This window comes from Synechococcus sp. BDU 130192 (genome assembly GCF_963876085.1).
Taxonomy (GTDB): Bacteria; Cyanobacteriota; Cyanobacteriia; order Cyanobacteriales; family MRBY01; genus MRBY01.
Window position 1 is genome coordinate 1 of the sequence record NZ_CAWNNO010000010.1, and the last position, 51,306, is coordinate 51,306.

Sequence of the window (51,306 nt, forward strand, 5' to 3'; positions counted from 1 at the left end):
CTAAAGGTACCGACAGTAGAACTGAGATCACCGACATTGGAACTTAAGCCCGCAATGTTGCTGCTATTGGCTGCAATGTTCGACTTGTTATCTGCAATGTGAGAACTGTTCGCGGCGATATTCGAGCTAAAGGTGCCAACGGTGGAACTGAGATCACCGACATTGGAACTTAGATCGGCAATATTACTGCTGTTCGCTGCAATGCCAGAACTGAAGTTACCCACAGTTGAACTTAAACCAGCGATGTTGCTGCTGTTCGCTGCAATACCAGAACTGAAGTTACCTACGTTAGAGCTGAGGCTTGCAATGTTGCTGCTGTTGGCTGCAATGTTCGACTTGTTATCCGCAATGTGAGAGCTGTTCGCGGCGATGTTACTGCTATTTATTGCAATATTCGAGCTATTGGCAGCGATGTTCGAGCTAAAGGTACCGACAGTAGAACTGAGAATATTAAAGTTGCTGAAGAATGAGCCACCATCTGTAAATAGTTGGCCGCTTGCAGAGTCTACAAAAAGCAGTTCATTGTCATCGAGATCAAGCGCTGTGGGATCAGCAGTGCCAGGCAAACCAGGTAAGAAATAGGTGTTGTTAGTATTCCCGATGACAGCTTGGTTGGCTGTGGCGGTAACACCAGCACCAATGGCGATCGCATTATCTCCGGTAGCTTGGGCACCTGCACCAAAGGCAGAGCTATTGAGTCCAGTGGCCTGGGCACCAAAGCCAAAAGCAGAGCTATTTGTTCCTGTGGCTTGAGCACCAATACCAAAAGCTGTGGCATTGTCATCACCCGTTGTTCCTGCAACTGACCCAAAACCACAGGCTAAATTTGATGAGCTCGTACCGTTCGGCGTCGCTGTATCACTTCCATTTGCTGCAGTCAGTGTTGTTGGATTAACAACAGAAATATTTTCGATACCGAGAATATCGGCGAGGTTTAGCCCCACTACACCAATACTGACACCAATAAGATTAAGAACATCTAAATTGACATCCTCATCAAGGTTTAAATTCAAAAGATTAGTCTGTGTTAAACAGACTTCTGCTTCTGCGGGCTTAGTTGCTGTAGGACTAATGACGCTACCTACAGCGAGAAGAGTGGTCAGCAATGGCGAGCTGAGAACTGCCAGCCTAAATCGATTGAATGGTTTCATAATTTTTCAGCAAATTTTGTACATGACTTAAGCAAAGTTTTTTCGATCACAAAAAGTTGGCCGCTTTTTCTATGTCGATAGATGTCATCTATCAAAAGGAATAAAATATTTTTCTAATGCTTTAATCGGCGAATGATTGTATGAGTGCAAAATTCAGACAAAGAGACCAACAATGACGACAATTTAGCACCGAAATTGAATTTGAATCAACACAAAAACAAGCATTTTATTTGATCCTAAAAACTCCCAAGACTTTCTTTTGAGAAAACCCCTAAAATCCTTGACAGATAGCATTTTTAGCAAAAAAAGCAGCCGCATTTTTGCTTATTTTTTCAGGATAAAATACTCTTGAAGTATCTTGGTAACCCAAAACAAATTACAAAAATCTCAAAGAGCCCGAAAGTATTTGCTATCAAGGATTACGCTGTCTAAAATAAATTTTTATGCTTGTCTAAGTCAGAAATATCCTTACTGAAAAACTAATTTTCGTCAGTGATAAGTCGTATTTTTGTCGCCTATTTTTTGCCCAAAATAAATTTTGCTGTTGTTTTTTTGGAAACATATTAATTTCTTTTATGACGCAAAAAAAATAGCCCAAGCAATTTTGCTGAGCTTTAGTAACACTTTGAATCAGAGGCCGCTCAAAGCGTTTTGTGTAGTGTCTACGAATGAGTTTTGCTACATCCTGTTAATTTAGATCAGTTGTTTTTTGAACTAAGTTTAGGTTAAGAAATTACCAGAAAAAGTTAAGGCACAATAATGGCGATCGCGCCCAAGAATTGGAATATCTATTTTGTAGACAAAGTCTTTTATCCGCCGCCTGTGTCCATAGAAGCCTCCGTTCGTAGGCAGTATCAGTCTTTGCCTAGAAGTCCTTGATACAAGTTTGGACTAGAGAAAATCACGCTGAAGGTAGGGCCGCAGCACCTCTGGCACCGCCACCGTTCCGTTCGGTTGTTGATAATTTTCGAGGATTGCCGCCATGGTGCGACCGATCGCCAACCCAGAACCATTGAGAGTATGGACAAACTGGGTTCCTTTTTTCCCTGCTTCCTTAAAGCGAATCCCCGCCCGTCGCGCTTGGAAATCATAGAAATTAGAACAACTAGAAATTTCCCGGTAGGTGTCTGCGGAGGGGAGCCACACTTCCAGGTCATAGCATTTCCCGGCACTGAAACCCAAGTCACCACTACAAAGTTCGAGAACGCGATAGGGCAGCTTGAGGGCTTGGAGAATCGCCTCGGCATTGGCAACGAGTTTTTCGTGTTCTGCCGCCGAGGTTTCAGGATGGACAAATTTTACAAGTTCGACTTTATTAAACTGATGCAGCCGAATTAGCCCACGGGTGTCTTTGCCATAACTACCTGCTTCCCGCCGAAAACAAGGGGTGTAGGCACAATGGTAAATAGGCAAATTTTCCGCTTCGAGGATTTCATCACGGTAGAGATTCGTGACGGGCACTTCAGCAGTGGGAGTTAGCCAGAGATCATCGTCGGCACAGCGGAAACTTTCCTCGGCAAATTTTGGCAATTGCCCCGTCCCAGTAAGGGAATCACTATTGATCAACACCGGGGGCATTACTTCTACGTAGCCCGCCGCAATTTGCTGATCTAACATGAAGTTGATCAAAGCCCGTTCTAGGGCTGCTCCTGCACCGACGAGGCTCACAAAGCGACTTTGGGCAACTTTTACTGACCGGGCAAATTCGAGAATACCGAGCTGTTCACCAATTTCCCAGTGGGGCAAGATGTTTTCATTGGTGGGCTTATGTTCTTCTCCCCAGCGGCGCACTTCGACATTTTCGGTTTCGTTAGTGCCCACGGGGGTGCTTTGATCCGGCAGATTCGGCAGCGCTAACAGCAGATTGTAAATTTGGGCTTTGAGTTCTTTTTCCTGGGGTTCGAGGTCAGCGAGCTTTTGTTTGATTTCATTCCCCTCCGCTTTGAGGGTGGCAATTTCTTCGCCTTTGGGATCGGCACCGCCTTTAATCTTTTGGCCGATGAGTTTACCGATCTCATTGCTGCGGGCCTGGAGTTGGCTGCGATCGCCTTCGAGGGTGCGTTGTTGAATATCTAGATCAAGAATCGGTTGAATATTGTATTCTCCCGCTTTACGGGCATCGAGGCGTTCTTGGACAAGGGTCGGATTTTCGCGGAGGAGTTTAATGTCTAGCACGGACTTTGCTTTGCTGCGGTTGAATCACCCAACATTATTCATGATGGGCTAGTAATAATCAATCGAATCCTACTTGGTACCCCCTTCTGGCTCCCCTATGAGGGGGAGAATGGCACCCTCCGCCTTCGGCACCTCCCTCTAGGGACACCCCTCTAACTCCCCTATGAGGGGAGAATTTTTTTGCTTTTCCGGAACACCGGCCAATTGTCCCCTCCTGGGAGGGGCTACGGGTGGGTTATCAATAACTGACTGAGAACACCCCTCTAACTCCCCTACGAGGGGAGAATGGCACCCTCCGCCTTCGGCACCTCCCTCTAGGGAGGATTTGGGCAGGGGGATTGCGACATTTTGCGGAGAAAGCACACCTCTTTGGTATGATGCTGGGATTCTAAACATTTCTACATATAGAAGCGAACAACTCATGGCACCAGATTTCCCATGGTTGACGGCAATCATTGCCCTGCCAGCTCTTTCGACCCTATTGATCCCGTTGCTTCCTGATAAAGAAGGAAAAACTGTACGTTGGTACGCCCTAATCGTCGGTTTAGTCGATTTTGCGCTGATGTGCTTTGCTTTTTGGCAACATTTCGATCCCCAGGCGACGGAGTTTCAATTGGCAGAAAGTTATAGTTGGCTGCCGTCCTTGGGAATTCAGTGGAGTGTCGCAGTGGATGGAATTTCCGCACCCCTTGTTCTCCTTGCCGGTTTTGTGACGACCCTCGCGATGTTTTCGGCCTGGCAAGTTAATCAACGCCCCCGGCTTTTTTATGCCTTGATGCTGCTGCTCTATTCGGCGCAGATTGGGGTATTTGTCGCCAAGGATTTATTTTTATTCTTCCTGATGTGGGAGATCGAACTGATCCCTGTGTATCTCCTCGTTTGTATTTGGGGCGGGAAACGCCGTCGTTATGCAGCGATGAAGTTTCTCCTCTACACAGCCGCAGCTTCTATTTTCATTCTCGTTGCGGCCCTGGCTTTGAGCTTAAATCTTCCCGGTGGCCCGAATTTTGACCTGGGGGCGATCGCCCAACAGGATTATCCTCTGGGATTACAAATGTGGCTCTATGCTGGGCTGTTAGTTTCCTTTGGCGTGAAGTTAGCGATTTTTCCCCTCCACACCTGGTTGCCCGATGCCCATGGCGAAGCTTCCTCTCCCGTTTCCATGCTCCTGGCTGGCGTCCTGCTGAAGATGGGGGGCTACGGTCTCATGCGCTTCAATATGGAACTGCTACCCGACGCCCATGTGCGGTTTGCGCCCCTGTTGGTGATTTTGGGGGTGGTCAATATTGTTTATGGCGCGTTTAGTTCCTTTGGCCAGACCAACATGAAACGCCGCCTCGCCTACTCCTCTGTGTCCCACATGGGATTTGTCCTGATTGGCATTGCCTCCTTTACGGATCTAGGGATCAATGGGGCGATGCTGCAAATGCTCTCCCACGGTCTGATTGCGTCGGTGCTCTTTTTCCTCGCTGGGGTGACCTATGATCGCACGAAGACGATGGTCCTCGCGGAAGTGGGGGGTCTCGGTCAGGTTATGCCGAAGGTTTTTGCGATGTTTACGGTGGGGGCTTTGGCTTCCCTGGCACTACCGGGCATGAGTGGTTTTGTGGGGGAACTCTCGGTATTTGTGGGCCTCGCCACCAGCGATACCTATAGCGCAACCTTCCGTACAATTACGGTTTTCCTTGCCGCCGTCGGCGTAATCCTCACGCCCATTTATCTGCTCTCGATGCTCCGGGAAATGTTCTACACCCGCGAGATGGATCTCAGTTGCGATCTCGGTCAACCGACCAATGTGGCGATCGCCGGCAATGCCCCCGTGTGTTTTGGGAATGACTGCGTATTACCGAGCAATGCCATTTATGAAGATGCGCGGCCCCGGGAAATCTTTATCGCCACTTGTTTTACCGTTTTGATTATCGGCGTGGGACTCTATCCGAAACTGCTGATGCAAATGTACGATGCAAAAACCCAAACCCTCAATACCAGCGTGCGTCAGGCCCAGGCGATCGCCAAACAACCCAGCGAACCCATCGCCGCTTTACAAGCCCCAGAATTAAGCCCCCTGCGCTAAATCTGTGTGCAGTTTTCAATGAAGTAATATCCCTAAGTCCCCGATCCGTCGGGGATTTTTTTGTGCTTGAACCCTAGTCGCAAAAAAATAGAAGCGCTTCCCAAGGGAAACACTTCTAAATGTTCTATTTATCTAATTGCCCAAGGTGGGCCGAGAAATTCTAGTAGAGTTCTTCCTCTTTGTTAGTTTCGATGGTGACATCAGATTGAGGATAAGCAATACAGGTCAGAACGTAACCTGCTTCAATTTGATCATCATCGAGGAAGGACTGTTCGGATTGGTCAACAGTACCGGAAACGATCTTACCAGCACAGGTGGAGCAAGCACCGGCACGGCAGGATGCAGGAAGGTCATAACCAGCATCACCGGCGGAGTCTAGAATGTATTCATCATCGGGAGCGTCGTAGGATACTTCGCCGTCGGGAGTGATGAGTGTAACCTTATATGTAGCCATTAGTGTTTCCTCTGGTGTAACAGGGTGTTTACAAGGATTTCATCCGGCCATTCGAGAGCGTGCTTGGGCCTAAGCCTTGGGCAACCCACTAAATGCCTTCTGAAATTGATGGATCATTTTCTGATGATAAAGGAAAACAAAAGAGAACGAATGTCGCATTAGGAATGAAGTTAGCCCACACACTTTATATAAGACTGGCTTATGTTTTTTGGAGCAACAAAATTAGGGCAATAGAAGAATCCCTATAGCTTGCAAATCCGAGTGCTTCAGCGACCTAAGTCATGGAATGTGGTTATCGCCCCTTGTCATCTTCCTTTAAAACTGCATCAGGAATACTTATGCGATCGCCGCTGGATCGCCCAATTAGTAGAGATCTTCTTCTTTGTGAGTCTCGATCACACAGTTAGATGTGGGGTAAGCGATGCAAGTGAGCACATAACCTGCGGCCACCTGTTCAGGGCTGAGGAAATTTTGATCACTCTGGTCAACAGTGCCTGAAATCAGTTTCCCGGCACAACTAGAACAAGCCCCGGCCCGGCAGGAATAGGGAATATCGATCCCTTGGTTTTCGGCTTCGTCGAGGATATACATATCATCGGGAACGCTGACGGTATATTCGCCTTCGGGGGTTTTCAGAGTAACTTCGTAACTTGCCATTGCGGTAATGTAATTTTGCAACTAGGGTTTTCAGTTTCCATTAAACCCGTTTGGGGGCTCCGGGAAAATACCTGCCCCAGCAAGCACACAGCAGTTTGAGGAAAAAGCGTTAGGCGATGGCAAAATTTCGAGTGGGCATTGTCGGTACTGGTTACGCAGCTAAACGGCGGGCAGAGGCCTTTTTACGGGATGGACGGGCAGAACTAATGGCCGTGGCGGGTCAATGGCAAACGGCACGGGAGCAGTTCGCTAGTAACTATGATTTAGCGGCGATCGCCACCTGGGAAAACCTGATCCAGCGGGACGACTTGGATTTAATCGTTGTGTGTACGGTCAACCGACACCATGGGGCAGTGGTGCGGGCGGCCCTCGAAGCGGGGAAACACGTAGTTGTGGAATATCCCTTGTCCTTGGATCCCACCGAAGCGGCCGAATTGATTCAATTGGCCCAGGCGAAAAAACGACTCCTCCATGTGGAGCATATTGAACTGTTGGGGGGACTGCACCAAACGATTCGGCAGACCTTACCGGAACTGGGCGCGATCGCCTATGGCCATTACATTACCCTTGCTCCCAAAGCGAAAACCCTACCCCACTGGACATACCATTACGAGGATTATGGTTTTCCCTTTGTGGCGGCCCTGTCGCGGGTGAACCGATTGCTAGATCTCTTTGGCACGGTCGAAACAGTCACCGGGGCAGCCCAATTTCTCCCGGCAGAGTTGCCAGGCTATTATCAAAATTGCCTCTGTACAGCGCAACTGAAGTTTCAGAGTGGTGTGATTGCCCACCTCACCTACGGCAAAGGAGTCTTGATCCCCAAAGGCGATCGCCGTTTTAGTCTCTATGGCGAAAAAGGCACTTTAGAATTTAACGGCAACCAAGGCACCCTAAGCCAAGGCGATCGCCAGACAAACCTCGATGCGGGCAGTCGGCGTGGCGTTTTCTTGCAGGATACAGTGGCAGTGCTGGATCATTTAACCACAGGCAAACCCCTCTACATTCAGCCGGAACAAAGTTTGTACGCTCTCCAGGTGGCCGCCCAAATCCAACGGGCTGCCCTGGGCCAAACCTAAATATTTCCCCGACTTCGCCGCTCTCGGCCCATGCCGCTCGATAAAATAGAGTCACGATTTACCTTGGGAAAATTATGGTTGCGTTGTTCTCTGCCCAACACAGGACAAAATTTTGGGGGCCAGTTCTGCTGCTGACTTTAATGCTGCTGAGTAGTTGTGGTGGTGGTGAAAATTCCCCAGAAGAGGCCGTTGTCCCTGAGTCTCAACCCCTGCCCACGGAAGAAATCCCCGTAGAAAATGCGCCCCAAGTTCCTAACGCGAAAAATAACAATAGCCCCCCCAAAGATAATCTGGTGGTCCAAGGGGAGCCGATCCAAAATGCGCCCGCCGACAGTGCCGCCCCCAAGATCACCAATAAAACGACCCTAGAGGCCGGGGCCTATTGCTATCGCACCGAAGAGCAAACCATCCAGGCGATCGCCGAACTGCTCGTAGAACCCACAAACGATGTCAGTGGCACCCTGGAAGCGACGATTACCAACGATGCAGCGGGCTATTACACTTCCTATAACCAGAGAATTGCCGGGGTCTTGGATACAGAAACCCTAAGCGCCGCCGTTGTCACCAACATTGAGAACGATGTGCAAAACTCCCAAGAAACCTGGACGTTGAATCGGAATGTGTTTAGCAATGGCCGGGATATGAACCTAAAGCGGGTGAGTTGCGAAGAAATTATTGCCCTGAAAGCCAACCGCAAAAATAGTCCCTAGTGGCTGTGGTCATGGCTGGGTTCTGCCAGCGGTGCAGCGGTGGGCATCGTTGAGTTTTCGCTCGGTAAACTGTGCTGGTGGGGTTGGTTGAGGGTCATATTTTGCCGCCCAAAGGAATAAAGCCCCATGGAAACGGCCCCCACACTCAAGGCTCCCATGGAAACCAGGCCACAGGAGATCACCCCCATCGCCACAACTCCTAGGGAAATAATGCCGTGGGTGGCAACCCCAATCGCAACGATCCCGTGGGCAGAGATACCAATCGCAATGGTGCCGTGGGCGGAGATGCCAATGGAAAGAAATTTGGTTTTCGAGAGGGGAGAAGGCTTGGTGATTTGGGTTTCTGGGTTAAAAGTCGTCATCAGTACTGCACAAAATAATTTTTAAAAAGAGGATTTAAAACCTAAGAAGTTACCGCCCAATATAACGAAGCTAAGGCGATCGCCACCGTTGCCCCCACCAAAGTATTGAGAATGTTCACCACCTCATTGGTAAGAACCGCAAATTTTTCTTGAACCGTTGCGCCGATTACGCTTTCGATATTCGTCGCCACAAAAGCCGCTACCACACACCAGAAGATTCCCAGAGGATCGATTAAGCCGACCCCATACCCCACCAAGGCGATCGCCACCGAAGCCACCACTCCCGCCAAGGTTCCTTCTAAGCTCACGGCCCCTTCTGTACCCCTAGGGACAGCTTGGAAAGTGGTGATTAAAAATGTGCGTTTCCCGTAGGCTTTACCCACTTCACTGGCGCTTGTATCGGAGAGCTTTGTGCAGAAACTAGCGACATAACCGAGCAAGAGTAGAGGTTGAATCGTTTCTGGCGCAATTAGAGTGCCCAGGGCGCAAATGGTGCCGACTAGGGCCGACCCCCAAACATTTTCTGGCCCCCGCAAGCCGCCCCGACCTTCAGCGATCCCGGCAGCTTCTTTAATGTTTTTGCCAATTTTTGTTACCCCGACCCCCACGAGGAAATAAAACATCACCACCCCGTAGCCCTGCCAACCGAGACAACCCCACACCAACACCCCCAACAGCCAAGCGTGGAGATAACCCCAGGAGGTTAGTAACTTTTTCGGCACTAAAAAGGCAAACAAAATCAGGGTTGAATTCAAGGCGATCGCCACGAGCCAGTTATTTGTCAAAAGATCCATCACGAAAACCAAACTTATTTTTCAATATCTTATTGAATCGCTTTCTCGGTTGACCTTCTAGCTGAGGGGAGAGTCTATGATGAAAGCAATTGTATTTGCGGTGTTAGTAATGGTGAAAAAATCTTGGTTTGCTGTCGGGGCGATCGCCTTTTTGCTTGGTATCGGGGGAGTTGCCGCCTTTAGTCAATCCCAGGCCCAGGGGGATCAACGCCGCCTTGTTGAAAATCAAACGCCGGTGCCCAGCCAGGCGATCGCCGCAGAGGTTTACCGGACGCCCACCTGCGGTTGTTGTGGTGCCTGGGTGCATCATGCTGAAGCCAATGGTTTCACCTTTACAGACAACATCCAGCCGGATATCACCGCCATCAAAGAACAATTTGGCATCACTCCAGCACTGGCGTCTTGTCACACCACCATTGCCAATGGTTACGTGTTTGAGGGTCATATTCCCGCCGCCGATATTCAACGGTTTTTAGCAAATCCTCCTGCCGATGTGCTTGGGTTAACGGTGCCAGGAATGCCCATCGGCTCTCCGGGGATGGAAGCAGGCGATCGCCAACAGCCCTACCAAGTTCTCGCGCTCCATGAAGATGGTACGACTTCTGTCTTTCAGGAATATCCAGGTAATTAAGGGTTACAGACAATGGGCATTAAGCGGCGTGAGTTTCTCGGTTTAACGGCCTTGGGCGCAACAGGAGCATTGCTTTGGCAGGGGCGCAATCTCCTCCGAAGCCGAAACTCTAGTCCTTTAGCCGCCCCCATACCAGAGATTTATCGTAGTGAAGGGGGTTCCCTGGAAATTAACCTCGAAGCCCGCTATGAAGATGTAATCCTTGGGGGAGAACCCACGCGCAACATGATGACCTACAACGGTCAGCTCCCTGGCCCTCGCCTAGAAGTTCAACCGGGCGATCGCCTAATTATTCACTTTAAAAATAGCCTCGATCAACCGACAAATCTACACTTCCACGGACTGCATCTTTCCCCAGAGGGCAACCAAGATAATGTATTCCTCCACATCGAACCAGGGGAAACTTTTCACTACGAACTGGAGATTCATCCCCAACAGCGGGCTGGCACTTACTGGTACCACCCCCACCACCATGGTTTTGTCGCCGAACAGTTATTTCAGGGGTTAGCTGGGCTGATCGTTGTGCGGGGGGACTTGGATGAACTGCCAGAAATCCGCGCCGCCCAAGAGGAATTTTTTGTTCTCCAGGATTTTAACCGCGATCGCCCACCCCAAGGAATGATGGACTCCCACATGAATTTGATGGCGGGTCGAGAAGGGAATCTAATTACGGTCAATGGCCTTTTTCACCCAGAAATCGCTGTCACAAAAGACTTAGTGCGGCTGCGGTTGCTGAATGCGTCCCCCTCGCGATTTTATCGTCTGCAACTCTATGGCCAAAAACTTATCCAAATTGCCGGAGATGGCGGTGCTTTTTCTCAACCCCTAGAGCGGGATGAGCTACTGTTGACCCCAGGGCAGCGGGCGGAAGTGTTGATCAAAACCCAGGATCTGCCGAAAACGCCGATTCATTTGCTCAGTCTTCCTTACCAACGCACCCAAATGGGGATGATGGGCCGCCAATATAGCAATACAACCGTGGCGATCGCCGATTTTACCCCCAGTGCTCAAACCTTCGCCCCGGTGCAAATTCCCGCCCAATTAATTTCCGTTGAACCTTTACCGGAGCCGAGCCGAACCCGTCGTTTTACCCTGAACCATGGCATGGTACCAGGACAGGGAATGGCTTTTTTGATCAATGGGGAAGCCTACCGGGATCAACCCCAAACCACCGTCCGCTTGAACGATGTGGAGGATTGGGAAATTGTGAATACGGGCACAATGGATCACCCCTTCCATGTCCATGTGAATGGCTTTCAAGTGGTGAGCCGCAACGGTGTACCGGAAGAAAATATTGCCTGGGCGGATACGGTATTGGTGCGGGTCGGGGAAACGGTCAAAATCAGAATCGCTTTCCGGGATTTTGCAGGGAAGACGGTTTACCACTGTCACATTCTCGACCATGAAGACCTCGGCATGATGGGCCAATTGGAAATTCTACCCGCTTCATAAAACGTGAAATTGCGGCCTTGACTCTCCAGTGCACTAGAGCTTTTATCCTGGAGCCAGCACTTGAATCATCGAGGAAAGTTCGCCATGGAAACCCGCCAGTTTCAGATCAAAGGGATGGGCTGTGCTGCCTGTGCCACCACCATCGAAACCGCCCTCCAGAACACCGCCGGGGTACAGGTTGCCCAAGTAAATTTTGCTGCCGAGCAACTGCGGGTGGAATTTGACGGCAGCCAACTCAATGGCGAAACCCTCCAGCAAGTGGTCAGTGATGCGGGCTATGAAGCAATTCCCCTCATGGCAGGCGATCGCCAAAGTCAGTTAGACCAACAGGAACGGGAACAGACGCGGCAACTGCGCCAACTCAGCCGTAAGGTTTGGTTGGCGGGAGCCTTAAGTGCGGTGCTGGTAATCGGCAGTCTACCGATGATGCTAGGAGTCAATATTCCGGGGATCGCCCATTGGTGGCACAATCCTTGGTTGCAGTGGGCCTTAACGACACCGATTATGGTTTGGCCAGGCCAGGGCTTTTTTACAGGGGCGTGGAAAAGTCTCAAAAATCGCACCGCTGACATGAATACCCTGGTGGCCCTGGGGACAGGGGTGGCCTATGGCTATTCGGTGCTGGCGACGGTGTTTGCGGCCCAATTCCAGACTTGGGGTTTGACGGGGGATGTGTATTTTGAAAGTGCGGCGGTCATTATTACCTTGATCCTCTTGGGGCGCTTTTTAGAGCGGCGGGCGAGGGGAAAAACGGCGGCGGCAATTCGCGAACTCATGGGCCTCCAGGTGAAAACGGCGCGGGTGCTGCGGGGCGAAACTACCGTTGATATTCCCGTAGAAAAAGTGCAGGTGGGCGATCGCCTTTTGATCCGACCGGGGGAAAAAATTCCGGTGGATGGCGAAATTTTAGAAGGAGATTCCACCTTGGATGAAGCTTTGGTGACGGGAGAATCGTTGCCCGTGGAAAAAACCGTGGGCGATCGCGTCATTGGTTCAACCTTGAATAAAACGGGTCGTTTGATCCTAAAGGCGACCCATGTGGGGGAAGATACGGTTTTGGCGCAGATCATTCGCCTCGTCCAGGAAGCCCAGGGGAGCAAAGCACCGATCCAAAAGTTAGCGGATCAAGTGACCGCTTGGTTTGTGCCCGCCGTGCTGGTGATTGCGCTGGTTACTTTTAGCCTTTGGGCGATCGCCGGTAATCTTTCGCTGGCGATCACAACTTTAGTGAGCGTTTTGATTATTGCTTGCCCCTGCGCCCTGGGGTTAGCGACGCCCACCTCGATTATGGTCGGTACGGGGGTTGGTGCCCAGCATGGCATTTTGATTAAAGATGCCCAAAGCCTCGAACTCGCCGCCCACCTCAGCACCATTGTCCTCGATAAAACGGGCACTCTCACCCAGGGGAAACCCAGCGTCACCAACTGCCACAGCCTGATTGATGAAGGGCAACTGTGGTCTTGGGTCGCCAGCGTGGAACAATCTTCGGAGCATCCTTTGGGGGAAGCAATCTTTCAGCACGCCCAAGGCAAAAATATGCCCCTCGTGCCCCTGGAAAATTTTCAATCCCAAACGGGGCAAGGGGTACAGGCCACAATTCAGCAGCAAAATATCTACATTGGCACCGCCCATTGGCTACGGGATCTCGGCATTGACACAGAACAATTACAGGCCCAGGCCACAGCCTGGCAAAATGAAGGGAAAACGGTGATTTGGGTCGCCATTGACCAGCACCTCGCGGGCCTGATTGCCTTGGCTGACCAGCTTAAACCCACTAGCCCCAACGTCGTCAAACAGTTGCAAAAATTGGGTTTAAAGGTTGTCCTACTCACCGGAGATAATCCCCGCACCGCCGAGGCGATCGCCAAACAGGTGGGCATTGATCAGGTGCAAGCAGAAGTGCGCCCCGACCAAAAGGCTGCTGTGGTGCAACAATTTCAAAATCAGCGGGAAGTGGTCGCCATGGTGGGGGATGGCATTAATGACGCTCCAGCCCTGGCCCAGGCGGATTTAGGGATTGCCATCGGCACAGGTACTGATGTGGCGATCGCCGCCAGTGATCTCACCCTCATTTCTGGGGATTTAGCAGGGATTTTAACGGCCATCAAACTCAGCCGCGCCACCCTCCGCAATATCAAACAAAATCTCTTTTTCGCCTTCTTCTACAATGTCGCCAGCATTCCCATCGCTGCGGGGATTCTCAGTGCTTGGGGGATTTTCCTGAACCCGATGATCGCCGGGGCGGCCATGGCCTTTAGTTCTGTTTCGGTGGTGACGAATGCTCTACGTTTGAAAAAAGTTAGTCAACGGCTTTAAAAAGCTAGTCTTTGTTTAACTGCCTCTAAAGAAATGCGTTCTTGATTTTCTGGGTTGGTTTCGGCTGCGATCGCATCATGAACATCTAATAAATCTTCTAATTCTTCGGCATCGATAATAGCTAATTTGCCTTGAATAATTTGTTTAAAAAAATCATCGACAGAAAGGTTTAGTTGTGCGGCAAGGGTAGAAATACCCTGTAAAGATTCGGCTGAAATCTGTAGTGAAGTCATTGTTTTTATGGATTTCAAATGATTAAATAATGTTTTTACTTAATGGCTCGTCAAAGTCATCGGGAACAATAAATTCTCCTTCACACAGTCCAAAAGGACGTAATTTTTTTTGACTGGTCAATATTCGATTTTTCTTGTTTTTCTTCGAGTAAGATTTCCAGAATTTTATGGACTAAATAATCTGGAATTTTTTCGATTTCTTGGATCAGTTGTTCTCTTTCTGTCATGGGTTGATGCTGGTGGCTCTGATTTATTTTGGTGGGTTATCGATCGCCCAGGGGCCAACTATATTTTCGCCACTTTTTTCTTTTTCGGCCAGGGCAAGGTTTAGGTGGAGCAGTTTTTCGAGAATGTCGTCGTCTTTTTTGAAGCCGTAGGCTTTGAGGACGAGCTGATCGAGCTTTTTGTGGAGTTTATGGAGTTGGCTGGCGGGTTCGTCGAAAAAGGCGTTGTAAAGTTTGGTGATCCCCCATTGTTTGGCTTCCATTTGTTTGCTGCGGTAGTCGTGGAGGTCGATCATCGCTTGGCGGATCTGTTGAGTGAGTTTTGCGATCGCCGTCTGGGGAAAGGGAAAGGTTTCAAAACAGGTATTGTGGGTGTAGCGGGTATCACCTTTTAGGGTTGAGCTTTGGGCTTTGACCCATTGGCGATGAACATCTGATGTCAAAATTCCCAACACATAAAAATCATCCGAAGCCACAACAGTTGTTGAGTCAGCAGGAAGCCAATCTAATTTACAAGGAATAAAAATAAACCATTTAGAATGTCTAGGAACTGCAAAGTAAAGAGCTAGTAACTCGATTGCTTGACGCATTGCAGGCCTAGCTCTTGGAAATAACCACCAGTATTCCCTAGTTTTTTGATCTCTGTTATTTTCACGCTGAGGCTTAACAAAAAAATTAACATGATCAAAAGGCTCTTTGTATGTAGATGCGTCTTCTAAAGAAAAATCATTAAAATCAATAATCCATCGACTGGGTTCACCATTTTTATTGCTGGCTAAATCTGAAGCTGATACAAATAGTTTCAAGACTTGATTGTTTTTTGTATTTTTCTGGATCCAATTTTCTACTTTTTTCTCAGAAATCAGAAAGTCTTTTCCCGTGGGTTGCACACCTTTGAAAGATTGATTCAGATTAACTTTTAGCTTAACGGCATTGGAAACATCCGTTTCAGACTTTAAAGATGAATTTATATTTTTGACAATTTCATGATCTAAGACATATTCTGGAGGCTTTAAATATTGCCAATTAACCAAGCTAACGTGGACATTCGCTTGTCCAGACCAAACCTGTGTAGAGATTGCATCGTGAATAATTCCGCCGTTATTGACAATATATTCTAAGCTTGCCCTTCTGCTAAAGCCTTGACTAATTGAATTCGTCCCAACTAAACCAGCTCGACCAGTTTTATTAAGATTTTCGTGTGCTAGACGAAACCAATAAACGCAAAAGTCTACTTTGTCCTTAACATCAGAAAACTTTTCAAAAATTCGTTCAACATATTTATCCCCAAGCTCTAAACGTACTCTTGAGCCACCAAGAAAAGGCGGATTCCCGATAATGGCATCAGCTTTTACCCAGTCATTAAACAGCGCATCTTGGCAGACAATATTTTGATCCAAAGAATCCAACGGCAAAGCAGGCTCATTCAACCCAAACTTATCAATCGCAATCTTCCGGGCGATCATCATCGTCACCCGCGCCAACTGCACCGCGAACGGATTCGTATCCATCCCAAAAAACTGCAACGGCGTCACAATCCCAATTTCTTCCTGCTGTAAAACTTCCCCCTGGAACCGCTTGCGCCGCTCATAGATTTTGTTGAGCAAAACCCGTTCCAGCCGCTTCAACTCCTGATAAGCCACATAAAGGAAATTTCCCGAACCGCACGCCGGATCCAAAACCCGATATTCCCGTAATTCCTGCTTCAGCTTTTCGAGATCTTCGTAGGTCGTCGCTTGGTCGATTTTCCCTTCCCAATAGTCGGCGATCGTCGGGCGCACAATCTGCCGGATATCCTTCTCAGAAGTGTAATGAATTCCCCTGGCATGGCGCTCATCCGCATCAATGGCACTCTCAAAAATATTTCCAAAAATCGACGGTCGGATATTCGCCCAATTATCCCGCGCACACACATCGAGAATTTCTAGCTCGTTCTTTTCTAAGGGAATCGGCTGAATTTCCCCAAACAAACCCCCATTAAAATAATCCACCCCCTTGTAACGACCCTGGGGCACGATCCCCGGCAAGTTCATCGCCCGAAACAACCCACTAAAGGCATCGTAGGCATTATCCCGCCCCGCCAAACAGTCCTGCACCAACCCCACAAACAGATCCCGTGGTAGGAGATTCCGGTCTTCGGCAAACATCGCTAGGACGCATTGCAGGGTAAACCGTTGCAGTTGCGCTTCTGTGAAATAGACAAACTTTTCCCTTTCGCCCCGCGATCGCACCAGCCGATAAAATTCCCCCATGCGCTTGGCCGTGCGTTCCGTAACTTCGACCTGATTATTCCGAAAGATCGGCTCCCGACCACCGATCTCCATAAACGAAAATGTCCCTACCCGATTCGGGAGATCTTCTAGCTTGACCCGGTCTACAGGCTCATCGACCTGGTTGTTAAAGTCATAGACCCAAAACTCATCAAAATTGCAGAGAATCGAATAGCGTGGTTTCGGGGTCAGCCGCAGCCAATATTTTTCGAGCTGGGAATAATGCAGCGCCAGATCTGTCCCGCGCTTTTTCATCTCCACCACGACTCCCTTTACCCCAGGGGCAGGCGACCAGACCAAATCCGCAAAACCTGTTTTATCCTTCTTGCTCGCTTTTTTGACCCGCTCCTCAAACTCGGCCCCCACTTCTTTGATTCCCGCATGGCCAAAGGCTTGGAAAAATCGCGTTAAAAATGTCTGCGCCTCCGACTTCTCATCCCCTTGGATATAGGCATTACAGTAATCCACAAACGCCTGGAGAGAATCACGGGTTACTGCCATTGGTCACTCAGCCCACAAGAAAAAACAATACAAAGATTCCTCCATAGTATCGCCCAATCCCAACACCATCCACTCAAAAACCACCGACACAATTGATTTTAGGCAAGTATGATGAAAGTCATACCCTGAAGCTTAAGTTAAGCACCCATGAAAAAGACACTGTACATCTCGGATGAGCTGTGGCAGGAGCTTGATCAATACCTCCAAACTCACCCCGAAGAAAATGCCTCTAGCCTCGTCCAGAGCGCCCTCAGAGATAAGCTACGTCCCCGGAATGGTCAGGATTTGCTAGATTTAGCAGGCCTAGTTCGTAATGCCCCTGTTGATGCTTCGACAAATCCCTGACTTGCTCAGAAGGATAATTTATCACAGCAAAATAAGACCCCCACAAAACTTCTGTAAACCAGCAATTTCGCAGGGGAATTTCAATAAAAATGCGCTATTGAGTCTGACTTTAGGCTTCGACTTTAATGTTGACCTTCGTTTCCTTATCAGCAGTTTCTTGGTAGAGCTTGAATCCAGAGACGAGATCCTTTTCTCCGGTGATCAGACGGGCACCCCGACCTCTAGTGAAGTAGTTCCAACCCCACTGGAGCATCACCACCATCTTGTTATCAAACTCAATCAGGTAGTACACGTGGGCGAAGATCCAAATTAACCAGGCCAAGAACCCAGAGAATTTCACAAAACCGAGATCCACAACGGCGGCATTTTGCCCAATGACAGCTAGGCTACCCAATTCCATGTAACGGAAAGGCGCCATCTCCTGACCATTCACCCGCTGCTTGATCAGTTTTGCCACATATTCCCCTTCTTGCATCGCCACCGGCGCCACCCCAGGTAGAGGCCGTTCATTTTGGTGGGGGAAGTTGGCCAAGTCCCCAATCACGAATACATCGGGGTAGCCGGCAACGCTCAGGTTCGGCTCGACGATGACCCGACCAGCTCGGTCTAGGGTCGCGCTTAAACGGTCTTCGAGGACTTTACTCATGCCAGACGCTTTCACCCCAGCGGCCCAGACAATGGTTTTTGCGGCGATTTCACACTGGTCATCACCCTGCTTAAAGGTGACAAGGTGGTCTTCGATGTTCGTCACGAGGCTCTTGGTTTGTACCTGCACACCCAGATTTTCCAGGGATTTTTGCGCTTTCGCCGACAGACTAGGGTCGTAGGGGGGCAAGACCCGATCCATCCCTTCTAGGAGAATAATCCGGGCGCGGGTGGTATCAATTTTGCGGAAATCTTTTTTCAGAACGCTGTAGGCAATTTCGGCGATCGCCCCGGCCAATTCTACCCCCGTCGGGCCACCACCCACGATCACAAAGGTCAACCAAGCCTGTTGGAGTGCCGGATCTGTTTCCTTTTCCGCCGCTTCAAAGGCCATAAAGATGCGGTGGCGAATTTCGAGGGCATCCTCAACGGTTTTTAGGCCCGGTGCGTAGGGTTTCCAATGGTCATTCCCAAAGTAGTGATGGCTGACCCCCGTGGCGACGATCAAACTGTCATAGTTGACGATCCCTTCGTTCATTACCACCGTTTTGTTATCGGGATCAATGTCAACGACTTCATCAAGGAGCACATGGGTGTTTTTGTTGCCGCTGAGGACACCGCGCAGGGGTGAGGCAATATCCGCCGGGGAAAGGGTACCTGTTGCTACTTGGTACAGCAGCGGTTGGAACAGGTGGAAGTTCCGTTTGTCGATCAGGGTGACATCCACGGCAGCCTCATATTTACCGAGAGTTTTCGCGGCATAAAGACCACCAAAACCGCCACCGATAATCACCACTTTATGCTTGTCTGTCTGGGGGGTGAGATTGGGGAGTTGGGTATTGACCATGGGTTCGCTGGGGTTGGGGAAAATATAAACTTTTATTTCAATCGGCCTGTGTTAGGTAAGAATACTAACAGAAATCTACCCAAAGAGATAAAAGGTGAGATTTCAATGGTGCTATTGCTCGAAAAAATAGGGCGGAGACGGTTAATTTAATGCAGCGTTTGGTGGTTTCTGAGGCGCAATTTACTGATCTTTCTAGGGTTAATTTAACGACAGAACAACGGCATTATCTGCTAAGTGTGCTACGGTTGCGCGCAGGCGATCGCCTGGTTGTGTTAAATGGTTTAGGCCAAGCTTGGCTTGGTGAATTGACAGAGACTGAGGAAATTCAATTAATCGAATCCCAGCACCTCCAAACAGAATGTCCGATCCCGGTGAAATTAGTGGCCGCCCTGCCGAAAAATGGCTTTGATGAGGTGGTGCGTTGCTGTACAGAATTAGGCGTGACCCATATTTATCCGGTGATTTCTGAGCGGACAATTTTAAAACCGAGTGAGAATAAGTTAAAACGCTGGCGTAAAATTGCCACCGAAGCCGCAGAACAATCGGAACGGGCGATTGTGCCAGAAATTGCCGCACCCCAACCTTTTTTCAATCTTTTAGAAACCCTTTCCCCAGAGCAAACCTATCTCTGTGGCGCACGGGAAAAGTCATTGCATCTCCTGGATGCGTTACCCAAAACGCTCCCGCCAGAAATTACGGTGCTGATCGGGCCGGAGGGGGGCTGGACAGAGACGGAAATCCAACAGGCGATCGCCAAAGGTATTCCAGTCGTCTCCTTGGGAAATTCGATCCTGCGGGCCGTGACGGCTTCGATCACGGCGATCGCCTTAGTGAATAGTCACTGTCGTCCGGGGAATTAACTGGATTTAACTTTGGGAATCCCGGCGGGATTTTTCGATGGCGATCAAGGTTTTGCGGAGGGACTCAATTTCCCCCTGGAGCTGACTCGTATAAGTCGCGTTACTCTGGGCTGCCGTGAGGAGTGCCGCCGCCTGAAACGCCGTATCGGGGGTGATATTCCCCTTATAGGTCATCATGATGCGTTGATAATGTTCGCCAAGGTCATCGTGCATGATGCTCATAAAATCAGCGAATTCACTCATTTTCCCGCTTCTCCAAGCCGTTAGGGGGTTTTAGTTACCTTACATGGCCATGGTAGCGGAGATGCAAGGCGATCGCCGGAGAAATTTACCGAATGTATTTTTTTTCGTCCGCCCTCAGGCCACAATAGGGAAGATTTTTCACCGTTAGAATTTTCCCAGTTTAATGAGCAACTCCATTAACCCCATCGTTTGGCAAGAAGACTGCGTCCTCCTCGTGGATCAAACCCTGCTCCCCCTCGCCTGTAAAGTCGTCGAAATTAAAACCTACCAGGCTATGGCTGAGGCGATCCGCACAATGATTGTCCGGGGAGCACCTGCCATCGGGGTTTCGGCGGCCTATGGTCTATACCTGGGGGCAAAGGAGATCCAAACCACAGACCGCACCATTTTTCTGGAAAAACTAGAGGCGATCGCCGCAACCCTCCGGCAAACCAGACCCACCGCAGTCAATCTTTTTTGGGCCATTGATCGAGTCATGGCAACGGTTCAAGATGCGACTGGTAATATTCCTGAGTTGCAAAATTTAATTCTTGATACCGCCAAGGCGATCCACAATGAAGACCTCGCCACCTGCCAGGCGATCGGTGATCAGGGGTTGGCGGTTCTTCCCGAAACCCCCGAAAAATTAACGATCCTCACCCATTGTAATGCGGGTGGTTTAGCCACGGCGGGTTATGGCACAGCTTTGGGCGTGATTCGTTCAGCTTGGCGGGAAAATCGTTTAGGGATGGTCTATGCTGACGAAACTCGACCCCGGCTCCAGGGTTCCAAGCTCACCACCTGGGAATGTGTTCAGGAAGGGATTCCGGTGACGCAAATTTGTGACAACATGGCGGCCCACTGTATGCAACAGGGTCGGATCGATGCGGTAGTGGTGGGAGCCGACCGGATTACGGCCAATGGCGATGCCGCGAATAAAATTGGCACCTACAGTTTGGCGATCGTCGCGAAGGCCCATAATGTCCCTTTTTTCGTGGCGGCTCCTTTATCGACGGTGGATTTTTCCCTCAGCGATGGTAAGCAAATTCCCATTGAGGAGCGGGATCCTAAGGAAGTTTATCAAATTGGTGATACGCGCATCTGCCCGGAAGGGGTGCAATTTTATAATCCGGCTTTTGACGTGACCCCGGCCCACCTGATCACGGCGATCATTACGGAAAAAGGGGCCGTGGCTCCCGACCAGTTGATTCATCTCAAGGGCTAGAAACCGATCCCTCTATCCCCTCCCAAGCGGTGAAGATGACTTCAAAATAGCTGGGTCAAAATGGGCAGCAACCCCAACACACTAAAGCCCAGCAAAAAATACAAACTTTGTTGTCCCGTTTGGCGATCGCCAAAGGAGCGGGCATAGATTCCTTTGACCGCATTGTTACTCGCCGTCGCAATCAAAATCGAAATACTGGCTAGGGGTAAAGACAAGGACTGGCCCGCCGATTGGGTCAAGCTCAGAATAAAGGGATCTACGTCGGTGATCCCCATAATCGCCGCAAAAGAATACACACCGCGATCGCCTAAATAATCAACAATGTACCGGGTCAAGAGGGAGATCACCACAAAGAGCAGCGCAAAACTAAAGGCCGCCTTTAGTTCCAAGGGGTTGCCCTGGGGATGGGTCGCGGCGATCGCCTGGGGATCAGTCCCATTTTTTTTCCGGAGGGCGATCGCCAAGCCCCCCACAACTCCCACCAGCCCTAACAGGAAAAACGAACCCATCAGCCGTTCCGACAAAGCTCCATTAAACAATTCCAACAGCAGAATTAAGCGCCAATACATCATCCCCGAAGCCATCACCATTCCCCCCACATACCGCTGGGAATTTGCAGGATCGACGCTGGAACGTTTCGCCAGGGCGACGGTGGTCACCGTCGAAGAATAGGCTCCCCCCAAAAGAGCCGCCAGCGGAATGCTACCTTGACCTTTAATGAGCCTTTGGAGCAGAAAGCTGCCGTAAGAAACGGTACTCACGGCCACCACCACCAGCCAAGTTTTAAAGGGGTTGAGATCAAAGGTGGTCAGGGCTTGATTGGGCAAAATGGGCAAAATAACGATAGTCAGCAGCAGAAATTTGGTGAAGGTGAAAATATCCTCCTCAGAAAACCGCTCGGCCAATCCTTCGAGAAACGTCTTCAGTTCCAACAAAATCAAACTGGCGATCGCCAAGGAAGACGCCACCCAAAAATGCCCATGGTAGACCAGCGCCCCCAGAATATAGGTCGCCAAACCCGCCATCTCCGAAGTAAGACCAACCCGTGACGTTTCCGCCTTGTGCCAGTAGGAAATCATCATAAAGCCACCAATCACCGCCAAACCGCCGATCACTGCCAGCATTTGGGTTTGGGCCAAAAAAGCGACACTATAGCCAATCAGACCAATGAGCGGATAGGTGCGCACGCCCCCGAAAGCATAGCCTTTATTTAACTTGTGTTCCTCCCGTTCAAGGCCAATGAGAAACGACAAAAATAAAACCACCAGAAGCTTATAGGCATCTGCTGGGACGAGGCTGAGGAGTTGGGAGCCCATTACCAAAAATGTGTTGCGATTTTTACGATAGCGATATTTGCCGCTCTGCACCCAATGACAAACAAATGATTGTGCTTGGGGCCGAACGCGATGTACTCACCTTACCAGCAGCCGAGGTAGTAAACATCTTCGTAGTGTTCGGTGCAACCTTCACTGCCAATATTATTCAAAATATTCATGCTGGTGTTGTGGAGCATTGAACTGACATAGGATTGCTGTTCGGCGGAAACCGTAACGCCTCCACTCGCCATTAGCTGGGCTTGGTATTGCTGGAGGTAGGCGATTAAAACATTCACCATCACCCCCGAATAGGGCCAGGGGGTAATCGCCGCTTCGATAGTGTTTGGGTCAACGGCGATCGCCTGATTATTTTGCATTCTGTAGGTGGCAGTGGGGGTCAGGGCATAAAGAATTTTTGGGTCATTATTGGCGTTGGCCTGGGCGAAAAAAACCGTCACCTGACTCGGCGAAAAATAACTGATTCGTCCTTGGGCATCCAGATAAATTAAACCCTGATCATCGGAAAAAGGGCCAATAATCCCAGTATTGGGGGGGACAGGAGGAAAGCCGAGCTGTTGGGCCACAAAGACGGCATTGGCATCCCCTTGGAACTGAATTCCCACTGGATTAGCTTGGGCTGGTGCACAGATCATTTGTCCCATGAGACAACCAAGGCCCACACTGGCACTCAGATAACGACGCAAAACCTGGAACATCACAGCTTTCTCCCTCAGTAATACTTGACTTCAAACAATCACAACAGCATTGGGGGCACTTTTCTGGATTTTTCCGCCGCCCTAAAATCTGCTCCATTAGTATAGTGAGCTTTTCCCAGAAGCCTTTTAGATTGCAACAAAAGACAAAATTTTCACCGACAGCCCAGGGTAAGTTAAGCAGTAATCCGGCTTCCTCAGTCAACGAACTGCATAGGTTCTGGGGGGCCGCCACTACAACCCCGTGGAGGTTAGTCCCTAATCTCTCAATTTATTCTCCTTTGCAATGGAGCAAAACCATGAAATCAACACAAGGTATCGGCGTACAGTTGTTGGATGGTCTGTCTTTGGGGTTGATGGTGCTGTTGTCTGGTGCCCCAGCGGCGATCGCCACCCCCACAGAAATGACCTGTCCAGAGGGATGGCGTCTCCATACCCAAGAACTCAATCCCCAGATCCGTGTCTGTTTACCCAAAAATATCCACCTCCCAACGCTCGCGGATCTCAGCCGACAACCGGCCCAGGTGCAGGTGCAACAACTGCGAATTATCCAAACTGGCGCTCAGATCGATCCGAGCCACCCCAAGGAGTCCCACATTCAAAGTTCGAGTCGTACCTCAATCCAGGTTTACCAACATACCAGCCAGTAACAATTTGGCGAGTTGTCGGGGGTTGATATTGTGCCAGAGTCAGCAAGCTCTGGTTTTTTGTTGGCGAAAGTGACTGGGGAGATTTTTTCTGATCTAGATATTCCTTGGGGTGGCAGGAGTATTCAGGCCGTTGGCAACCGATTTTTTTAAAAAGTTTTTTAAAAATTGACCGCAATTAACAAAAGAGGTTTTCTGGGCTGGTTAAAGTAGGGAATCAAGCAAGATTTTTGCCATAATTTTAAGGCAAGCTTGCGTTTATCTTTGCGCCTCCAGTCTCCTCACACCCATGCTAAATCAATCTTTTCGTCAGTGGAGCCTCTACACGACTTTCCTTATCCTAGGGGGAAGCCTGGGGTTTTTGGGCCATGCCTATTGGTTCCAAAGACAGCTAAATGCATCTTTGCAAGCCTATGGTGAGTTTCGTCAATATGAGCAATCCCTGGCTGCGCTGGATCTCAACCAAGACTCGGTAAATTTTATTGCTGAAGCGGTCAAAACCGTTGGGCCGACCGTCGTGCGCATTGATGCCCTAGATCAGACGGAGGCCTCGGCATCACCCACACCATTATTTAAGAAGTTTTTTCAATTAGAAGAGGGCTTTCCCACCTTTGACGGCGATCGCCAACCCCAGGGCACGGGCTCCGGTTTTATTCTCAGTAGTGATGGCCAACTGGTGACCAATGCCCATGTGGTGGGAAATAGCTCTAAGGTAAAGGTGACTCTCAAAGATGGCCAGGTCTTTGAAGGGCAAGTGATGGGTGTTGATGAGCTAACGGATATTGCCGTGATTAAAATCGACGCCACGGGGTTACCTACCGCAACATTAGGGAATGCGGCGGGTCTGACCCCAGGGGAATGGGCGATCGCCATTGGTAATCCCCTCGGTTTTGACAACAGTGTCACCGTCGGCATTATCAGTGCCCTCGACCGCCCCAGTGCCCAGGTCGGCATTCCGGACAAACGGGTACGTTTTATCCAAACCGATGCCGCCATTAACCCTGGTAATTCCGGTGGCCCCCTCCTCAATGTGCGGGGGGAAGTGATTGGCTTAAATACAGCGATTCGCGCCGATGGCCAAGGTCTGGGATTTGCCATTCCCATCGAAACCGCCCAACGCATTGCCCAGCAACTCTTTACGGAGGGGAAAGCGACCCACCCTTACCTGGGGATTCGGATGCTGGCATTGGACGGAGAAGGGAAAAATCGATTGCGGGAAACCCTGCCCGCCATGGCCCAGACGCTTGATTTAAATCAGGAAACAGGGGTGTTGGTGATTGAGGTTGCCCCAGATTCTCCGGCGGCGATCGCCAATATCCAGGTGGGAGATATCCTCAAGCAGGTGGGGGATCAACCCGTCCTGACCGCCTTTGATGTCCAGGATGTCGTAGAACGGAGTAGCATCGGTGCTGATTTACCCATTGATCTCAAGCGCCGGGGCAAAATGCGGCAGTTAACCGTCCAGCCTACGGAGTTTCCGAGTTAGGCCAGGGTTATGGATCAATGGTGGGCCTTAATGATTGGCAACTCCCGTCTCCATTGGGCGACATTTACGGGGGATACCTTGCAAACAGTACACCACACGGCCCATGGCACTTGTCCCCCTGGTGTGAAACAGTTGCGCTATCTGGCCTCGGTCGTCCCCCAACAAAGCACTTGGATACGGGCTCATTTTCCCACCGCCAAGCCCATTACCTTGGCCGATATTCCCCTCGAAAATCTCTATCCCCAATTGGGGATTGATCGCGCCCTAGCAGTTTTAGGAGCCGGACAACGGTATGGCTTTCCCTGTTTAGTGGTTGATGGGGGGACGGCCTTAACCTTTTCAGCGGCCAACGGCGATCGCCAATGGATCGGTGGTGCGATTCTACCGGGTTTAAACCTCCAGTTTCAAAGCCTCACCCAGCACACTGCCGCCTTACCCAAAGTCCATTTACCGACGCAATTGCCCCCCCGTTGGGCCAATGATCCCGCCGGGGCGATCGCCAGTGGCATTACCTACACAGTCCTCGCTGGGGTCAAAGATTTTATCCGCGCTTGGCAAGCCGAATTTCCCCAGGGTCAGATCTTCAGCACCGGAGGAGATGGGGCGTGGCTGGCCCAACAGTTACCTATTTTGAATTACGATCCGGGGCTTATTTTCCACGGATTTGCGGCCTTGAGACGTAATCGCTGATCCTAACGGAGCTGATAAACCTTGCCATCGAGCAGTAGGCGGGTAATGCCCTTCGCCGCGAGACAACCGCTCGTTTTGAGGAAAAGGTCGCCATTGGGAATTTTGATGATTTTTTGGGTGCGCCCCCGGATAAACCGTTTGGCGACACGGTGGTTATCAAAAATGGGGAGGGTTTTTTGGCTAATTTCTTCGTCGGGAATTTCCCCTAAATCCTGAAAATCCTGCATTGGCCGGGCGATCAACTCCGACAAACGATCCGTCACCACATAACAATTGCGGGGGAACTGAGCCGCTTCGAGGGGCAAAATTTCCACCGTTTCTGAGTGGGCGACCGGGGTCACATCAAATTCTTCATCGTCGTCGTCATCATCATCAAATTCCTCATCATCTTCATCATCAAATTCATCGTCATCACCGATGTCTTCCCCCAATAATTCCTTGAGGGCCTGTTGGCGATCGCCCAACTGAATTTCCTGGGCTAGAGCGAGTAAATCCGGATTAATTTCGATCTCCTCAAAGGTTGCAGCTTCCGGTTCAGGCTCAGAATCCTCTAGGGCCAATGCGGTCACTGCATCGGAGGTGTCCAGCTCTGGGATTGCCTCTGGCTCTGGGTCACGGGATTTACGTCTGGTGCGCCGCCGTTCCGTTTTGGGTGGCGTGTCCTCGGCTGTATCGGTAGATTCTGGAGTTGTTTCAACCCGTTTGACTAGCTTTGGTTTTTCCACGGTTTTAGCCGTCGATGGCTCCGGTTCGGGGGTTGATTTTGTCCCACGGTTGCCACGACCCAGGCGTTTGCGTTGGATCAATTCCTCATATTCACTGGCACTGAGACGACTCTTAAGAAAGCGACTAATGGTAGAGCTGCTCACGCCATAGCGGGACGCCAAAGTAGAAGTCGTTTCTGCCGTTTCACGGTAGGCAACGAGTAATTCTTCTTTGTCATGGTCGGTTAGTTTGCGGGGACTCATAGCGTCGATACAAAATGCAGATAAAGGTGAGCAGCCTGGGTCAAAGCGTGCCAGCATATTAGTTTAACCTGTGTGCTCTATTAGTGTATCCCTTCAAGGAACCAGCGGTTGCGGGATACACAGAATTTCTCCAGAAATTCCTGCAATTATCGCGGTGTCGGGAATTGTAATTGGTTTTTCTCTAGGGGGATGTTTCTGTGGAATCTTCTGGTACCACCGTGGGGCCAGTGGGAGGGATTTTTTCGCGGACAATTAGGGCCTGGAGCACATCATGGACGACGGGAGCGGCGACAGTCCCCCCAAAGGAATTGGGCTCTGTGGGTTCATCGGCAGCGGCAAAGACCACATAGCGGGGATTATCGATGGGGAAGATACTGACGAAGCTTGTGATGTAAGCCCCCGGAATATATTGGCCGTTGCGTGCTTTTTGGGCCGTGCCTGTTTTCCCACCAATCCGATAGCCGGCAATTTTTGATTTTTCGCCACTGCCATCGTCCACAACGGTTTCCATCATATCGAGTACAGTTCTCGCCACCGCCGGGGAAAAAATTTGTGGGTTCTCCGAGGCTGCCGTGGTTGCCGCAAGCTGCTGGGCACTATTGGGGATTTCTGCTTTGGGAGTGACGGTTTGGAGTTTTCCTTGGCTATTGAATAGTCCCCGCACCAGATGGGGTTCGACGAGGGTGCCACCATTGGCGATCGCCCCATGGAGTTGCACCAGCTTGATGGGCGTCACAGTTAACCCTTGGCCAAAGGAATTCACGGCTGCTTCAACGGGGCTAGCGGTGAATTTTTCGCGACTCTTGAGGGTGCCTGTCACTTCCCCCGGTAGATCAATGCCTGTGGGCTCGGTGAGTCTCAAGCTTTGCAGTCGGTCATAATAATCATCCCGGGACAGATTTTGCATCAACCGAATCATCCCCACGTTACTAGAAACCCGCAAAATCCCTGCCACATCAATCACACCGTTTCCGGCACCGTTGTAGTTTTTCATCCGGTGGGGGCCAACCTGAATTGATCCCGGATCATTCACTGACGTGTTGGGGGTAATCACCCCGGCATCGAGGGCGAGGGCGACATTGATCGGTTTAAAGGTAGACCCCGGTTCATAGAGATCTGTGACTGCCCAATTTTTAAAAACACCATAATTTTCAGGCTGAACTTGGGCGTAATTGTTGGGATCGTAGTTGGGTTCTGTCACCAGACTCAGCAGTTCCCCAGACTGGGCATCCATGACAATGACAACACCCCGTTTCGCTTTGTAGGCAGCCATCTGTTTTTGCAGGGCTTGGCGGGCGGCCTTTTGGAGGGGGAGATCGAGGGACAGTTCCAATTCCCAGTCATCATATTTCATCGCCTCTGCCTGGAGGTTCCCTGGCAGGATCGCCCCATTGCCATTGCGCCGGAGACTCAGGGAAATGGGCTCCCGTTGGATTAAGCTTTCCTGGGCAAGTTCAATGCCAGCCCGGCCCAGGTGGTCGTCTTTTTGGACATAGCCGGTAATTTCTGCGGTTGCGTCCCCCTGGGGATAGAACCGACCGTATCGTTCCACCAGTTCTAAGCCATCAATGCGTAATTGGCGAATGGCGCTGACCTTGGTGGCGTCGAGGCTGGCCCGCAACAAGATCCCGCTTTTTTGGCGGCGCAAGGTGGTCTCTAGGTCTGCGGGGGAAATATCCCCCAAAATAGGAGCGAGATAATGGGCAACGGCCTTCGGGAGGTCTGTGGGGGCGATCGCCCCCGGGAGATTGTCTACTAGCTCCTGGGGAAGTCGGAAACCGACGGGGTGGGCGTAGAGGGTATGGGAAATGCGGTCTAGGGCCAGAATATTGCCTTCGCGGTCAACGATAGTCCGCCGGGGAATGTAGGGGCGGAGGGTAATCTGATGCTGGGACTGGGCGATCGCCCCTAGCTTGTCGTAGTCAATGATCTGTAGGTAGAACACCCGGACAGCCAAAGCCAATAACCCCACCACAAAAATGCCCCAGACGAGGAATAAACGCCGTTGGAGCAGCTTCGGTGCGGGCGGCCGAGACCGGATGGCTTGTTGTTTGCGCCGATACAGTTGCCGTCGTTGTTGGTGGGAGTGGGGGGAAGGCATGGTCATCGGTTTGACCCCTGATTGCTAAGGGCAAATCTGCTCAACACTCTACCAAGAAACCAATGATTAATAGCCAATGGGAGATTGTTCGCGGACGTGGGGGAGAGTATCTTGGGGCGCGGCGGGGAGAGAGACCTGGGTAGGCGTTTTGACATAAACGCTGTGGGCTGGGGTTGGCGCCACAAGTCCTGCGGTCGGTTGCTCTGCCTGGTGCTGGAAAAATTCGCCGAGGCTGGCACTGGTGGCGATGAGATCTGCCTCGTAATCTTGGAGTTGGAGGAGGTGACTAAACGCTTCACTCCAGCCCTTTTGGTAATAGGCTTTCCCGGCATATAAACCCATGGCCGTTGTCACGGCGGCGATCGCCACCCATTGGGTCACCTGCTTACTGATTCGGAGCGTTTGTACCAAAGGGGTTGTAGAGGGCTGTTCTGGCCGCGCTGGCAAGCTGCGAACCTTGGACTCTACCACTTTGAGGGGTCTGGATTTTTGCGGACGGGAGGGGGAAACCTGCCAGGGTCGAGGTGCAACTGCCATATCTACTTTCTATCGCCTCACACAAAAGATGTTGTCATTATGGGGTATTGTAGTCGCGCCTTGATCGATTTTCCCGTGTTTTTTTCGATTTTTACTAATTTTTCAAAAAAGCAATATTGATGTACTTTTCTTTCTAAGAAAAATATAAAGAAAGATATCAATGGGCAAAAAAAGTTCCCTGATTTTTATGATTTTGATGAAGTGGTTATGGCGAACAATCGGTGGCGATCGCCTATGGTAATTCCCCTTGTGGAGCGGGCTTTAGGCGGTTTTGCCAAGTTTGGCCCTGGGCGCGGATGGCCTGCAATTCATCTGGGGAGAGCCGTTCTAAATTTTTGAGGATTAAATTCATCCGACCTTGGCTGCGGAGTTGACCTTGGTGACGGTCGAGGAAGTGCCAGTAGAGGGTATTAAAAGGACAGGCATTTTCTCCGTGGCGATCGCCTTTGTGGTAGCGACAGTCGCGGCAGTAATCACTCATTTTATTGATGTAGTTGGCCGAGGCGGCGTAGGGCTTACTGGCAAGGATTCCCCCGTCAGCAAACTGCCCCATGCCGATGACATTGGTTTGCATCACCCAATCGTAGGCATCGATAAACGCGGCGTGGAACCAAGCTTCTAGGGCCTGGGGATTGACCCCCAAGATCAAGGCAAAATTGCTGAGGATCATCAAGCGTTGGATATGGTGGGCATAGCCCGTTTGTTCTACTTGTTGTAAGACTTGTTTGAGGCAGTTGAGATCGGTTTTGCGGCTGTCCCAATAAAAATCGGGCAGGGGCTGTTGGTGGTTGAAATGGTTTTTCTGGGCATAATCAGCGCCCACGTAATGGTAGAGACCATGGAGATATTCCCGCCAGCCCAAAATTTGCCGGATAAAACCTTCGAGATTATTGAGGGCGATCGCCTTTTGTTCCCGGATTGCCTCTGCTTTTTTGATCAATTCCCAGGGATGCAACAGACCCAGATTGAGATAGGGCGAAATCAGACCATGCCAGAGGGTATATTCCCCCGTGACCATCGCGTCTTGGAAGGTGCCAAATTTTTCTAAGCCCGTAGCGAGGAAATGCTCAAAGACCTGGAGGGCTTGGGTGCGGGTCACGGCCCAACGGAAAGGTTCAAGCTGCCCGTAGGTGACAAGACCTAAATCTTTAATCCGGTTGATCACGGCTTGGGTCAGCTCATCGGGCGCAAAGGTTAGCGGTTGGGGAGGATTGAGGTCTTTTTTAGGAGGTTTGCGGTTGTCTTTATCAAAGTTCCACTGACCCCCAAGGGGTTGCTGCGCTTCATCGAGCAGGATCTTAAATCGTTTGCGACCCGCCCGATAAAAGTCTTCGAGGACGAGGCGTTTACGATCCTTGGCCCAGTTGTGAAATTCTGCCCGCGACCACAGGAAGTGATTATTAGGAATGAACTTGAGGGTACAGGGGAGATCTAAGGTCTGGATAAAAGTCTCGAAGGGGCGATCGCTAGGCTGCATCACCCACAATTCCGTGATCCCCGCAGCGGTGATCCAGTCGGTTAGGGCACTTTGAAAATCAGCGGCGATCGCATAATGGACAGACCACCCGCCCTGTTCTAGCTCCTGGGCAAAGTGACGCATGGCCGACCAGACCAGCACCAACTTTTGGCCATGGTAGGGTCGTTGGCGGGCATAGTCTGCCGCTTCGATCAACAGAACAGGCGTTGTTGAGCGTTGGTCTTCCCGTTGTTGGAGGGCGGCTTGGGTAGCCCACAGTTGATCCCCCAGTACCCAAATCCCGACGGTCATGGGCTTTTCTCTCCCGAAAAATGCTGTTGGAGAGTGTAACACAGGCTTTTTGGGGACTGCGACAGCTTGATTCCAAGACAATTAAATTTCTGTGAACCCGTGGGCGATCGCCAGAAAAACCCTTTAACGTGAAAAGGAATCCCCACAATTACAGGTATTTTTATGTCCGGCGAAGAACTTTTAACCCTGGCGACCCTCCTTAGCCCTGGGTTGGCCCTGTCGTTTATTGTGATGATCTGTTTTGCGAAGGGGGGTTAACTTTGGATTGTTTTTTCGGTGGCTTTGATCAAGGTCTCCTGGAGGAGGGGCGAAAGATCTTTATTTAAACGGCCCACCCGGATAAATTCGGCATAGGTGTCCGCCTCGATATCCAGGAGAGTATCGCGCAACTGCTTCATATCCAGTTCTTGCAGTTGGGGATGGCTGCCTTTGAGTTTTTCAATTTTTTCTTCGATGGTTTCTAGCTCCCCTTCGACGAGATCCCGTTCATAGCGGTAGAATTCCTCGTCCACATCGGCAGCGAGGTTTAACTGGTCGAGGTAATTTAACACTCGTTTGAGGGCAACGCGGCGGGCAAGATACTCGGAATATTTCTGACGAATCGGTTGATCACCAATCAAATCGAGTTTTTCTAGAACCCACTGGGTTGTCAGGCCTTGTACCAGGAGAGTGAATAGCACCACCCCGAAAATGATGTTGATAATTTCTTGGCGATCGCCGAGCACCACAGGCACGCTTAAGGCCACGGCAATGGAAACTGATCCCCGCAGACCGCCCCACCACAGCACTGTTTGTTCGGAGAAGCTCAGGGGGTTATTGCTAAATTGATTGGAGAGCCAACCCAAACCATAGACGGAAATGGCCCGCGTCACCAACACAGCGGCGATCGCCACAAAAATTGCATCTAAGCTTTCCCCCAGGGTGCCAAAATTGACCTGATCACCAATCAGCAGAAACACAATTGAATTCACAAAAAACGCGAGGAATTCCCAGAATTCCGAAACGACTAGGCGAGTGCGGGGATTCATCCCAATATTCGAGCCAAAATTCCCCAAAATCATCCCCACAGTCACCACCGCAATTACCCCAGAACCGCCCAATTCCTCCGTCAATAGGTAAGTACCATAGGCCGATACCAGGGTTAAAGATTGCTCCACGAGGGGAATATCAAATCGTTGGGTCAAGAAAGAAATGCCAAAACCAATCAAACAACCGAAGCCGACACCAATGCCCACAAAGACTAGGAAAGTTGCCACCGTCGCCGACATCGAAAAAGTCTGGGTACCGAGGGGAATTCCCACCAGCAACAGAAACGCTACGACTGCGACTCCATCGTTAAAGAGGCTTTCCCCTTCCATCACCATCGTGAGTTTTTTACTGGCCCCCAACTCCCGGAACAAAGCCACCACCGACACCGGATCCGTCGCCGAGAGGGCCGCCCCCGCGAGCAAGGCAGAACTCAGGGCCAAGCTCGTCCACTGACTGAGGGCAAAACCAATCCCAAAGATGGCGATCGCCACCCCAGCCAAGGCAAACAACGCAATCGGCAACCATTGTTTCTGGAGTTCGCGCCAACGAATATTCCAAGCAGCTTCAAACAAGAGCGGTGGGAGGAAAATTTCAAGGATTAGCTCCGGCGAAAGATTCACTAAACGCACATTAATAAAAGCCAAACCCAGCCCCACAATCACCAACAAGAGGGTATAGGGGATCTGACGCAACCAACTAAAAATCCGTGAAAAGGTTGCAACGGTTAGGGAGATCGATAAAACCAACACAAACTGTTGCAAGTTTGTTGAAATCGCCGCTTCTGCAAGTTCTGCTAAAACAATCATGACCAAAGGCATGTCTAGATAATCTCTACAGATGCTAACAGGCATTGACCTCTGTCATCAGAAATATCAAGAGTCTTTAAATTTTTGAAGGCGATCATTAGCTCAGAACATCTTGTATTTCAAAGGTATATTGCATAGAAAAGCATTTAATTCACGCTTCCGTCGCCTTGTTGTTTTTGTGTCAATTTAATAATTACAAAATGTTGACTTTTAGCATTGACTTGAATTCTTTATGAATCTTTTATGTAGAATAAAAGCCCAATCAATTGTTAATACAATAATAAAACAATGGATAAAAGTATATTTGAAGAATTTATCGATTATTATATTAAGGCTTGGCAAAATTATACAAACTTTAGTGGTAGAGCCCGCCGCAAAGAATTCTGGTATGTTTTTATCATCAACCTTCTGATTTCCCTTGTCTTGGGTGTTTTCCAGGAAACATTTCTTGGGGCGATCGCCTCTTTGGTTAGTATTATCTATTCCTTAGCCTTTATTTTACCTGGAATAGCCCTTAGCATCAGGCGTTTGCATGATACTGGCCGCAGCGGTTGGTGGCTCTTAATTGGATTTGTACCAATTATTGGTGTAATTGTCTTAATTGTCTTCTTTGCTTCCGACAGTCAACCGGGCCCCAATCAATATAATGCTGACACGATGGCATAACTTTTAAAAACTAACCTGCAAAAGGATAAACACCCTTTACCAACAGTGGTTTAGGGTGTTTTTTAAAATCGAAAAATTAAAGGGTGATCGGTCTAGTTGGGAACAACTAAATTTTCTGAACCATTAATAACTTTAGCCGCAATGATCTTGTCAGCTTTGCTGAGGCTTTCGAGAACATCCTGGCCAGCGACGGTATAGCCAAACACAGAGTAACGACCATCCATCAAGTTAAATCCGGGCGGCGCTAATTCATTGTCAAATTTGAAGAAGAAAATCTGGGAAGAACCACCATTGGCATCATCGGCGGGACGGGCCAGAGCCAAGGCGCCATAGGCATTAAAAGGAAGATTGATCTCTGCTAGGTAAATGCCGAGGTCTTCTAGGGTTGCCCCATAGGTCGCTTCGTGGTCACCAGTGAGCATAATTTCCATGGGGATGGCGCGGTACTCATTGGTTTTCGGGTCAATGAAACCATCGGCATCACCTTCAGGATCACCCGTTTGCAGAATGTAGAGATCTTCAGCCCGGTTAAACGGTAGGCCATCATAGAAGCCCCGCTGCACCAAGTCAACAAAGTTTCCGGCATTAATCGGGGCGTTGTAACCGTCAACGACAACGGTAATGTCCCCTTGGGTGGTTTCGAGTTCGACGGTGGCCCGACCCAATAGGCGCGGTAGATTGGCATAGTCTTCGGGGATCGTGGTCGGATATTCGGCGATCATATTTTCTTCGATCGTACCGACTTTGTTGAGGATTTCCCGACGTTTTGTCCAGATCACTTCACGGTCTTTGGCGGCGATCGCCTCTCTCATGGTGGCGACATCTTGTTCCATTTCATCTAGGAGAGTTTTAGCCTGTTCCTTAAAGCTCGGTACGACATCTTCGAGGATGCCATCTTGGTTAATGGAGAGGACACGGCTGGCTTTCTTGGCATTGGCAGCAATCGGCCCCCAGCGTTTCGCCCGTAGATCCTTGGACATAAATTCCATGCTGTCCTGGAGGCGGCGAATGGGCTGATTGTCAATCGGTAGGGCGTAGCGGAGAATGGCTTCGGGATCAGTGATCGCATCCCCTTGGGCGAGGGAAGCAAGGGTAAAACTCGGTTGTGGCAAAGCCGAGGCCGGTTGGGTCACGCCAAAGCAAACGGCGATCGCCAAAGCCACGGATAGGCAATAATTTAAAAATTTGGTCATGGCGGAGAGAGGGAAATGAGTTTGTTTGAATTTTTTTGTTTAAAAGAATGCAGTTTGACTGGTCTCTTGTCATATTCTGCGTTTCCCTCTGGGCTTGTCAACAAAACATCACGACTCTTCAGATTCTTGCCACAACAAACCCCCCTGGGCTAACCTAGGAGGGTTGTTTTCTCTTCTTACGAGCCTGGAGAGATTCGAACTCCCGACCTGCTGATCCGTAGTCAGCTGCTCTAATCCGCTGAGCTACAGACCCATGGAGAAGAGTTGTGTTGTTTGACCAACAGTCATCTAATCTAACAGACGTTTTGGGTAAATGCAAGAGTTTTCTGGAAAAAAGATTGCCCTCCCTCCCCTGAGCCATCTCAATGCCCACGGCGAGGCGCAGATGGTGGATGTTTCTGAAAAAAACGTGACAAAACGGGAGGCGATCGCCACGGGGATGATCACCATGACCCACGCTTGCTTTACGGCGATCCAAGCGGGGGATGCCCCCAAGGGTGATGTTTTAGGTACAGCTCGCATTGCTGGGATCATGGCCGCCAAGCAAACCTCGAACTTAATCCCCATGTGCCACCCGCTACCGATTAAAAAGGTGACGGTAAATTTTATTGCTGACGCAAACTTACCTGGTTATCGCATCGAGGCCAGTGTGACGACCAAATCCGAAACGGGGGTCGAAATGGAGGCGTTGACAGCGGTTTCCGTAGCGGCCTTAACCCTTTATGACATGGCGAAGGCAATGGATAAAGGGATGGTGATTTCTGAGATTCAACTGCTGAAAAAAACCGGGGGCAAATCCGGCGATTATACCCGACAAGCCTGAAGAAAATCCTTGTGATAGGATCACCTGTGTTCCGTAAATGTGATGGGTAAAACCTATGCCTCGCAGTTGGCCGCGCAAACCTGACCGTAAAACTGATCCTGAATTCCGTCGCGCCGAAGACCGGATGAATTTTATTGTCCATGTGATGGTCTACCTCGCGATTAATTCGCCCATTTGGTTTACTGCCATGATTCAAACGACGGTAGAGCGTCCCTGGGTCAAACCGTTTAGCCTTGTTTGGTTGGGCATTTTAGGGTTACACCTGCTTTACATTACGGCGATCGCCGATTATTCGGAGGCTTCCAATGGCTAGCACAATTCAAATCGAAAAACTCGCCGCAGAGATTGGTGAAAATATTTATATCGATGTGTCTGGGTGGCATTTATATTTAGCCGATGCCCATTTACACACCACCGTTGCTGAGAAAATTTTCCCGTCCATTGAAGACCGTGCAGTAGACGAAGCAAAAGTGATGGATGTTTTACGCTCGATCCAAGTTCCCCTGGGGGGCAAACAAGCTTTTGTCACCCTGGCCCAACTGATCCCCACCGCCGGCCAAGGGGATCTGCTCAAGCTCCTCGAAGACTATCAAGACAATTGGTAAATTAAAGCGATCAATGGCAGAAATTATTCTGTTAGAAAATGCAGCCGCCACCCAAGCTCTTGGGGTAAAGCTCGGTCAAAGGTTGCCAGAAAATACGGTGATCTTGCTCAGGGGCGATCTGGGGGCCGGAAAAACGACCCTCACCCAGGGCATTGGTTTAGGTCTAGGAATTACTGAGGCGATCGCCAGTCCGACTTTTACCCTGGTGAACGAATACCACACCGGACGCATTCCCCTCTATCACCTGGATTTGTACCGTCTTGAACCTGCACAAGTCGATGGTCTCTATCCCGAAACCTACTGGGAGGGCGAAGAATGTGACCCTGGCCTGACGGTCATTGAATGGTCAGAACGCTTACCCTATCTCCCGGAATCTTATTACCAAATTGAATTGAGCCATACTCGCAATGATCAGCGGCAAGCGACTGTGTCTGCGGTTAATGCGGATTTAAAATTGCTTGTCTCTTAGAAATTTTCAGCTAAAGTTAAGGACGAACCATCAGCCTGGGGCGCACCATGGAATTTCTCGCAATCTTGATGTCCGGTTTTCTGACGGCCCTTGCCCCAGTGGGCTTGATCCTAGAGGAGGTCGGCGGTAAACGCATTGGCGATCGCCTCCAAGCCGCAGAAACCTTTGAAGTGCGGGTCGATAATGTTCCTAGTCACCAACTTCTCAAGGGCAAAATTGACCGCGTTCAGATTGCTAGTCGTGGCGTTGAACTTTTTCCTGGCCTACGTTTTGAGGTGCTAGAACTTGAAACCGATCCCCTCAGTTTTGACCTGGCTAAAGTTCGCAGTGGCAAACCTGGCCCCGGTGTTTTGGATCAGCCCCTCCAGGCAGGCGTGCGCTTTGTTCTCACCGAAACTGATCTCAATCAAGCCTTAACGTCTCCACAAGTTACGGCCTTGATACAACCTCTCATTAATCGTCTGCTCACCCGTCCCGGCAGCACCAATCCACCCCGTTTCCAATTAGAAAATGCCACCGTCGATTTCCTCGACGAAAACCGTCTCCAGTTCACCGGAGAAATGTTCCAGATCAATCCTGAAACAGGCGAAGCAGAGCGGGCGACGCTCCAACTCAGTTTTACCCTCGGCCTCGCATCTGGTAGCCAATTCCAACTCACAGACTTTGAAGGGGCAGTTAATGATCAACCCCTCCCTCCGCCCCTCCTGAATGGCTTTGCCCAAGGGTTTAGTCGTCGCTTCAATCTGCGGATCTTTCAAGACCGGGGTTTAACGGCCCGCTTTCTCCAACTTCAAACCGGCGATCGCCAAATCCAGGGGGCAATGTTCATTCAGTTGGCTAACCCCACCCCCCAATAAATAACAAAATCTAATCACAGCCCTCAAAATTTTTGAGGTTTTCCTTTGCCCCAATCCATAGATATAAGAGTATAGTTTACCTAGATTGCATAGCTTAAAAACAATATCTAGGACACCGGAGCTCAGTCACCATGGATCAAAACTGGATTGCTTTTCTCATTACCGCTGATGTCATGGCCTTTTTGCTCATTTTGGGATTGCGGACATGGCTCTTGCCAGAAGAAAAATAAAAGCTTTCGTCGAATAGCGCAAAAAGAAATCCTCCATACCCTGGAGGATTTCTTTTATCAATCTCAATTTTGTTTTAGAGCTTTATTTCTGGAATTTATTCCGGAGAAAAATAGCTGTGCCATTCATCGCCAATAACACCACCATCAAAACAATAATCCCCGCTGCTGCCACCGTGTGAAACTCTTCTTGGGGGCGGGAAACCCAGTTGAAAATTTGAATCGGCAGCGCCGTAAATGGCGTCTGGAGCCCTTCTAAGGATAAAGAAGGCAAGAAAGCGATAAAGGTCAAGGCCCCTAGGGTAATCAGTGGGGCTGTTTCACCGATTGCACGGGAAAGGGCCAAGATAGTCCCTGTTAAAATCCCCGGTAGGGCGAGGGGGAAAATTTGCTCCCGTACCACTTGCCATTTGGTCGCTCCGAGGGCTAGACCAGCTTGCCTGAGGCTATCGGGTACAGCCTTGAGAGCTTCGCGGGTTGCGACAATAACAATGGGCAAAATCAATAGGCTGAGGGTTAAAGCACCAGCTAAAACACTGCGTCCCCCTGTCATTGGAGAAAGGAGCCGGACAAAAACCTGTAGCCCCAAAAGACCATAAATAATTGAAGGAACGGCAGCGAGATTGTTGATGTTGACTTCAATGATTTTCGTGAAAGTATTTTCAGCGGAAAATTCCTCTAGGAAGATCCCCGCACCCACACCGATGGGAAAGGTGATTATGGCAGTTAGGATCATTAACCAAATTGTCCCGACAAGGGCTGATTTGAGGCCGGCATCTTCGGGGCGTCTAGAGGGAAAGGAAGTTAATAATTTCCAATCGAGGCGCGGCAGACCATCGAAGAAAACGTCGATCAAGAGAACGGCCAGCACCACAATGCTTAAAATTACAGCGATCCAACTGAGAGTTTGAAATGCGGTATCCCAGCGGTAACGGGTTTTAAGACGAGTATCGAACAGGGTGTTCGTATTTTGGGAATTGGGAGGGTTACTATTCATTCGTATTTCTGTCTATAGCGACGCACAACCCAGTAACTGAGGATGTTTAGGGTCAGGGTGATCAAGAATAAAGATAAACCAACGGCATAAATGGTCTTAAAAGCCAAACTGCCAGCCGGGGCATCCCCAAGACTAACTTGAACAATAAAAGCAGTCATGGTGGCGATGGGCACCGTGGGATTGAGGGTGAGGGTCGGGTTTAAACCAGCGGCAATGGTCACAATCATCGTTTCTCCGACGGCCCTAGAAATAGCCAAAATAAAGGAAGAAACAATCCCGGACAAGGCGGCGGGTAAGACGACATTCACGATGGTTTCTCGTTTGGTGGCCCCCAGTCCGTAGGAACCTTGACGTAGGCTATCGGGCACGGCATAGATTGCATCTTCACTGAGGGAGGCAACCAAGGGCAAAATTGAAATCCCTAACACTAAACCGGCACTCAAGGCATTGAAGGGAGAAAGCCCTGGAATAATCGCCCGTAGCGCTGGGGTCACCAATAACAGGGCAAAATAACCATAGACAACGGAGGGCACCCCTGCCAGAATTTCGAGGGCGGGCTTGAGCCATTTTCGGATCCCAGGGGAAGCATATTCACTTAAGCAAATAGCGGCCAACAGACCCAACGGCAAGGCCACGGAAATGGCGATCGCCGTCGTCATCAGGGTGCCAGAAACCAGCACAAAAATACCAAATTTTGGATCGACAAATAGCGGCGTCCAGCGGGTATCTGTTAGGAAAGTAAACAGGGAAACCTCATTAAAGAAGCCCGCCGCATCGACGACCAATGTGATGACAATTCCAAACGTGGTTAACACTGACACCAGGGCAAATAAACCAAAAAGCCCCACGATTAAACGTTGGCTCCATTTACTAAATGTCCGTGTTGTCCGCCAGAGTCCCGCATCAGCAAGGGGGGGGAAAGGACTAGTTGTCATAATCTTTAAATACTTATGATTTTGATTTATCAGCGATGCCACTACAAAAACAGCGGCATTCATTCAAAGCATAAAGGGAGTCGGGCCTTTTCTGAATGAATCTGCCCCACTCCCCAGCGAAACCTAAAAATAAAACCTAGAGAACTTCACCCAATCGAACACCGACGGTGGAACCACCATTAAAGATCGAACCAGTGGTGCGAGCAGCAAGGCGTTCCTGGGCCTTGGCGTAGAGTTCAGAATTGAGAGCAACATAGCCAACTTCAGAAACGAGGGAAGAATTTTCTTCAGCCGAGTAGAAGTCCATGAAGGCTTGAACCTGGGGCTTCTCATCCAAAGACGCTGCACTGACATAGATGAAAATCGGGCGAGCCAAAGGCTGATAGGTAGAGTCGTCTACCGTCGCAGTGCTAGGAGCCACACAGCCATCACCATTGCTGGGATCGCCGTCATCAATGGCAGCTGCATTCAAGTTGTCAGCATTTTCTTCGTAGTAAGCCAAACCGAAATAGCCCATGGCGTTGGGATCATTCACAACCCCTTGGACAACAACGTTGTCATCTTCACTGGCAGTGTAATCACCCCGGCTAGCCCCTTCTTCACCATTGATGGCGTCGGTGAAGTAGTCGAAAGTTCCAGAGTCAGTCCCTGGCCCATAGAGAGTGAGGGGAGCATCCGGGAAGCCTTCCCGTACTTGACTCCAGTTGTTAATTTGAGAATCAGGAGACCAAATGCTAGCCAATTCTTCGGTGGTTAAACAAGTGGCCCAGTCGTTTTCGGGGTTAATAACAACGGAAATCGCGTCATAGGCGACGGGAATTTCGATATATTCGATGCCAGCCTGTTCACAAGCTTCGATTTCTTCGGTGGAAATCGGGCGGGAAGCGTTAGAAATATCAGTTTCGCCAGCGCAGAACTTAGAAAAGCCACCACCAGTCCCGGAAACCCCAACGGTTACGCGGGTATCGGGGTTTGCGATTTGGAATTCCTCGGCCATGGCTTCGGTAATCGGGAAAACGGTACTAGAACCATCAATGAGGACATCGCCAGACAAACCAGACGCACTATCTGCAGGAGCATCAGTTGTGCCAGTGCCTTCAGTTGGTGTTTGGGTAGTATTACAAGCTGCAAGTGCAGCGGTAAGGGTGAGGCCAGCAAGACCCAAAGATAAGGTACGGAGGCGAGTAGCGCTCTGTTTCATAGTTTCCTCTATTGTGTACTGTGCAATTAAGCGTAAGTGAGCGATGGATTAAAACTTTTTAGCGAGATCGAGGCTTTCAGGCATTGACTGCTAGTCAGAGATTAAGATTAGAGCGATTTTTCTAGACTTAAACTCTCTGAAGCTCTGATGAATTTGTAAATCTTCGAAAAAATGAATTGAGATTCACAAAACTTTTCAAGATGTTTATACCATAACTACAGAAAATCAATGCAGAATTTATGTTTGTTTTTTCTCTCCTCTCTCCAAAAAGTCCATCAGCCTTAAGCAAAGTTTTTAGGGAGGTTAAATGAAGGTTAATCTTTGCAAAAGTCGAGGTAAATTCAGGGGGAGATTTTCAGCCAAATATCAAAGCAGTGACCAGTTTAATTTGATTTGACTGCTAAAAGTCTTAGACGACATTCAGGGCATCATGGGAGGCATTTAGATTGTTGATGGTTCAAGAAGTAATCTTTTTTTGAAGGACTAACTTAAATCGCGAAAAACCAGTTCACAATAGCATTATTTTAGCAATCGCAAAATAGTTTTTATGCCCAAAAAAACAGTTTCATTTTGACTAAAAAGTAATGTACTTTTTCTGAAAATATTGTACTTTCAGTTTTTATGGAAAGCTGTGGGTTCGAGACAGCAGAAATGAAGTTAATTCCCAATGGTTATTCACGGCAAGTTTACGGATCAATGCATTGATTGTCTTTTTGGCGATCGCCTTTTAGCCTAGGGAGTTACTGATGCGGGTTCAATCCCCAGAGTTTTAGGAAGCATAAAGTTTTAAAAAGCTTACCGGACAAGGTTTTGGGGGGCGATCGCTAAAAAAATGAAAAAGTCTGCGATACTGGTATCCGGTCAATTGTCAGAAGGGAAAAATTATGGCAGGTAGCGAAGTCAAAGCCGACTATTGGATTAACGAGTACATTACGCCCTGGGATATTTATAGCCACGGGATCACCAAGATTTTGGCCTATAAACAAACCCAATTTCAGGAGATGGCGATCGTTGAAAGCGGTGCCTATGGTAAAGCCCTGGTGCTGGATGGAAAATGGCAGTCCTGTACCGGCGATGAATTTCTCTACCATGAACCCCTTGTTCATCCGGCGATGATTGCCCACGGTGCGCCGAAAAAAGTGTTAATTCTCGGTGCTGGGGAAGGGGCAACGGTGCGCGAAGTGCTGCGCTGGCAGTCCGTCGAAAAGGTGATGATGGTCGATATCGACGGCGAAGTAGTAGAAGCCTGTAAGGAATATTTGCCGGAGATGCACCAGGGGGTCTTTGATGATCCACGCCTCGATCTGCGCATTGAAGATGCCTTTAAGATTTTAGAAACCACCACCGAGAAGTGGGATGTGATCATTTCTGACCTGTCTGATCCCATCGAGGAAGGCCCTTCCTTTAAGCTCTTTACCAAGGAATATTTCACGCAACTGAAGGATGTGCTCGCGCCCGGTGGGGTTGTGGCAGTGCAGGCTGGCCCCACGGCTCCGGCGAATCTGCGGCTCCATGCCCGGCTGGTGAACACCCTCAAGGCCGTTTACACCAATGTTTCCTCCTACTCGACGCCCATTTCGAGCTACGGCTCCCCCTGGGGTTTTGCGATCTGCACCGATGGGGATTTGAATCTGCGCCCCGACCCGGAAGCCGTGGATCAACTTTTGGCTGAGCAAACCACCGGTGGCTTCAAGATTATCGATGGCTTAACGCTGTTGGGAATGTTGCAAACTTTCCGCCATGTCCGTGAGGCGATCGCCACCCACACCGAAGTCTTTACCCTAGCGGAACCGCCGAAGTTTTTCGGGAAAGGTCACAAAGCGCAGTAGAGACATTTTTCTAAGTTCTCTCCAGTTTTAAAAACCCCTCTAACTCCCCTTTAGGGGAGAGGGTTTTGGGGATTTTTGGGCAGCACGGGCCATGATCCAGGCGAGAACGGCCAGGAAGAGAATGCCCCAGAAACCGCCGAGGGGATTGCCATCAACGCCCGTTAGCCAAGGGGAAACGCCTTCTTTGGATTGGATCAAACCCCCCACATTAAAAATGTAATAGCCCCAAACTAAGCCCCCATGGAGACCGATGGGTTTGCCGAGGCGACCAAAGCGCGATCGCTTCGCCCAAACTAAAGTCAATCCCAACAGCACCAAACCGGGAAATACCGGGAGCGTTCGGATCATCTCCGGGAGGGGTTTCAGAAAATGTAAAACCGCAAAGGCGATCGCACTACCCCAAAGCACTGTTTTTGAGCCATAGTCCCGCTCTAGCTCGTCATAAACCCAGCCCCGAAACACCAATTCTTCTGCGAGGGCCACCCCCAGACCGCTCAAGGCTCCTTCGATCACAATGCGAATCAAGGCCGTTGTGGGGGGAATAAGCTCGATAAAACCCAACAGATCTTCAAAAATCAGCAGTGCCCAGGTAAACCCCAGGCCATAGGCCAAACCTGTAACCAAATCCACACCATTCGCCCGCTGCCACACCAAACCATAGCGCCGGAAGGGTTGCGTTTCCCCGTGGACTTGTTTCACCCAAAAGGGAAGATAGACCAGAAACTCAAGGAACAGCAGTCCCATGGTCAAGATGGTGGTCAGGTTTTCGTCGGCGCGAAAAATCAAGTACAACGGGGCCGCGAGGGGAAGCCAGATGATCCCCAAACTCAAGAAAAAAAGTCCCAGCCGCAGGGGTGCTGGGGTGGTTTTACAGAGATGCCAAAATCGTTTCAAGGGAAAAAGTCGTTGAGGTTTGCCACCTTCTATTTAATCTGTTTCTGGGCCGCAATCTGGCGATCGCCTTGATTAAAAAGGCAAAATATCTCTATTCGTCCGGCTCGATGGTGCTGGTGAGGCCGTGCATTTTCAAGGTTTCACAATAAAATTCCGCGTGTTCCTGCACACAGGTGATCACCAGGGCAATGCCGTTGGTGTGGGCTTCCATCATGATACTGACCGCCTGGGGTTGGGTCAGACCGGCCACCGTTTGCATCAAGGTCTGTACCACATGTTCCATGGAGTTAAAGTCGTCGTTATGGAGCAGTACCCGGTAGCGGGGGGCTGGTTTACGGATGGTCGAAGTGGAACGTTGTTCGATCACACCGGTAGACATGATGAAGAAACCTCCTAGGCAATATTGGATTCAAGGGAAAAGATGAACTTTTACTGTCTCGGCAACTGTTGAGTTTCTGCCGCAGTAAACAATGTCACAATCAAAAACCGTCGCTTAGGTTATAGCACAAATTTTACGGGAACCTCACCCGGCGATCGCCCCAGAACCCCCCGGAAGAAAACGATACAATAGCAGTAGTTAACATTTATTTACAAAAAAATCTCCGATGAGTGCGACCGTTTCCCCCCATGTTCTCGCTGAAAATCCCCCCAGTCAGTTTTGGCGATGGCGGGGTTATAACATCCACTATGTCCAGGCCGGCACCAGCCAAGGCAAACCGCCCTTGCTCTTAGTCCATGGCTTTGGGGCTTCGACAGATCACTGGCGCAAAAACATTACGGTACTGCAAGGGGATTTTTCGGTGTGGGCGATTGATTTACTCGGCTTCGGGCGATCGCCAAAGGCTCCCGTTGTTTACAGCGGCGCTCTGTGGCGGGATCAACTGCGCGATTTTATTAACGAAGTCATTGGTGAACCCGTGGTGTTAGCCGGGAATTCCCTGGGGGGTTATGCGTCCCTTTGTGCAGCAGCCCAATGTCCAGAGGTGGCCAAGGGGTTAATTCTCCTCAATAGTGCTGGCCCCTTCAGTGACCAAGTAAAAGCCCAACCTTCTCCCTGGAAAAAAGCCCTCCGTAAGGTTCTGTTTAGTCCCCTTTCAACCCAGCTTATTTTCCAATACACCAAACGGCGCGCCACCATCCGTAAAATCCTGCAAAAGGTTTACGTCAACCAAGGGGCGGTGACCGAACGTTTGATCGACGAAATTCAGCGCCCTTCTAATGATCCAGGGGCAGCCAAAGTTTTTGCGGCGGTTTTTAACACCCCAGAAGGAGCCAAAGTCGATCATCTCCTGGAAGCACTAGATCGACCGTTATTGATGATTTGGGGCGAAAAAGATCCCTGGATTCGGGCGCGGGAGCGGGGCGCAAAGTTTAAACAACACTGTCCTAACCTCGTGGAACATTACCTGGAGTCGGGCCACTGTCCCCACGACGACACCCCGGAACTGGTCAATCCCTTAATTCGCGATTGGCTCAACCAAACGTTTTAGGAAATCAAGCAATTTTGGTGCAATGACGATGGCGACCACTTTTAATCTTTCACCCCTCATCCGCATTACCCTGTTGAGTCTCTATGTTTCACTCACAGTCCCGATTCCGTTTTTAGCGGACGTCACCCAAGCTCCTGTTTCTCCAGTGCTCCTCTGGGTTGGTTTGGGGTTGGGGGCGATTTTTCTTTACGGTGCCCTCAGTGAAAAAGTCTGTCTGGATGAAACCGGAATTACCGTCACCTATCCGACTTGGTTCCGCTGGCTGACCCGTAAGGGCTGGTCATTGCCCTGGGAAAAAATCGACCAACTGAAAATGCGCACCACGGGTCAAGGGGGCTTGGTTTATTATTTCGTCACCCCAGAACGCGATCGCGCCTATTTGTTACCGATGCGGGTGGCGGGCTTTGCGAAGATGGTAGGCTTGATTGAAGCACAAACCAATATTGATACCAGCGATGTGCGGCCCCTGTCTCAACCGTGGATGTACATGATTTTGCTGGGGTTTACGGTGCTGCTGTGCCTCGTGGATGGTTGGGCGATCGCCACCGCCCTGACTTTGTCCTAAGCTCCGGACATTATCTGCGGTTCCGGGCTTCAGATCTAAGATTTCCTTCTAATGTGGAAACAAAGTCATCTGCAAGGGAAGGAAGAAAAAACATGGTGCGAGTCAAACCTTACTTATTTTGTTTGGCGATCGGGTGTTGGCTGAGTGCGACCCCAGGGGCGATCGCCAACCCGAAACCCGGCTGGGAACCCTGGCGACCCAACGAAACAGAAGACGACAACTGGTCGTTTAGTGCGGGGTTTTCTAATCTGGAGCTGGGGGGCTACATGGACTACGAATATACCTGCACCCAAGCCGCCACAGCAGCAGAGCAAGAACCCGTTTTTGAATATCGCTTAAATAGTTTAGTGAAAGCCATTGGCACAGGTCAGGTGCAATATCGCTGCCTCGTCAATGATCAAATCGTTGCCCAGCACACCAGTACAGCCACCTTAAATGATCAACCCTCTCGCGGTTGTTTGATCGTTCAGAGTGATTTGGGGACGGGTCTTAATGTTAGGCAGGAACCCACTGTCGCAGCGCCAGTTGTGGGCTTTCTCAGCAACGGTAGTCAGATTATGGTGACAGGATCGCCCGCCTACCTCAGTGAAGACACCACCGGGCGAACTTGGCTTTATATTCCCTTTCAGCAGGATTACGCCTGGACATCTGTCATGGCCGAAGCTGGCGGTCACATTAATTACCGTTTCTGTGATTAATCAGGCTCAATTTTTGGTTTGCGATTCTCCAGGCGATCGCCACTGCCTTAAACTGGGCATAACACGCTAAAATCAGGGTTCTGTTTCGGGACTTGGGCGACAGAAAAAGAATGTATTTGCAAACCTTGCACCTCCGTAATTTTCGCAACTACTACCATCAGCACGTTGATTTTTCGGCCCAAAAAACCATCTTGATCGGCAACAACGCCCAGGGAAAATCAAACCTCCTCGAAGCCGTTGAACTCCTGGCCAGCCTCAAGACCCACCGCACCAGCCGGGACGCCGACCTAGTGAAACAAGGGGAAGCCACCGCCCGCATCCAAGCCCAAATTCAGCGCGGCTATGGCACCGTTGACTTTGATCTGTTGCTCCGCAACCAGGGGGGACGCACCCTCAAGCTCAATGGTGAAACCCTCCGTCGCCAACTCGATGGCCTCGGTACCCTGAATGCCGTGGAATTTTCCTGCCTTGATTTAGACCTCGTGCGGGGTGGGCCTGACTGTCGTCGCCAATGGATTGATAATCTTTTGATCCAGTTAGAACCTGTCTATGCCCGGATTTTGCAGGAGTATCAACAGGTGCTGAAGCAACGCAATGCCCTCTTAAGAACGGCCAAAAAACTCCACCGGAACCAAGCGGCGATCCCCACTGATTTGACCCAACAGTTGACCCTCTGGGATCTCCAGTTAGCAGCCACAGGTTCGCGGGTCACCAGAAGGCGATCGCGGGGATTGCTCAGACTGATGCCCCTGGCCCAAGCTTGGCACCGTGATATCAGTAGCCAAACCGAAACCTTAGAAATCACCTATTGTCCCAATATTCCCTGGCAACGGGATGACCCCCACCATGTGCAACAGGCCTGCCTCGACAAAATAGAACAACGCCGCCAAGCAGAACAACACCAGGGCAGCAGCATGGTTGGCCCCCACCGGGACGAAATCGAATTTTCCATTAATGGCACCCCCGCCCGCTTCTATGGCTCCCAGGGACAGCAACGCACCTTGGTTTTAGCGCTCAAACTCGCCGAGCTGCAACTCATTGAGGCGATCATCGGAGAACCCCCCCTGTTGCTTTTAGATGATGTCCTGGCTGAGCTTGATCCCTCCCGCCAAAATCAACTGCTAGATACGATTCAAACCCGTTTCCAAACCCTGATTACAACCACTCACCTCAATTCCTTTGGGGCAGACTGGCTAAAGCATTCGCAAATTTTGACGGTAAACCAAGGCACCTTACAACCCTACGCCCGTCCCCTGTCGGAAACCTACGGCCCCTGAGGTAGATTGGCTCCCCACGACAGATGACAATCCTGGAATTCGATCATAATGTAAGGGTATTTGCTCTTTTTGGTGTGAGCTGACCATGATTGCCAATCCTTCTAGTTCTCCGAGCTTCGATAACGTTACGCCCCTACCCCAGAGTGGTGCTTCGGTACCCATTTCTGTTTATCAACAACTAGCTGAAAAACTCCGGGCCACCCAAGCGGAGATGACAGCCCTCCAGCAGGAAAATCAACAGTTGCGGGTGCATAACCGGAAGCTATATAACCAGGTGCATCAGGTGGTGCAATCTACAGAGCGCCTCAAGGAAATGGTCAACCGCCATGATTTTGGCATTGAGCCGCTGCCACCGGTTACGCCCCACCACCGTCCCCCACAGGGAAAGACAACTGTGAATAATGTGATCGCGGCTCTACCGACGCCAGAACCTGTACGGCAGTTTACGACGGTACCGCCGGAGCAGTTTGAGAGTGGGACGGATTTTGATGCTGGGGTGAGTGCTTGGGTGCTCTTGGTAGCGGCGATCGCCATGATTTTGACAGCATTTGGGGCAGGATACATGGTAGTTTTACCTCTGCTGAACAATAACAACGCCCCATCCCGATAAGCTGGGACTGGTACTTTTTTCTAGACATAATGGCAACAATTCAAGCTTTACGAGGAACAAAGGATATTTTTGCGCCGGAGATCGCCTACTGGCAGCAGGTGGAGGCGGTGGTGCGCGATTGCCTCGGCCGGGCGATGTACCAGGAGATCCGCACGCCCATTTTTGAGCAGACCAGCTTGTTTGAGCGGGGGATCGGTGAGGCGACGGACGTGGTCAGTAAGGAAATGTATTCTTTCACAGACCGGGGCGATCGCCCGATTACCCTCCGGCCTGAAGGGACAGCAGGGGCAGTCCGGGCCTATATTGAGCGGAAATTGTTTGCCCAGGGGGGTGTGCAGCGGCTGTGGTACACAGGGCCAATGTTTCGCTATGAAAGACCCCAAGCGGGCCGTCAACGGCAATTTCACCAGGTGGGGGTTGAGGTGCTTGGCAGTGCGGATCCCCGCGCCGATGTGGAAGTGATGGCGATCGCCACAGAAATTTTGCAGAAACTCGGCCTGAAAAATCTCAGCCTGCAATTAAACTCGGTGGGGAATGGCGGCGATCGCCAACGGTATCGTGAAGCTTTAGTAGACTATCTAACCCCTTTTAAGGCGGATCTCGATGCCGATTCCCAGGAGCGGCTCGAGCGCAATCCCCTGCGCATTTTGGATAGCAAAGATCAAAAAACTCAGGAAATCGCCCAAAATGCCCCCAGTATCCTGGATTATCTGGGGGATGACTCAAAAAAACATTTCGACCAAGTGCAAGCTTCCCTCACGGCCCTGGGCATTGATTATGTGTTAAACCCTTGCCTTGTGCGGGGCCTAGACTACTACACCCACACCGCCTTTGAAATCCAATCCAGCGACCTCGGTGCCCAGGCCACGGTCTGTGGAGGCGGGCGTTATGATGGCCTCGTGGCAGAATTGGGTGGCCCCGAAACGCCAGCAGTGGGTTGGGCCATTGGTTTAGAGCGTTTGGTGATCCTGTTACAACAATTGGGAGAAGCCCCCGGCCCCCAACTTGATTTTTACCTCGTTTCCAAAGGAGAACAGGCCGAGGCCGCCGCTGTGATTTTGGCCCATAAGTTGCGTTTTGCGGGGTTCTCGGTGGAGCTTGATCTCAGTGGTAGTGCCTTTGGGAAGCAATTTAAACGAGCTGACCGCAGTGGGGCGATCGCCTGTTTGGTGCTTGGCGATGAGGAGGTCGCCAACCAACAGGTACAACTCAAATGGCTCCAGACCAAGGCCCAAGAAACCCTGGCCCAAGCGGATCTGTTGGGAAATCTTGAGCAGTGGCGTCAAAAAATTCAGCAGGCAAAACATTAGAACCCCAGAGGAGGCGTCGATGGTGCACTGGCAATTTCTGCTACAAAAAAAAGGCGATCGCAATTGGGACATCCTCCAGACCGAGACCCTGAGCTTAGCGCCTGGGGAGTATCGTCTAGCTGCCCGGGGCGACGCCCAAGTAGAAATTCACTGTGAGATTTGCTTTCCCCAAGGACAAAGATCGCAGCGCATAGATGTCACCACCGACCAGGGCTTATTTGCGATCATGCCCCTGCAACACCTCGGTGCTGGAGAATGGGTGATCATCTGCCGGAGCCTTGAGGTGACTAACCCCTGGGAAAAACGTCTCACGCTCCAGGTCACCCAGCCAACATTTAAGCCGTTGCCGCTGCCCCCAAACCCCAATGTCTTTTCCTTTGAAACAACGTTTTCCTTAGCAGACAGTCAACCAGAAACAGCAGATCAGTCTACCCAAAAAACAAGCGACGATGCTCCCCCTCCACGGGAAGAAACTGCAGCAACACCCGTGATGAATTCTTTGGCCGACGCTGACCAAAGTGCAGCAAACCATGAAACGTTAGAAGAATTAGCCGGAGTAGATGAGGCTCCCACTCTGTTAGAAACATCAGAAACACCCACACCACCAGTATCTCCAGAATTAGATGAAGAGGAACACGCCACCGCCCTGCGAGAAAATTCCCTCACGGCATTGGATGAGCTGCTCAGGGAAGAATTAGAGCCGATTTGGGCAGAAATGGATCAAGTGGCCCAAGCTCAAATTGCCGCTGCACCACCCGCGCCGCCCACTTTGGATATTCCTCCGGCCCCACTCCCCTATCAGATTGTCCTGGCGCAGACCGTTTATCCTTGGGACACAACTCATGCACCGGAACTCCGGGGAGACATTCAACCCAATCCCGCCGCTGGCGATCGCCAACCAATTTCTGAGCCTGGCACCCTAACGTTTACCCTCCGGGATCCCCAGACAGCCACAGTGGTAACCACCTTAACGGCGGCGATCGCCCTTGATGATTTTCCCTGTGCCTTTAGCCAAACCATTACCATCGATGAGCCTCTAACAACTCTGCTCCTGGTCGGAGAAATCACCCTACACACGGAGGCAAGGGCATTACTCGCCCAGCAAACCTTTAGCCTTATGGCAGATTATGGGGCGATCGCCAACCAACTCCAAGCAACCGCGCCCCCAAAACCAGACTCCCCAGCGCCAACTACGCCCACACCCAAACCCCTCAAGCTCCCTACTCCTGAGGCCGTGGCTCCTAGTCCCCAGCCCCAAAGTCAGCAAACCCCGACCATTCTGCCCCCCAAGCTCAAAGCTAAAAGCCAAAAGTCAACCACGGGCCTGCAATTGCCCAACTTTACCCCCAAGGCGACTGTGCCTGATGCGAGATCT

At 50.3% G+C, this 51,306-nt stretch carries 50 protein-coding genes and 1 tRNA gene; 26 read left to right on the plus strand and 25 right to left on the minus strand.

Features of this window, described 5'->3' with window-relative positions:
• Positions 1 to 1,151, minus strand: a 1,151-nt coding sequence (locus tag AACT35_RS03715; protein ID WP_216820531.1) for a hypothetical protein, incomplete at its 3' end; no start/stop codon positions are given.
• A gap of 891 nt (positions 1,152 to 2,042) precedes the next feature.
• Positions 2,043 to 3,326, minus strand: coding sequence for a serine--tRNA ligase (serS, locus tag AACT35_RS03720; protein WP_099238949.1), 1,284 nt, complete (start codon positions 3,324 to 3,326; stop codon positions 2,043 to 2,045).
• A gap of 421 nt (positions 3,327 to 3,747) precedes the next feature.
• Here serS and AACT35_RS03725 point away from each other — a divergent pair, with 421 nt between their 5' ends.
• On the plus strand, positions 3,748 to 5,400 hold the full coding sequence (locus AACT35_RS03725; RefSeq protein ID WP_099238951.1) for an NAD(P)H-quinone oxidoreductase subunit 4: 1,653 nt from the start codon (positions 3,748 to 3,750) through the stop codon (positions 5,398 to 5,400).
• 160 nt (positions 5,401 to 5,560) lie between these two features.
• On the opposite strand, the gene petF1 is transcribed toward AACT35_RS03725, so the two are convergent.
• Together petF1 and AACT35_RS03735 are read right to left on the minus strand one after the other, a co-directional pair.
• Positions 5,561 to 5,854, minus strand: coding sequence for a ferredoxin PetF1 (gene petF1, locus AACT35_RS03730; protein WP_012307922.1), 294 nt, complete (start codon positions 5,852 to 5,854; stop codon positions 5,561 to 5,563).
• Between the two features lie 363 nt (positions 5,855 to 6,217).
• Complete coding sequence (locus AACT35_RS03735; RefSeq protein ID WP_012307921.1) at positions 6,218 to 6,511, minus strand: ferredoxin; 294 nt, start codon at positions 6,509 to 6,511, stop codon at positions 6,218 to 6,220.
• A gap of 116 nt (positions 6,512 to 6,627) precedes the next feature.
• On the opposite strand from AACT35_RS03735, the gene AACT35_RS03740 reads away from it, so the two are divergent.
• Both AACT35_RS03740 and AACT35_RS03745 read left to right on the plus strand, forming a co-directional pair.
• Positions 6,628 to 7,587: a Gfo/Idh/MocA family protein gene (locus AACT35_RS03740; RefSeq protein ID WP_099238953.1), complete on the plus strand. Its 960-nt coding sequence runs from the start codon at positions 6,628 to 6,630 to the stop codon at positions 7,585 to 7,587.
• Positions 7,588 to 7,661: 74 nt separating this feature from the next.
• Positions 7,662 to 8,297, plus strand: coding sequence for a hypothetical protein (locus tag AACT35_RS03745; RefSeq protein ID WP_062435581.1), 636 nt, complete (start codon positions 7,662 to 7,664; stop codon positions 8,295 to 8,297).
• Here the strand turns inward: AACT35_RS03745 and AACT35_RS03750 are convergent.
• Together AACT35_RS03750 and AACT35_RS03755 are read right to left on the minus strand one after the other, a co-directional pair.
• Entirely contained in the window at positions 8,294 to 8,659 is a 366-nt protein-coding gene (locus tag AACT35_RS03750) for a hypothetical protein (RefSeq protein ID WP_030006827.1), read from the minus strand. The genes AACT35_RS03745 and AACT35_RS03750 overlap by 4 nt on opposite strands.
• Positions 8,660 to 8,700: 41 nt before the next feature.
• Complete coding sequence (locus AACT35_RS03755; RefSeq protein WP_099238955.1) at positions 8,701 to 9,453, minus strand: TIGR00297 family protein; 753 nt, start codon at positions 9,451 to 9,453, stop codon at positions 8,701 to 8,703.
• A 76-nt stretch (positions 9,454 to 9,529) separates the two neighbouring features.
• On the opposite strand from AACT35_RS03755, the gene AACT35_RS03760 reads away from it, so the two are divergent.
• The 3 genes from AACT35_RS03760 to AACT35_RS03770 all read left to right on the plus strand — a co-directional run bounded on the left by AACT35_RS03760 (position 9,530) and on the right by AACT35_RS03770 (position 13,852).
• The gene (locus AACT35_RS03760) at positions 9,530 to 10,084 is read left to right on the plus strand and encodes a DUF411 domain-containing protein (RefSeq protein ID WP_254047994.1); all 555 of its coding nucleotides are present in this window, start codon (positions 9,530 to 9,532) and stop codon (positions 10,082 to 10,084) included.
• 12 nt (positions 10,085 to 10,096) lie between these two features.
• Complete coding sequence (locus AACT35_RS03765) at positions 10,097 to 11,536, plus strand: multicopper oxidase family protein (protein WP_099238957.1); 1,440 nt, start codon at positions 10,097 to 10,099, stop codon at positions 11,534 to 11,536.
• A gap of 84 nt (positions 11,537 to 11,620) precedes the next feature.
• The gene (locus AACT35_RS03770) at positions 11,621 to 13,852 is read left to right on the plus strand and encodes a heavy metal translocating P-type ATPase (RefSeq protein ID WP_099238959.1); all 2,232 of its coding nucleotides are present in this window, start codon (positions 11,621 to 11,623) and stop codon (positions 13,850 to 13,852) included.
• Here AACT35_RS03770 and AACT35_RS03775 read toward each other — a convergent pair.
• The 3 genes from AACT35_RS03775 to AACT35_RS03785 form a co-directional block, all read right to left on the minus strand.
• Complete coding sequence (locus AACT35_RS03775; protein WP_065711187.1) at positions 13,849 to 14,085, minus strand: hypothetical protein; 237 nt, start codon at positions 14,083 to 14,085, stop codon at positions 13,849 to 13,851. The two genes, AACT35_RS03770 and AACT35_RS03775, sit on opposite strands and share 4 nt — an antisense overlap.
• An 80-nt stretch (positions 14,086 to 14,165) precedes the next feature.
• Positions 14,166 to 14,312 carry a hypothetical protein gene (locus AACT35_RS03780; RefSeq protein WP_158227955.1) on the minus strand — a complete coding sequence of 49 codons (147 nt, stop codon included), beginning with the start codon at positions 14,310 to 14,312 and terminating at the stop codon, positions 14,166 to 14,168.
• A gap of 23 nt (positions 14,313 to 14,335) precedes the next feature.
• The gene (locus tag AACT35_RS03785; protein WP_099238960.1) at positions 14,336 to 17,080 is read right to left on the minus strand and encodes a DNA methyltransferase; all 2,745 of its coding nucleotides are present in this window, start codon (positions 17,078 to 17,080) and stop codon (positions 14,336 to 14,338) included.
• 147 nt (positions 17,081 to 17,227) lie between these two features.
• Here AACT35_RS03785 and AACT35_RS03790 point away from each other — a divergent pair, with 147 nt between their 5' ends.
• On the plus strand, positions 17,228 to 17,425 hold the full coding sequence (locus AACT35_RS03790) for a hypothetical protein (RefSeq protein ID WP_062436660.1): 198 nt from the start codon (positions 17,228 to 17,230) through the stop codon (positions 17,423 to 17,425).
• 109 nt (positions 17,426 to 17,534) lie between these two features.
• On the opposite strand, the gene AACT35_RS03795 is transcribed toward AACT35_RS03790, so the two are convergent.
• Complete coding sequence (locus AACT35_RS03795; protein ID WP_099238961.1) at positions 17,535 to 18,917, minus strand: NAD(P)/FAD-dependent oxidoreductase; 1,383 nt, start codon at positions 18,915 to 18,917, stop codon at positions 17,535 to 17,537.
• 149 nt (positions 18,918 to 19,066) lie between these two features.
• On the opposite strand from AACT35_RS03795, the gene AACT35_RS03800 reads away from it, so the two are divergent.
• Entirely contained in the window at positions 19,067 to 19,777 is a 711-nt protein-coding gene (locus AACT35_RS03800) for a 16S rRNA (uracil(1498)-N(3))-methyltransferase (protein WP_099238962.1), read from the plus strand.
• A 6-nt stretch (positions 19,778 to 19,783) separates the two neighbouring features.
• Here the strand turns inward: AACT35_RS03800 and AACT35_RS03805 are convergent, their stop codons facing one another.
• A complete protein-coding gene (locus AACT35_RS03805; RefSeq protein ID WP_012307905.1) occupies positions 19,784 to 20,020 on the minus strand; it encodes a hypothetical protein in 237 nt (78 codons plus the stop codon).
• Between the two features lie 163 nt (positions 20,021 to 20,183).
• Between AACT35_RS03805 and mtnA the strand changes: the two genes are divergently transcribed.
• Complete coding sequence (mtnA, locus tag AACT35_RS03810; protein WP_099238963.1) at positions 20,184 to 21,224, plus strand: S-methyl-5-thioribose-1-phosphate isomerase; 1,041 nt, start codon at positions 20,184 to 20,186, stop codon at positions 21,222 to 21,224.
• 41 nt (positions 21,225 to 21,265) lie between these two features.
• Here mtnA and AACT35_RS03815 read toward each other — a convergent pair whose 3' ends face one another.
• Both AACT35_RS03815 and AACT35_RS03820 read right to left on the minus strand, forming a co-directional pair.
• Positions 21,266 to 22,540: an MgtC/SapB family protein gene (locus AACT35_RS03815; RefSeq protein WP_030007367.1), complete on the minus strand. Its 1,275-nt coding sequence runs from the start codon at positions 22,538 to 22,540 to the stop codon at positions 21,266 to 21,268.
• Positions 22,541 to 22,641: 101 nt separating this feature from the next.
• The gene (locus tag AACT35_RS03820; protein ID WP_099238964.1) at positions 22,642 to 23,256 is read right to left on the minus strand and encodes a hypothetical protein; all 615 of its coding nucleotides are present in this window, start codon (positions 23,254 to 23,256) and stop codon (positions 22,642 to 22,644) included.
• A gap of 296 nt (positions 23,257 to 23,552) precedes the next feature.
• Here AACT35_RS03820 and AACT35_RS03825 point away from each other — a divergent pair, with 296 nt between their 5' ends.
• From AACT35_RS03825 to AACT35_RS03835, 3 genes are all read left to right on the plus strand, one after another.
• The gene (locus AACT35_RS03825; RefSeq protein WP_030007365.1) at positions 23,553 to 23,903 is read left to right on the plus strand and encodes a hypothetical protein; all 351 of its coding nucleotides are present in this window, start codon (positions 23,553 to 23,555) and stop codon (positions 23,901 to 23,903) included.
• A 286-nt stretch (positions 23,904 to 24,189) separates the two neighbouring features.
• Complete coding sequence (locus AACT35_RS03830; RefSeq protein WP_062435535.1) at positions 24,190 to 25,386, plus strand: HhoA/HhoB/HtrA family serine endopeptidase; 1,197 nt, start codon at positions 24,190 to 24,192, stop codon at positions 25,384 to 25,386.
• A 9-nt stretch (positions 25,387 to 25,395) separates the two neighbouring features.
• The gene (locus tag AACT35_RS03835) at positions 25,396 to 26,076 is read left to right on the plus strand and encodes a pantothenate kinase (protein ID WP_099238965.1); all 681 of its coding nucleotides are present in this window, start codon (positions 25,396 to 25,398) and stop codon (positions 26,074 to 26,076) included.
• Positions 26,077 to 26,078: 2 nt separating this feature from the next.
• Here the strand turns inward: AACT35_RS03835 and AACT35_RS03840 are convergent, their stop codons facing one another.
• The 5 genes from AACT35_RS03840 to AACT35_RS03860 all read right to left on the minus strand — a co-directional run bounded on the left by AACT35_RS03840 (position 26,079) and on the right by AACT35_RS03860 (position 33,297).
• Positions 26,079 to 27,044 carry a hypothetical protein gene (locus AACT35_RS03840; protein ID WP_158227956.1) on the minus strand — a complete coding sequence of 322 codons (966 nt, stop codon included), beginning with the start codon at positions 27,042 to 27,044 and terminating at the stop codon, positions 26,079 to 26,081.
• Positions 27,045 to 27,225: 181 nt separating this feature from the next.
• Positions 27,226 to 29,151, minus strand: coding sequence for a peptidoglycan D,D-transpeptidase FtsI family protein (locus tag AACT35_RS03845; RefSeq protein WP_062435531.1), 1,926 nt, complete (start codon positions 29,149 to 29,151; stop codon positions 27,226 to 27,228).
• Between the two features lie 60 nt (positions 29,152 to 29,211).
• Positions 29,212 to 29,682, minus strand: coding sequence for a hypothetical protein (locus AACT35_RS03850; protein ID WP_012307895.1), 471 nt, complete (start codon positions 29,680 to 29,682; stop codon positions 29,212 to 29,214).
• A 232-nt stretch (positions 29,683 to 29,914) separates the two neighbouring features.
• Positions 29,915 to 31,450 (minus strand): cryptochrome/photolyase family protein, encoded by a 1,536-nt coding sequence (locus tag AACT35_RS03855; protein WP_099238967.1) that lies wholly within the window; start codon positions 31,448 to 31,450, stop codon positions 29,915 to 29,917.
• Positions 31,451 to 31,704: 254 nt separating this feature from the next.
• Positions 31,705 to 33,297, minus strand: coding sequence for a Na+/H+ antiporter (locus AACT35_RS03860; RefSeq protein ID WP_198166492.1), 1,593 nt, complete (start codon positions 33,295 to 33,297; stop codon positions 31,705 to 31,707).
• A 276-nt stretch (positions 33,298 to 33,573) separates the two neighbouring features.
• On the opposite strand from AACT35_RS03860, the gene AACT35_RS03865 reads away from it, so the two are divergent.
• Positions 33,574 to 33,951 (plus strand): DUF805 domain-containing protein, encoded by a 378-nt coding sequence (locus tag AACT35_RS03865; RefSeq protein ID WP_173867233.1) that lies wholly within the window; start codon positions 33,574 to 33,576, stop codon positions 33,949 to 33,951.
• A 92-nt stretch (positions 33,952 to 34,043) separates the two neighbouring features.
• Here the strand turns inward: AACT35_RS03865 and AACT35_RS03870 are convergent, their stop codons facing one another.
• The gene (locus AACT35_RS03870; RefSeq protein ID WP_099238968.1) at positions 34,044 to 35,144 is read right to left on the minus strand and encodes a peptidylprolyl isomerase; all 1,101 of its coding nucleotides are present in this window, start codon (positions 35,142 to 35,144) and stop codon (positions 34,044 to 34,046) included.
• A 179-nt stretch (positions 35,145 to 35,323) separates the two neighbouring features.
• Positions 35,324 to 35,397: transfer RNA gene (locus AACT35_RS03875), tRNA-Arg, on the minus strand.
• A 60-nt stretch (positions 35,398 to 35,457) separates the two neighbouring features.
• On the opposite strand from AACT35_RS03875, the gene moaC reads away from it, so the two are divergent.
• The 5 genes from moaC to AACT35_RS03900 are packed head-to-tail and all read left to right on the plus strand — an operon-like array spanning position 35,458 to position 37,898.
• The gene (gene moaC / locus AACT35_RS03880; protein ID WP_099238970.1) at positions 35,458 to 35,967 is read left to right on the plus strand and encodes a cyclic pyranopterin monophosphate synthase MoaC; all 510 of its coding nucleotides are present in this window, start codon (positions 35,458 to 35,460) and stop codon (positions 35,965 to 35,967) included.
• Between the two features lie 55 nt (positions 35,968 to 36,022).
• Complete coding sequence (locus AACT35_RS03885) at positions 36,023 to 36,280, plus strand: 2TM domain-containing protein (RefSeq protein WP_012307888.1); 258 nt, start codon at positions 36,023 to 36,025, stop codon at positions 36,278 to 36,280.
• Positions 36,273 to 36,572 (plus strand): DUF3181 family protein, encoded by a 300-nt coding sequence (locus AACT35_RS03890; RefSeq protein ID WP_099238972.1) that lies wholly within the window; start codon positions 36,273 to 36,275, stop codon positions 36,570 to 36,572. The genes AACT35_RS03885 and AACT35_RS03890 overlap by 8 nt, the downstream gene beginning before the upstream one ends.
• A gap of 13 nt (positions 36,573 to 36,585) precedes the next feature.
• Complete coding sequence (gene tsaE, locus AACT35_RS03895) at positions 36,586 to 37,041, plus strand: tRNA (adenosine(37)-N6)-threonylcarbamoyltransferase complex ATPase subunit type 1 TsaE (protein ID WP_099238974.1); 456 nt, start codon at positions 36,586 to 36,588, stop codon at positions 37,039 to 37,041.
• Between the two features lie 47 nt (positions 37,042 to 37,088).
• Positions 37,089 to 37,898, plus strand: a complete 810-nt coding sequence (locus AACT35_RS03900) for an LmeA family phospholipid-binding protein (RefSeq protein ID WP_099238976.1) — start codon at positions 37,089 to 37,091, stop codon at positions 37,896 to 37,898.
• A 312-nt stretch (positions 37,899 to 38,210) separates the two neighbouring features.
• On the opposite strand, the gene pstA is transcribed toward AACT35_RS03900, so the two are convergent.
• The 3 genes from pstA to AACT35_RS03915 all read right to left on the minus strand — a co-directional run bounded on the left by pstA (position 38,211) and on the right by AACT35_RS03915 (position 41,258).
• A complete protein-coding gene (gene pstA, locus AACT35_RS03905; protein ID WP_012307883.1) occupies positions 38,211 to 39,122 on the minus strand; it encodes a phosphate ABC transporter permease PstA in 912 nt (303 codons plus the stop codon).
• Positions 39,119 to 40,057: a phosphate ABC transporter permease subunit PstC gene (gene pstC / locus AACT35_RS03910; RefSeq protein ID WP_099238992.1), complete on the minus strand. Its 939-nt coding sequence runs from the start codon at positions 40,055 to 40,057 to the stop codon at positions 39,119 to 39,121. Before pstC ends, pstA begins: the two co-directional genes overlap by 4 nt.
• 136 nt (positions 40,058 to 40,193) lie before the next feature.
• Positions 40,194 to 41,258, minus strand: a complete 1,065-nt coding sequence (locus AACT35_RS03915; protein WP_030007350.1) for a PstS family phosphate ABC transporter substrate-binding protein — start codon at positions 41,256 to 41,258, stop codon at positions 40,194 to 40,196.
• A gap of 884 nt (positions 41,259 to 42,142) precedes the next feature.
• Between AACT35_RS03915 and AACT35_RS03920 the strand changes: the two genes are divergently transcribed.
• Positions 42,143 to 43,087 (plus strand): spermidine synthase, encoded by a 945-nt coding sequence (locus AACT35_RS03920; protein WP_030007349.1) that lies wholly within the window; start codon positions 42,143 to 42,145, stop codon positions 43,085 to 43,087.
• Between the two features lie 39 nt (positions 43,088 to 43,126).
• On the opposite strand, the gene AACT35_RS03925 is transcribed toward AACT35_RS03920, so the two are convergent.
• Both AACT35_RS03925 and clpS read right to left on the minus strand, forming a co-directional pair.
• A complete protein-coding gene (locus AACT35_RS03925; RefSeq protein WP_099238978.1) occupies positions 43,127 to 43,981 on the minus strand; it encodes a type II CAAX endopeptidase family protein in 855 nt (284 codons plus the stop codon).
• Between the two features lie 91 nt (positions 43,982 to 44,072).
• A complete protein-coding gene (gene clpS, locus AACT35_RS03930; RefSeq protein WP_012307878.1) occupies positions 44,073 to 44,360 on the minus strand; it encodes an ATP-dependent Clp protease adapter ClpS in 288 nt (95 codons plus the stop codon).
• Positions 44,361 to 44,586: 226 nt separating this feature from the next.
• On the opposite strand from clpS, the gene AACT35_RS03935 reads away from it, so the two are divergent.
• The 7 genes from AACT35_RS03935 to AACT35_RS03965 form a co-directional block, all read left to right on the plus strand.
• Positions 44,587 to 45,471 (plus strand): alpha/beta fold hydrolase, encoded by an 885-nt coding sequence (locus AACT35_RS03935; RefSeq protein ID WP_099238980.1) that lies wholly within the window; start codon positions 44,587 to 44,589, stop codon positions 45,469 to 45,471.
• Positions 45,449 to 46,036, plus strand: coding sequence for a hypothetical protein (locus AACT35_RS03940; RefSeq protein WP_371410751.1), 588 nt, complete (start codon positions 45,449 to 45,451; stop codon positions 46,034 to 46,036). The genes AACT35_RS03935 and AACT35_RS03940 overlap by 23 nt, the downstream gene beginning before the upstream one ends.
• 92 nt (positions 46,037 to 46,128) lie before the next feature.
• The gene (locus AACT35_RS03945) at positions 46,129 to 46,734 is read left to right on the plus strand and encodes an SH3 domain-containing protein (RefSeq protein ID WP_099238982.1); all 606 of its coding nucleotides are present in this window, start codon (positions 46,129 to 46,131) and stop codon (positions 46,732 to 46,734) included.
• Positions 46,735 to 46,844: 110 nt separating this feature from the next.
• Positions 46,845 to 48,011 (plus strand): DNA replication/repair protein RecF, encoded by a 1,167-nt coding sequence (gene recF, locus AACT35_RS03950; RefSeq protein WP_099238984.1) that lies wholly within the window; start codon positions 46,845 to 46,847, stop codon positions 48,009 to 48,011.
• A gap of 85 nt (positions 48,012 to 48,096) precedes the next feature.
• The gene (locus AACT35_RS03955) at positions 48,097 to 48,621 is read left to right on the plus strand and encodes a hypothetical protein (protein ID WP_065716890.1); all 525 of its coding nucleotides are present in this window, start codon (positions 48,097 to 48,099) and stop codon (positions 48,619 to 48,621) included.
• Positions 48,622 to 48,650: 29 nt separating this feature from the next.
• Positions 48,651 to 49,931, plus strand: a complete 1,281-nt coding sequence (gene hisS, locus AACT35_RS03960; RefSeq protein ID WP_099238986.1) for a histidine--tRNA ligase — start codon at positions 48,651 to 48,653, stop codon at positions 49,929 to 49,931.
• Between the two features lie 19 nt (positions 49,932 to 49,950).
• On the plus strand, positions 49,951 to 51,306 hold a 1,356-nt coding region (locus tag AACT35_RS03965), incomplete at its 3' end, for a hypothetical protein (RefSeq protein ID WP_143596774.1).

Bases quoted from the DNA above. Each gene is read 5' to 3' on its own strand.
- pstA (WP_012307883.1), bottom strand. From the start codon at position 39,122: ATGAATAGTAACCCTCCCAATTCCCAAAATACGAACACCCTGTTCGAT.
- AACT35_RS03885 (WP_012307888.1), top strand. From the start codon at position 36,023: ATGCCTCGCAGTTGGCCGCGCAAACCTGACCGTAAAACTGATCCTGAA.
- moaC (WP_099238970.1), top strand. From the start codon at position 35,458: ATGCAAGAGTTTTCTGGAAAAAAGATTGCCCTCCCTCCCCTGAGCCAT.
- AACT35_RS03815 (WP_030007367.1), bottom strand. From the start codon at position 22,540: ATGGGCTCCCAACTCCTCAGCCTCGTCCCAGCAGATGCCTATAAGCTT.
- mtnA (WP_099238963.1), top strand. From the start codon at position 20,184: ATGAGCAACTCCATTAACCCCATCGTTTGGCAAGAAGACTGCGTCCTC.
- AACT35_RS03785 (WP_099238960.1), bottom strand. From the start codon at position 17,080: ATGGCAGTAACCCGTGATTCTCTCCAGGCGTTTGTGGATTACTGTAAT.
- AACT35_RS03820 (WP_099238964.1), bottom strand. From the start codon at position 23,256: ATGTTCCAGGTTTTGCGTCGTTATCTGAGTGCCAGTGTGGGCCTTGGT.
- AACT35_RS03795 (WP_099238961.1), bottom strand. From the start codon at position 18,917: ATGGTCAATACCCAACTCCCCAATCTCACCCCCCAGACAGACAAGCAT.
- AACT35_RS03770 (WP_099238959.1), top strand. From the start codon at position 11,621: ATGGAAACCCGCCAGTTTCAGATCAAAGGGATGGGCTGTGCTGCCTGT.
- AACT35_RS03865 (WP_173867233.1), top strand. From the start codon at position 33,574: ATGGATAAAAGTATATTTGAAGAATTTATCGATTATTATATTAAGGCT.
- AACT35_RS03920 (WP_030007349.1), top strand. From the start codon at position 42,143: ATGGCAGGTAGCGAAGTCAAAGCCGACTATTGGATTAACGAGTACATT.
- petF1 (WP_012307922.1), bottom strand. From the start codon at position 5,854: ATGGCTACATATAAGGTTACACTCATCACTCCCGACGGCGAAGTATCC.
- recF (WP_099238984.1), top strand. From the start codon at position 46,845: ATGTATTTGCAAACCTTGCACCTCCGTAATTTTCGCAACTACTACCAT.
- AACT35_RS03805 (WP_012307905.1), bottom strand. From the start codon at position 20,020: ATGAGTGAATTCGCTGATTTTATGAGCATCATGCACGATGACCTTGGC.
- pstC (WP_099238992.1), bottom strand. From the start codon at position 40,057: ATGACAACTAGTCCTTTCCCCCCCCTTGCTGATGCGGGACTCTGGCGG.
- AACT35_RS03825 (WP_030007365.1), top strand. From the start codon at position 23,553: ATGAAATCAACACAAGGTATCGGCGTACAGTTGTTGGATGGTCTGTCT.
- AACT35_RS03850 (WP_012307895.1), bottom strand. From the start codon at position 29,682: ATGGCAGTTGCACCTCGACCCTGGCAGGTTTCCCCCTCCCGTCCGCAA.
- AACT35_RS03760 (WP_254047994.1), top strand. From the start codon at position 9,530: ATGATGAAAGCAATTGTATTTGCGGTGTTAGTAATGGTGAAAAAATCT.
- AACT35_RS03915 (WP_030007350.1), bottom strand. From the start codon at position 41,258: ATGAAACAGAGCGCTACTCGCCTCCGTACCTTATCTTTGGGTCTTGCT.
- tsaE (WP_099238974.1), top strand. From the start codon at position 36,586: ATGGCAGAAATTATTCTGTTAGAAAATGCAGCCGCCACCCAAGCTCTT.
- AACT35_RS03845 (WP_062435531.1), bottom strand. From the start codon at position 29,151: ATGACCATGCCTTCCCCCCACTCCCACCAACAACGACGGCAACTGTAT.
- clpS (WP_012307878.1), bottom strand. From the start codon at position 44,360: ATGTCTACCGGTGTGATCGAACAACGTTCCACTTCGACCATCCGTAAA.
- AACT35_RS03800 (WP_099238962.1), top strand. From the start codon at position 19,067: ATGCAGCGTTTGGTGGTTTCTGAGGCGCAATTTACTGATCTTTCTAGG.
- AACT35_RS03755 (WP_099238955.1), bottom strand. From the start codon at position 9,453: ATGGATCTTTTGACAAATAACTGGCTCGTGGCGATCGCCTTGAATTCA.
- AACT35_RS03855 (WP_099238967.1), bottom strand. From the start codon at position 31,450: ATGACCGTCGGGATTTGGGTACTGGGGGATCAACTGTGGGCTACCCAA.
- AACT35_RS03765 (WP_099238957.1), top strand. From the start codon at position 10,097: ATGGGCATTAAGCGGCGTGAGTTTCTCGGTTTAACGGCCTTGGGCGCA.
- AACT35_RS03860 (WP_198166492.1), bottom strand. From the start codon at position 33,297: ATGCCTTTGGTCATGATTGTTTTAGCAGAACTTGCAGAAGCGGCGATT.
- AACT35_RS03830 (WP_062435535.1), top strand. From the start codon at position 24,190: ATGCTAAATCAATCTTTTCGTCAGTGGAGCCTCTACACGACTTTCCTT.
- AACT35_RS03955 (WP_065716890.1), top strand. From the start codon at position 48,097: ATGATTGCCAATCCTTCTAGTTCTCCGAGCTTCGATAACGTTACGCCC.
- AACT35_RS03900 (WP_099238976.1), top strand. From the start codon at position 37,089: ATGGAATTTCTCGCAATCTTGATGTCCGGTTTTCTGACGGCCCTTGCC.
- AACT35_RS03750 (WP_030006827.1), bottom strand. From the start codon at position 8,659: ATGACGACTTTTAACCCAGAAACCCAAATCACCAAGCCTTCTCCCCTC.
- AACT35_RS03745 (WP_062435581.1), top strand. From the start codon at position 7,662: ATGGTTGCGTTGTTCTCTGCCCAACACAGGACAAAATTTTGGGGGCCA.
- AACT35_RS03935 (WP_099238980.1), top strand. From the start codon at position 44,587: ATGAGTGCGACCGTTTCCCCCCATGTTCTCGCTGAAAATCCCCCCAGT.
- AACT35_RS03835 (WP_099238965.1), top strand. From the start codon at position 25,396: ATGGATCAATGGTGGGCCTTAATGATTGGCAACTCCCGTCTCCATTGG.
- AACT35_RS03840 (WP_158227956.1), bottom strand. From the start codon at position 27,044: ATGAGTCCCCGCAAACTAACCGACCATGACAAAGAAGAATTACTCGTT.
- AACT35_RS03740 (WP_099238953.1), top strand. From the start codon at position 6,628: ATGGCAAAATTTCGAGTGGGCATTGTCGGTACTGGTTACGCAGCTAAA.
- AACT35_RS03735 (WP_012307921.1), bottom strand. From the start codon at position 6,511: ATGGCAAGTTACGAAGTTACTCTGAAAACCCCCGAAGGCGAATATACC.
- AACT35_RS03775 (WP_065711187.1), bottom strand. From the start codon at position 14,085: ATGACTTCACTACAGATTTCAGCCGAATCTTTACAGGGTATTTCTACC.
- AACT35_RS03945 (WP_099238982.1), top strand. From the start codon at position 46,129: ATGGTGCGAGTCAAACCTTACTTATTTTGTTTGGCGATCGGGTGTTGG.
- AACT35_RS03725 (WP_099238951.1), top strand. From the start codon at position 3,748: ATGGCACCAGATTTCCCATGGTTGACGGCAATCATTGCCCTGCCAGCT.
- AACT35_RS03890 (WP_099238972.1), top strand. From the start codon at position 36,273: ATGGCTAGCACAATTCAAATCGAAAAACTCGCCGCAGAGATTGGTGAA.
- AACT35_RS03790 (WP_062436660.1), top strand. From the start codon at position 17,228: ATGAAAAAGACACTGTACATCTCGGATGAGCTGTGGCAGGAGCTTGAT.
- AACT35_RS03780 (WP_158227955.1), bottom strand. From the start codon at position 14,312: ATGACAGAAAGAGAACAACTGATCCAAGAAATCGAAAAAATTCCAGAT.
- hisS (WP_099238986.1), top strand. From the start codon at position 48,651: ATGGCAACAATTCAAGCTTTACGAGGAACAAAGGATATTTTTGCGCCG.
- AACT35_RS03870 (WP_099238968.1), bottom strand. From the start codon at position 35,144: ATGACCAAATTTTTAAATTATTGCCTATCCGTGGCTTTGGCGATCGCC.